The following is a 57,671-nucleotide window of genomic DNA, read 5'->3' on the forward strand; positions in this document are numbered from 1 at the left end:
TCAAGGACCAGGTGATCTTCGAGCGCGACGAGGTGCTGACGGGCCAGAAGAAACCGTTCACCGTGTTCACGCCTTACAAGAATGCGTGGCTCAAGCAATTGACGGCGTTCGATCTGAAGCCGTATCCGGTAGAAACGTACGCGAAACATCTGGCCGCGCCGCCGGCCAGGCTGAATCGGCAATTGCCGACTCTCGAGCAGTTGGGTTTCGCGCCGAGCAATCTCGCGGAACTGGCACTGCCCACTGGCGTGAGCGGCGCGCAGCAACTACTCGACGATTTTATGACCCGCATCGACAGCTACGCCGACCGGCGCGATTTTCCGGCGTCCAAGGGCCCCAGCTATCTGTCGATGCATTTGCGCTTCGGCACGGTCTCGATTCGCACGCTCGCGCGCCTTGCTCACGAGATGTCGCTGCAACCCGACGGGCAAGGCTCGGCCACGTGGTTATCGGAACTGATCTGGCGGGATTTCTACTTCATGATCCTGGCGCATCATCCGCGGCTGGCGAGCGGCGCGTCGTTCAAGGAAGAGTACGACCGCCTGCGCTGGGAGCAAGGCCCCGAAGCAGACGAGGCCTTCGCCGCGTGGTGCGACGGCCGCACCGGTTATCCGCTGGTCGATGCCGCGATGTTGCAACTGAACCGCACCGGCTATATGCACAACCGCTTGCGGATGGTCACGGCGAGTTTTCTGGTCAAGGATCTGGGAGTGGACTGGCGGCTCGGCGAGCGCTATTTCGCCGAGCAGCTGAACGACTTCGATTTTTCGGCGAATAACGGCGGCTGGCAGTGGGCAGCGTCGACGGGATGCGACGCACAGCCGTACTTCCGGATCTTCAACCCGATCACGCAGTCCGAAAAATTCGACGCCGAAGGGCGTTTCATCAAGCGCTATCTGCCCGAACTGGCGAGGCTGCCGCCCAAATGGATCCATGCACCGTGGCTGGCCGGCACGGAACGGCTGGCGGACTTCGGAGTGGTGTTGGGCAAGGATTATCCCGCGCCGATCGTCGATCATGCGCAAGCGCGAGCGCGTACGCTTGCTCGTTTCGGCAAGTGAGTGCCTGCTTACATCATTGAAACTGATTTGATACGCCTGTCATGGAGGCAATCGGAATGCGGCGTCTGCCATCGCTGATTGTATTTCTGCTGTTGACGCTGGCCACCGCGCTAGTCGCGAGCCAGTTCCTACCCGACGCCTGGTACGCGGCGTTGCGAAAGCCCGCGTTCAATCCGCCGAACTGGGTTTTCCCGCCAGCGTGGTCGGTGCTTTATGTGCTGATGGCGATTGCCGCGTGGCGCGTGTGGAAACGCGATGGGCTGAGCGCGGCAATTGTCTTATGGGCCGTGCAACTGCTATTCAACGCAGCCTGGATGGGGCTCTTTTTCGGCCTGCATCGACCAGACATGGCGCTGATCGATATCGCGATACTGCTGGTCTTGATCGCCGCACTGACATTCGCGTTCTGGCGACGGGACCGCTGGGCAGGCGGACTGCTCGTGCCCTATGTAGCCTGGGTGGCGTTCGCCGCGGCGTTGAATTACGCGTTGTGGCAATTGAATCCGGCTGTGTAGGCGTGTCTCGGCGTGGCTGAGTGCACATCACAGCTTGGGCGCTTCACCCTTGACACCGGCGTCTGAATTCGCGCCGATGCTTCAACTTTGTGCAGCTCAGTGCTGGGTCATCCACGACGGTTGACGCGGGTTCGCTTCGCGATCCAGCTTGCGCATGCGGAACTCCAGATCGTACAGATCGGTGGCTTCGGCGAGGAAAGCGTCAGCGCGTTCTTTCGCGAGCTGATCGGGCGATTTGGTCAAAAACAGGAACAGGCGGCTAAGCAGATACATGGTCAACCTCGACAATGAGTGTTAGGCGTTAACGCCTAAGGGATAACCCGCATTATAGGGAAAACCCTAGAGACGCGCTACGACTCATTTCGATTTGTTGTTACAGCCTCACCGTGCGTTAGCGGAAGCCGCTGCGACAGCGCTTTCCGCCGATCGACCGACGCCGGACCGGCGCTGATGCTTGAAAAATTCCCACACCATGGCGCTCGCATCAGGACCTTTGGCGGAATGGAACGGGATCACGTCATCGCCGCCGCTCCACGCATGAGCGAGCCCTTGCACGCGGCATAGCCGCACCACCCGCCGTCCGCCGCGCAGGTAGTCACGCATGACCACGCCGCCCTTGCGTTCTTCGCGCACTTCGCCGGATTTACGCACGCCGTTCGCGTCGACGATACGGTTCAGGCGGAGGAACTGCTCCGCCAGTTGGTCCGCATTGACCGGCGAGACCACGTGGTCAGCGTCGCCGTGCACGATAATCGCCGGCATGCCGGGATAGTCCGCTACATCGACCAGCGCGTCGACCAGTTCAGCCGGCTCACCGCGCGCGCCGCGCCGCATGACGTCCATAGCGGTGATACCTGAACGGGCCTCGCCGAAAGCGGGGCCGGAATGCAGCGCCACCGCCGCGAAACGGTCCGGATAATTGACCGCCAGCAGCGCGGTTAGCCCGGCGCCCGCCGAAATGCCCGCGGCATAGACGCGCTCGCTGTCGAAACCATGCTGCGCGATCAGCGCATCCACCAACGACACCACGGCGCGCACCTCCGCCCCGCCGGCGCTTTCGCCGGCGTCGTACCAATGCCAGCAGCGATGCGAATGCACATGCTTCGACTGTTCGGGATACACCACCGCAAAGCCGAAGCGGTCGGCAAGCACGTTCATCCGCGTGCCTTCGGCGAATTCGTCGATCGACTGGGTGCAGCCGTGCAGCATCACGACCAGCGGCATGGCTTCGAGTGCGTGCCCCGACGGAATGTACAAGCCGTACTGAAGATGGTTGACCAGCCGTCCGGGCGCAGCGGGCGCCGAATGGAACGAGCGCGTCCAGGCGCCACTCGCCCACGCCGACGCGCGCGGACGCACCCGTGATTCCCGTGCGGCAGGTCGCGGCGCCTCGCGCTTCGCCGGCGCGCGCACCGCGGCCGCCTTGAGCGGGCGAACTTTCGCCGAAGCCTTACTGGTAGTGGCCCGAGTTGGCCGTGCCGGAGTGCGCTTGGCGGCTTTGTGAAGGGGTTCGGCCTGGATCGCCAGCAATCGCTTGAGACCGCGCAGCCAGATTTTCGACAGACTTTTTGCCATCGGCGGATAACCTCGCAAAAAGGGACAGAATCCGTCCGATAGAACGGGAAGGGTGCTTCGTTGTGCAATGCACAATAACACCATTCCTCATGCGATGCTGGAGGCATGGACCACATCCAAGCCGCGAAATTTCCGTCCGGCGAACCTTGTCGCCGACTCGGCGTCAAACCGCGTCAGGGCTTGTTCGCCAGCCAACGTCCGGGGCCGGAAAGCGTCGCGCGCGGCGGGACCGCCCCGCGACACCCGTCTATACTGGCGGTAAATTCTTTGACGTGCGAGGCCCTGCCAAGTCGGCGATTCGTGCCGTTCGCGCGTTAACTTCACTACCAACCGATTCTACGCGGCCTGGGTCGCGCTTCTAGCCATGCCCGATTTACCCGTTCATTTGTGGTACGCGATTACCAGCCTCGGCGGCGCCGGCATGACGCTGCCGCTCGCGTTCGCCATTGCGCTGTGGCTGGCGGTCGGCTACTCGTGGCGCATGGCGGCAGGCTGGCTGCTGCTGCTGGGCGCGGCCATCGGCGTGACGACCGTGACCAAGCTGGCTTTTCTCGGCTGGGGCGTGGGCGTGCGCGAACTGGATTTCACCGGCGTCAGCGGTCACGCCATGCTGTCCACCGCGGTCTATCCGGTCGCGCTGTTCCTGATGCTGCTGCCGTCGCGGCCGGCCATCCGTTTGCTCGGCGTGGTGCTCGGCCTGGCCGCCGGTATCGCGGTGGGGTTGTCGCGCGTGGTGTTGAGCGCTCACTCGCCTTCTGAAGCCATTACCGGCTGTCTGGTCGGCGCGCTGGCCGCGCTGCTGTTCGTGCGCATGGCGTGGCATGCCGAACCCGGCCGTCTTTCGGCGCTGCCTGTCACGGCGAGTCTGATGGTCCTCGCACTGCTGATGCACGGCGTCCATGTGCCGACGCAACGCTGGGTCACGCATATCGCGCTGAAGGTGTCCGGCCATGAGCGGCCATTCATCCGCGCCAAATGGCGGGCCGTGCGCGATGTCCGCCCGGCCACCACGCCGCTGTCGCAAACGCTCAATACGCTCACGCCGCCGCGCTCATCCCACGTTTAACAAGCCGACCCGTTGCCGCATCGCTCGTCCGGGTTATGCGCAAAGTTGAATAATCGTCATGGTTACCGCTATAAACTTTCATATATTACGATAGCGTTTTTACCTGCCGCTCCGGCCCGTGTCGGACTTCCAAGCCTCCATGACCCTGTCCCGCCGCTTTCTGAAACATGTGCTGTTCATCGCCAGCGCCTTCTCTCTGCTCGTCAGCGTCAATGCGCGCGCCGATGAACTGGTGGTCTCCGCCGCCGCCAGCCTGACCAACGCCTTCAAGGCCGTCAGCGACGTGTTCGAGCAGCAGCATCCCGGCACCAAGGTGCTGCTCAACTTCGGCGCCTCCGACGTGCTGATGCAGCAAATTGCCAAGGGCGCGCCCGCCGACGTATTCGCGTCCGCGGACCAGAAAGCCATGGACAAAGCCGTCACCGAAAAAGTGATCGTGCCGGCCACGCGCAAAGACTTCGCCGCGAATTCGCTGGTGCTGATCGTGCCGACGGACAGCCACTTCGCGCCGACCGCCATCAACGATCTGGCGGCGGCGAACGTAAAACGTGTCGCGTATGGCGATCCGGCTTCGGTGCCGATCGGCCGTTATGCACAAGGCGCGCTGCAGGCCGCGGGCGTGTGGGACGCCGTTAGCGCCAAGGCCGTGCTGGCCGCCAACGTGCGTCAAAGCCTCGACTACGTGTCGCGCGGCGAAGTCGACGCTGGCTTCGTCTTCAGCACCGACGCCGCGGTCATGCCGGACAAGGTCAAGGTCGCGCTGAACGTGCCGACGCAGACGCCGATCACCTACCCGATCGCGCAAGTCGAAGGCAGCCGTCACGCGGCCGACGCGCAGGCGTTCATCAGCTTCGTGCTGTCGCCCGCCGGCCAGGCCGTGCTGGCGAAGTACGGCTTCAAGCCCGCGCATTGAGCGCCATTAGTCAACGAGGCATCGTCCGCCCATGCAACAGGCCTGGATTCCGCTCTTGCTGTCGCTCAAAGTAGCGGGCTGGGCCACCGCGCTCAATCTGGTGTTTGGCGTCGCGGCGGGTTTCGGCCTGTCGCGCTGGCGTTCCGGCGCGCGCGACCTGGTCGACTCGCTGCTGACGCTGCCGCTCGTCATGCCGCCCACCGTGCTCGGCTACTACCTGCTCGTGCTGCTCGGGCGGCGCGGCGTGATCGGCGGCTGGCTCGATCGTTTCGATATCCAGTTGGTGTTCACCTGGCAAGGCGCGGTGATCGCGTCGACCGTCGTGGCATTTCCGCTCGTGCTGAAATCGGCGCGCGCCGCGTTTGAAGCCGTCGATCCGCAACTCGAACGAGCCGCGCGCACGCTCGGCGTCAGCGAGACCGCCGTGTTCTTTCGCGTGACCTTGCCGCTGGCGTCGCGCGGCATTCTGGCGGGCGGGCTGCTGGCGTTCGCCCGCGCGCTCGGCGAATTCGGCGCGACGCTGATGATCGCGGGCAACTTGCCGGGCCGCACGCAGACGCTGTCGGTCGCGGTCTATTCGGCCGTGCAAGCCGGCGACGACAGCACCGCGAATTTCCTCGTGCTCGTGACTTCCGTGACCTGCGTCGTGATCCTGTTGCTGGCGGGGCGCCTCGTGCCGCAGCACACCCTGTTGACGTCCCGCTGACATGCCGCTCGCCGTCGACATCCGCAAGACATTCCAGAGCGCCGAGCGCCGTTTTACGCTCGACGTCGCATTTCAGGCGACCACCCCGCGCGTCGTGCTGTTCGGGCCGTCCGGCGCGGGCAAGAGTCTGACGCTGCAGGCGATCGCCGGCCTGTTGCGCCCAGACGAAGGCGCGATCACGCTGCATGGCGACGCGCTGTTCGACAGCGCGCGCGGCATCGATCTGAAACCGCAGGCGCGCAAGATCGCCTACCTGTTTCAGGACTACGCGCTGTTTCCGCATCTCAATGTGCGGCAGAACATCGGTTTCGGTTTGCAGCAGGGTTGGCTCAATCCGCGTGCGCGCTTCGCGCATCCGCAGGTCGATTACTGGCTCGATGCGTTGGAATTGAAGAGCGTGGCCGGGAATCATCCGGCGCAGCTTTCAGGTGGCCAAAAGCAGCGCGTCGCCCTGGCGCGGGCACTGGTCGCGCAACCGCGGTTGCTGCTGCTGGACGAGCCGTTTTCCGCACTGGATAGCGCGTTGCGTCAGCGCATGCGGCGCGAGTTATCGGATCTGCAAACGCGGCTCGATATTCCGATGGTGTTGATCACGCACGATCCCGACGACGTCGCGGCATTCGGCGATCAGGTCGTGCAAGTCAGCGACGGCTGCGTGCGCGAGCATCGGGCGTTCACGGGGTATGTGCGCAGCGAGTCCTGAATCCCGGCAAGCGTTGGCGCACGGCCCGCAAGCTCAATCCTTCACGCCGAGTATCACGCTCGACGCCTTGAACGCCGCGACCGCGACCGAACCTTCCGCCAGTCCCAATGTGTCGACGCTCTCATTGGTCACCACCGCCGTGATCACCGCGCCGCCGTCCAGCCCGAGCGACACCTCGGCGCTCACCACCCCGCGTTTCACGCTCAGCACCGTGCCGCGCAACTGATTGCGCGCCGACAGCTTGAGCGGCGTGCCGCTGTCGTCCTCGACCAGCAGCACGACCCACGACGCCTTGATCAGCGCGAACGCCGCCGACCCCACCGCCAGCCCCAGTGTCTCCGTACTCTCATGCGTGACCACCGCAACGATTTCATGCCCGCCGGCCAGCGCCAGCGACACTTCGTCGTTGACGCTGCCGCGCGTCACCGCCGACACCGTGCCGTAAAGCTGATTGCGCGCACTCGTTTTCACACCGATGCGGCCGATCAGATCCCAATCCGTCGCGAATCCTTCGATCGCCGCGCCGGCGCGCTCCAGAAAGCGCCGATGCTCGCGCTCGACCGCGCGAAACGTCTCGATCAGCTTGACGGCGCGCGGCGTGAGCGTGGTGCCGCCGCCGCCCTTGCCGCCGGTCAGACGCACGACGAGCGGCTCGCCGGCGAGATTGTTCATCGTGTCGACGGCGTCCCACGCCCCTTTGTAGCTCATGCCGACCGCTTTTGCCGCGCTGGTGATCGAACCGGTTTCGCGGATCGCCGCGAGCAGCGCGATCCGCGACGCGCCGCCGAGCGTTTGCGCGCCCGCCTGAAACCAGACGGAGCCGCCGAGCTCAAGGGATTCGTGGGAGGGATCGGTGTGGCCGGTTGTCATGGCGGGAAACGGTGGTGAAGAGCGAAGGGACAGCAACAAGGACAGCAAATCATTATAACGACGCCAACGCGAACCACGGCTCGCCAGCCTGGCACGCAGCCGGCCGCGAAAACGGAACCGTGGAATACTTGCTGCTCGAAACGTCGAGCACCCGTCCTTCCTATTTTCGACGCGGCCACATCGGCTCACGCGTCGCAACGTCGACAAGGAGCAAACAGTGAACATCGATCTATCGGGCAAGACCGCTATCGTCAGCGCCTCCACGGCGGGGATCGGCCTCGCTATCGCCACCGGCATCGCCGCGTCGGGCGCACGGACAATCGTCAACGGACGCAAGCAGGACGCCGTCGATCGCGCCATCGAAGCCATTCTCAAGACGGCGCCGCACGCGCAGTTGCAGGGCTTTGCGGGCGATCTCGGCAGTCAGGCCGGTTGCGACGCGCTGGCGAAAGCCGTGCCCCAGGCAGACATTCTGGTGAACAATCTCGGCGTGTTCGGTCCCGGCGACATTTTCTCCACGCCGGACGACGATTGGGCGCGCTACTTCGAAGTCAACGTGATGTCCGGCGTGCGGCTCACGCGTCACTATCTGAAAGGGATGATGGAGCGCAAATGGGGGCGCGTGGTGTTCATCTCATCGGAATCGGGGTTGAACATTCCGGCGGATATGCTGGCCTATGGCTTCTCCAAGACCGCGCAACTGAGCATTGCGCGAGGCATCGCCAAACAGGCAGCCGGCAGCGGCGTGACGGTGAATTCCGTGCTGCCCGGGCCGACGCTGTCCGACGGATTCCGTTCGATGGTGGAAGACACCGCGCGCGAGCAAGGCAAAACCGTCGAACAGGTCGCCACCGAATTCGTGCGCGCGCACCGCAGCAGTTCGATCATCCAGCGTGCGGCCAGCACCGAGGAAGTGGCGAACATGGTCGTGTACGTGTGCTCGCCGCAGGCTTCGGCGACCACCGGCGCGGCGCTGCGCGTGGATGGTGGGGTCGTCGATACGATTGCTTGACGGGCTTGACGGCGGCGTTTTTCGCGGCCGGACAGCGAACGGGCGGTATGGCCGAACACGGCTCCATCAAGCGAGCCGAATCGGCCATACCGCCCGTTTTGCGTCGGGAAGCTTCCCGCTACGACACGTACCCCGCGTCCCTCAAAGCGCGTACTGCGCGATGCCGTTGCCGAACGACCAATTCTCCTTCAGCACCTCGACGAGATTGATGAACACATCTTCTCGTCGCAGCCCCGGCGACTCCGCCAGTTCATCCGCCATGTGCTTGTACAGCGCCTTTTTCTGGTCGAGCGTGCGCGTGTTGTTGAACGTGATCTGAATGATCACCAGATCGTCGCTGCGCTCAACGTTCAGATACTGGTTGTCGTAGACAAAATTGCCGGCATCGTGCTCGGTGATCAACATGAAGATGTCGTCCTTCGGCACGTTGCAGGTCTCCACCAGCGAGCGCTGGATGCTTTGCGTCAACGCTTTCCGGTATTCAGCCGGCTTGCCGGCGCGCAATGCGATTCGTGTGAGCGGCATGTTGAATCTCCTCGGTTGCAGTGATTGGGTAGACACAGCTTAGGCGCGCTGATTCATAATAAACAGACATCATTGATGATTTCATCTATATTCGACTGAAATGAAAGTACTCGACCTCGATGCGGTCCGCGCCTTCGTTCTGGTGGCCGATCTGCGCAGCTTTACGCGCGCGGCGGATGCGCTCGACACCACGCAATCGGCCGTGAGCCTCAAGCTCAAGCGGCTGGAAGCGCACCTGGGCAAGCAGTTGCTGGAGCGCACGCCCCGCGTGGTGCGCCTCTCCGGCGACGGCAACGCGTTCCTCGGCGCGGCCCGCGACCTGTTGAACGCGCATGAACGGGCGCTGGGTTCGCTGTCCGTGGAACGCCGCCGGTTGGTACTGGGACTCAGCGAGCATGTCGCGGGGCCCGAATTGCCGCAGTTGCTCGGCAGGCTTAATGCGCAGGATCCGGGTCTGGTGGTGGAACTGCACATGGGCACCTCCACCGCGCTGCTCGCGCAATTCGACGAACGCCGGCTCGACGCGGTGATCGTCCGTTATGGTCCGGAGGAGCCGCCGCGCGACGATACCCAGGTGCTCTTCAGCGAACCGCTCGGTTGGCTGGCCACGCCGGAATGGCTGCCGCGCGTCGGCGAGCCGCTAGCGCTGGCCTTGCTTAGCCCGCCGTGCAACGTGCGCGAAGTGGCGCTGCGTGCGTTGGCGGAGGCGGGGATCGCGTGGCAGGAGGTGTTCGTCGGCGGCGGTGTCGCGGCGGTCGGCGCCGCGGTCGCGGCGGGGCTGGCAGCGTCGCCGCTCGCGCGTCGGGTCGCGCCGCGCGGTCTGGTCGATGTCGGCGAGCGGCTGGGCTTGCCGACGCTGCCGGAATCGCGGGTGACGCTGCACTCGCGGGTGCGGGATTCGCGTTCGGTGGAAACGTTGCGGCTGGTGACGCATGGGTTGGCCGCACAGTGACATAAAGACTCGGCGCCGCAACGCACAGATAAACTCCGCCGCCTTTCGCTTAAGCTAGAAAATCAACTCACTCAAAAAACGAACCGTGGACCTCGACCCCCGACAAACCGCCGCCGTGCGCGCGGTCATCGAAACCGGCAGTTTCGAGCAGGCCGCCGTGCGGCTGAATCTCACGTCGTCGGCGGTATCGCAGCGGGTGCGGGCGCTCGAAACGCGTCTCGGCAACCCGCTGATCGTGCGCACGCGCCCGTGTCGCGCCACGCAGATGGGCCAGCGCCTGCTGCAGTTTCTACGGCGCGCCGCGCTGCTCGAAGACGACTTCGCGAGCGATCTGGCGGGCGCCAACGAGGCACTGCTGAGCGTCGCCGCCGCTGTCAACGCGGACACGCTATCCACGTGGTTTTTCCCCGCGCTCTCGGACATCCTGCTGCAGGAAAACGTGCTGCTGGATCTCACCGTCGACGATCAGGACCACACACATGCGCTGCTCGCGTCGGGCCTGGCGATCGGCTGCATCACCACCGAACCCGCGCCGATGCGCGGCTGCTTCGCCGAACGGCTCGGGGCGATGCGCTACCGGATGGTGGCGTCTGCGGCGTTCGTCGAGCGCTGGTTTCCGAACGGCTTGACGCGTGAGAGCGCGCGGCGCGCGCCGGTAATCCTGTCCTCACGCAAGGACGCATTGCAGGCGCGCTTTCTCGAGACACGCTTCGGCTTGCCGCCGGAGGCGTATCCGTGCCATTACGTGCCCGCGCCAGTGCCGCGCTACATGGCGATCCAGCGCGGCCTGGCGTATGGGATGGTGCCGGAGTTGGAATTCGGCGATGCCGTGGAGCGCGGCGAACTGATCGATCTCGCGCCGAAACAGCCTACCGACGTCGAGTTGTACTGGCACGCCTGGAAGGTGCAGTCGCCGCGCCTGGAAAAGCTGTCGGCGCGGATCGTGGAACTGGGCCGCACGGCGCTGGGACCGCCGGAGACCAAGGCTAAACGCAAACGTGCCGGCTGAATTCGCGGTTAGTGAAGAATCGGCGGCAACGAGCCGCTGCTGGCAGTCGCCGGGTCGTTGGACGTGGAGGTCATCGGCGCCGGACTGGCGCTAACGTTTGCGTTTTGAGCCGGCGCATTAGCTTGAGCTACGGCCAGTTTCGTCGCAGCCGGTTTCGCCGCAACCTTGGCCGCGTGCGGATGCGTCGCGTGTCCTTGAACCAGGTTGGCGTGTGTGACCTTGCCCTGCGCGGGTCTCGCCGTCACCAGTTGCGCGTGCGGCTTCTTACCCTGCGCCATCACGGCTGCTTTCGGCTTGCTGGATTTGCCGGGTTTGCTGCCTGTGGTGCCCAGCGCTTTGACGGTTCCTTTTGCACTCCCATTCCTGGCCGTCACTTTCTTTACCGCGCCATGCGTCGCCGGCTTGCCACCTTTACCTGGCACCGGCGCCGACCCCGACGCCACGCGCTGCGCCCCATGCTGAGCGCTCGCCGTATGCCCGGAAGCGGTTTTTGACGCGCTCTTCGACGAGGCGACCTTCGCCCTCGCTTTCGAGCCCGCCTTCGAACCGCCGGAAGCCTTAACCTTCCCCACCTGCTTCGTCTTCCCGGCCTGTTTGGCCGCATGCCCCGTCGCTTCCGGCGGATTCCACGTTTCCGCATAACCCGCAGCCACCGCCGCACCCGACACACACCACACGGCCAGCGCCGTTGCTGCTACTCGAACCCACATCTCCTGCTTCTCCTGATCTGCCACTACCTGACGAGCCGGGGATTATATTCCCTTGCAAAAATCCACATCTAGACTATTATATATTTTAAGTACATAAAAGGACTCACCCGCTCATGGCTCACGCCGCCCGTGCCTCCCAGCCCGACGCGCCGATTCGACGGCCCGCTTCGGCCCCCTCGCTAACGGAAATGTCCGCAGCGGGTCTGCGCGCTTTCTTCAACATCGCGCGCGACTGGGACTTGAGCGCCGAAGAGCAGATCGTGCTGCTCGGCTCGCCTGGCCGCTCCACCTTCTTCAAATGGAAAGCGACGCCTGAAACGGCCCGCGTCGGGCGCGACACGCTCGAACGCCTGTCGCTGCTGCTCGGCATCTACAAGGCGCTGCAAATCCTGCTGCCGCAAGCCGGCGCCGCCGACTCCTGGATCAAGCGCCCCAACAGCGCGCCGCCCTTCGGCGGGCGTCGCGCGCTAGACCGCATGCTGGCCGGCAACATCAGCGATCTCGTGGCCGTGCGCCAGTATCTCGACGCAATGCGAGGCGGCTGGGCGTGACACAACCGCATTGGCAGGACCGCTGGCGCACGGCGCGGCTCGACTGGTTACCCGCATATCGGGTGATTCCCACACGCTTTCCGGCCGTCAATCTGTTCGACCGGGTGGCGTCGCCACAAGATTTCGACGCGTTATACGCGCTCGAGGCGATGACCAACGACCGTCTGCGCACCGAAGTCGGCGAACTCGATCTGGTGCCTTACGAAGAGCGCCGCTTCGGGCCGGGCTATGGACCGATCATGGCCGCGTTGACGCATCTGAATCCGCTGGGCAGTCGCTTTTCCGACGGCAGCTACGGCGTGTTTTATTGCGCGCGCTCGCGCGCCACCGCAATCGCCGAGACGCGTTATCACACGGGCAAATTTCTGCAGGCAACTGCCGAAGCGCCCATGCGTCAGCAAATGCGCCTCTACACGGTTATCGCGCAAGGTAACGTGGTGGACATTCGCGGCGACGCGTCGCTGGATCTCGCAGTGCTGTCGCCGGACGATTATCTGGCCGGGCAAGCACTTGGCCGCGCGGCGCGCGAAGCGGGCGCGCCGGGCATTGCGTATCCGTCGGTGCGAGACCCGCAAGGCGAATGCCTCGCCGCGTTCAAAACCACGCCGCTGCGCGACTGTCATCACGCCGCGTATCTGGAATACAACTGGAACGGCACGAGCGTGGATATGGTGTTCGAACTCAACCAGGTGGGCTGATACGCAAACGGTTGAATCAACAACAAGAAGGCGCGCGTAAAAGCGCAAACGAGCGCCGCGCGAAGCCTCTCAAGGCAACGCCAACGCCGCCGCGCCATCGGCACGCGCATCGTCGGTCGAGACGGACCAGCGCCGCAACGCCTGCGGCTCCACGATCGTCAGCTTGCCGCCGGGGCCGAACGCGCCGGTATCGATGAACACCTGCGAACCAATCTGCTGGATATCGCGCATCGGCGTATGGCCGCAATAGGTCAGCGAGAGACCGCGTTGACGCGCGGGATCGCTATTGCCCAAAGCAAGGCCACGACCCCACAGCAACTGCTGACGCGTATCGGCGGAAAAATTCCCCGCGTCGAGTTCGGCATCCGAGCCGAAGAATTCGGCATGCAGAATATTGAAGCGCTCCTTGCCGCTGCCCACCACCCGCACCAGCGGCAACGTGCGCAACCGCTCCGCGTAGTGCTGCAAGCGTTCGTCGGGCAAATCCGCCGCCCACGCGCCGCCAATGCCGTACCACCACTGACGCCGCATGCGGCCATCGGCGACACCGCACAGCGTGTCTTCGTGATTGCCGAGCACCGGGAAAAACCACGCCTTATCGAGCAGCGTCAGCGCCTGCTCGGAGTGCTCGCCGCGATCGACCAGATCGCCGACCGAGAACAGCCGGTCGCGCGCGGGATCGAACGCGATGGTGCGCAGCAGATAGCGCAATGCATCGACGCAGCCATGCAGATCGCCGACCACGAAATCGCGGCCGCTCGTATTGGACGAATGATGCTGAACAGGGTTGACGAGTACGGAATCCATGAGCCCATGATAATGCGACAGACGCGCGACGTATGCGCGTTGCCCATCGTATCCCGGCGCGCTGAAGGCAAAATTGATGCGAATCGACGCCAAACCCGCGTGTTTCCGGTAGCCCTCTCCGGAAACACGCGCTTTGCGCGGTCGCTATTGCTGAGTCCGCAGCTTGGCGACTTGATCGACGGTCACTGTCGACTGAGGATTGCCGAACTGTTTCGTCACATAGTTGGTGATGGCGGCGATCTGATCGTCGGTGAGTTCGGTGCCGAAGGCGGGCATCAGCACGTCCGCCTGCTTCGTGGTCCGGCTGACGCCGTGCAGGATCACCATCGCGAGATTGTTCGCGTCGCTCGCGCCGACCGCCGAGTTATGGATCAGCGACGGATACGCCCCCGGCGCGCTCGCGCCCACGCCCTGGCCGGTCCAGCTATGACAGGTTGCGCAGTTGGCCACGAACAGTTGCGCGCCGTTCACCGCGTTGATCGTCGTGCCGCGCAAGGCCGTGACGTCGTTGGCGGGATTGCCCCACTGGTCGCGCGGCCGCGCTTCGCCGCCGCTGATCGGCGGCACCGAGCGCAGATACGCGACGATCGACCCGAGGTCTTCGCGCGTCAGGTATTGCGTGCTGTCGGTCACCACTTCGGCCATCGGACCGGCCGCGTTGGCCCGTCCCGGCGCCGCGCCGGTCGACAGATACGAAACCAGTTCGTCGTCGCTCCAGTTGCCCACGCCGCTGTTCTTGTCCGGCGTGATGTTGTACGCATGCCAGCCCGCCTGCAGCGCGCCGGAGAAGCGCGAGCTCGTCTTCAAACCCTGGGTGAAATTACGCGGCGTATGGCACTCCTCGCAATGCGCGAGACCCTCCACCAGATACGCGCCGCGATTCCACTCGGCACTTTGCTTCGGATCGGGGATGAAACGACCCTCGGTGAAATTGAACATGTTCCAGAACACCATCAACCAGCGCTGGTTGAAGGGGAAATTCAGGCTGTCGCTCGGCGGCGCGTAGTGGATCGGCGTGAGCGTGTTCAGATACGCGCGAATCGCCAGCACGTCCTGATCGGTGACCTTGGTGTATTCCGCATACGGGAACGCGGGATAGAGCCGCTCGCCGCTCTTGCCGATGCCTTCGTGCATCGCGCGCAGAAAATCGGCGTCGCTCCATTGGCCGATGCCGGTGTCCGGATCAGGCGTGATGTTCGGCGTCACGATCGTGCCGAACGGCGTGTTAATCGGCAGGCCGCCCGCGAACGGGCGGGCTTTGTCCGCCGTGTGACACGCCACGCAATCGCCGGCCCGCGCGAGGTATTCGCCGCGTTTGACCAGATCGCTGCTGCCGGCCGCGGCGCCGGGCGTGGCCGCGTTGTTGGCTACACCGTTGGCCGCGCCGCCAGGCGCATTGCCGGGCGCTTGCGACGCATCGTCGGCATGCGCCTGCATGATCGGCAGTTCGTCGTTATGCGGCGCATTCGGCCCGTGCGCTTCGTACCACGCCACATACAGCGCGAACAGCGAGAACGCCGCCGCCAGCGTCGCGACCCGGAAACGCCGCCGTGTGTGCCCAACGATCGACTGAGCCGGCTGCCCGCGCGAGAGATTCTTCGTCATGGTGACTCTCCGTTCAGGGCTCAGATTTCACGCTTGAGCTTGTCGGCCAGTTTCAGCGACAAGGCCGCGATCGTCAGCGTGCAATTCACCGAAGCCGCGGTGGGCATCACGCCGCTGCTGGCGATGAACAGATTGGAGTGATCGTGCGTGCGGCAATCCGCATCGACGACCGAATCCGCCGGGTCGCTGCCCATGATCGTGGTGCCCATGATGTGATTGTTGGGGGCGAAAGTATCGTCGAACGAAACCTCGGCGCCGCCGAACAGGTTGGCGATCTGCGCGTAGAGTTCGTGCGTGTTGGCCGCGCTTTTCTTGACGTAGTCGTTGATCGAGTAGTAGATCTCCGGCTGGGGAATGCCGAGTGCGTCCTTGTGATCCGCCGACGGCACCACCCGGTTCTGCGGCTCGGCCAGATGCTCGTGGAAGCTGTTGATGTTCAGCGTGCGGGCCGCGCGATCGCGAATCTGCCGATCGAGTTCGGCGCCCGTGAGGCCTTTGCCCAGCAGCGCGGCGGTCACGCTCATGGTCGGCACGCCGTTCGACAGATGCAGTTTCTTGGCCGCGTAATCGGAGCGGAACGCGCCGTCGCGAAAGTTGACGATCGAGGTCATTTCCATCGGCCCGCGCCCAGGCCACAGCGGTTCGTTGGCGAGGAAAGTCACGCCGGTGCCCGGATGGTCCATCAGGTTGCGGCCCACCTGGTCGGAACTGTTGCCCACGCCGTGCGGGAATTTGTCGGAGGTCGACATCAGCATCAGCTTCGGCGTTTCGATGCCGTTGGCGGCGAGCACGAACAGTTTGCCCGTCACGCGCGTGCTGTTGCCGTTCGGGTCCTTGTAGTGGACCGCCGTGATCAGCCCTTTGTTGTCCGCTTCGACGCGGTACACCACCGCCTCGGGTATCAGTTTCGCGCCGGCCTGCTCCGCTTTTTCCGCATGCACCACGCCGTTGTACATCGCGGCGATCGGGCAGATCGGCATGCAATTGTTGTTGCCGCAACAGGTGGGCCGCGCGTCGTACGGACGGCTGTTGCGCGCCACCGGTTCGGGCACGACCTTGAAGCCCTGCGCGTTGAGCACGTCGCTAAAGCGCTGATCCATGTAGGAGAGCGGCAACGCGCTCATCGGATAAGGCTTCGAACGCGGCGAGCCGAGATCGATCGAGCTATCCGGGCCCGACACGCCCAACTGCGCTTCCGCCGCGGAGTACCACGGTTCGAGCGTTTGGTACGGATACGGCCAGTCGCGCCCCACGCCGTACAGCTTGTGCAACTGGAAATCCGACGGCAGCAGGCGCCACGCGGCCGCCGCCCAGTGCCAGGTGGTGCCGCCCACCAGCCGCACGTATTGCGAGTTGTACGGATAATCGCCCTTCTGGATCAGATAATTGTTCGCGGGCGCGTACTCGGGATGCGGCGCGTAGGGCGTGGACGGATAAGGCGTTGCGAAATCGGACTTGGCCGGCGAGTTACGGAAATTCTCGACGATCTGCCAGCGCGGAATACGCGGCCCGGCTTCGAGCAGAATCACCGATGCACCGGCCAGCGCCATCTGATGCGCGACCAGGCCACCCGCCACGCCCGAACCGACTACGACGATGTCGGCGGAATTTGAGTTTGCCATTGCTGCCCTCTTTTATATCGACCGGGGAACGTCGTTGCGTCAGGCGCTGACCGGTTTCTGCGTCCAGTAGAACGGCACGTCGCGGCAATACGACGGAATGGTCAGCACGTCTTTCACGGGCTCGAACATCAGCGCCTTTTCATAGGCGATCACGTCCACATGCGGCATCTCGCCGACGAGGCCCAAATACCACGCGCGCATGATCGCGCCCACGGTTTTCGCGAGCGCCGGTTGCTCCGCCTGCAAGGCCTGCGTGACCGTATCGGACGGCACGCCGCCATGGCCTTGCAGCCACGTGTTGAGCGCAGCGACGTTCTGGGCGAACTGGCTGTCGGATTTAACGAGTGCGTCGTAGTAACGCTTGCTGAGGATCGGGTCGAAGCTGGCGTGGGCCGTGAGGCGCTGCGAGAGTGCGACGAAAGCGTCGAGGCCACCGCCTGCGGGCACATCGGCGAAGGCCGGAGCGATCCATGAGAGCGAGCGGCCGGCGCCGACAAACGCGAGCGCCACGGCGCTGGCGCAAGCGCCGAGCACCCACGCTCTGCGCGACGCGGAAAATGACGCTGGAAACGATTTCGGCAACGAAGCAGACGACGACAACCCGGTTGAATGCGTCACTTCGTGGTGCGCATTATTTTTCTCAGGAACATCTGTCATGGGGACTCCAGATGGTGAGTCGATCGTGAGTCATACGTACTCAACGGGCAACGCGGCGATACAGGGATGCCCTTTGCGCGCTACCTCGATGCTCTACCCCAAACCTGGTCTGGTGCCGCTTCAGCGGTCTTCGATGCAAAAAACCTCAGCCTGCCAATCGCCTTTCAACTGAAAGCGGCGCGCAAGGCCGCTGCGAAAGACTATAGCCTGTGACTCGCCCATTCGACAAATGGTGCTCGAAGCGCGGGTAGAATCCGCGACATCGATGCCCACGCTCCTACATTCCATGCTCACACAATTTCTCCCGCAGGTTCTTCGCAATCGGCCCCGCATGCTGATCGGTCTGGCCGTCGGCGTCGTCGCCGCGTTCGCATTGCCCGCCCACACGCGTCCCATGGTGCTGGGCCTCGCCGGCTGGGACGCCGCCGTCTGGACCTATCTGGTGCTGATCTGGGTACACATGGCGCTCGCCGACGAAGGCGACGTGCGCGAATACGCCCGCCGCGACGATGAAAACGCGGGCGTGGTGCTGGCCATCATCTGCGTGGCAACGGTTGCCAGCCTGGCCGCGATCGTGCTCGAGCTGGCCTCGGCGAAGGGTACGGCGGGCGCGTCGACCGCCTGGCACTATGTGCTGACTGGCCTGACGATGGTTGGCGCATGGTTCATGATCCCGACCATCTTCACGTCGCACTATGCGCGGCTCTACTACGACACGGACGTCAAGGAAACGCCGCTGCTGTTTCCGGACCACCAGCTCGAACCGAACTATTGGGACTTCCTGTACTTCTCGTTCACCATCGCCGTGGCTTCGCAAACCTCGGACGTCGTGTTGCGCTCGCGCACGATTCGCCGCGCGGCGCTCGCGCAGTCGATCCTGTCGTTCTACTTCAACGTCGCGGTGTTGGGCTTGTGCGTGAACATCGCAGCGGGCCTGGTTGGGTCGTAGGCGCATTGCCGAGCCGGTTTTTTCGGGTGACCGTGCGACCCGCACGGCTCGTCCGACGCCCCGTGTAAAACCCGGGCGACGCCGCCTGATTTACACGCGGGCCGCAGCATTACCAGGCTTGACCAGGCCTCGGCCCACCGCTCTCCCATCTTCCAGCGTTCCCCGCATCCTCCTGCGGGCCGCACGCTCGCCCCCCTCCTCGCGTCTTTCCGGACCATACTGGCACACCGATTGCTGCGTCTTGCGAACAGTTCCGGCCAGTCCGGCGTCACCGTGCGTGGCGTCAAAGCACCCCCTCACTGGCCAGCGGCGTGACGATCTTTGCACTACATTGACCAGTACGCGCCTTCGCTCGACGCAATCGCGCGGTAGCGGTATCCGGCTCTGGAAGCCCAATGAGCGCTGTGATCGCATGCCAATTGCATCCACACCGCAGCAGGACGAATCTGGAAACGACCGATGGAATCTCCAAACGGGTACGCGCCACGGATTTACTTTTTTCATTCACTTCTGGTTGGACCGCTCGCCGCGTGGCCCGCGCAGTTCGCGCATGCCGCCGCGCTGGGCTTCGATCATGCGTTGATCGGTAGCCTCTTCGAGCCGGGGCAGGCAGGCCACGGGCAGGTGGTCGGCAATCACGGCAGACTGCATCCGGTTTTCGAGGCGCAAGGGTCCGCGGTCGAGTCGATTCGCACGCTCGCGGCCGAGGCCCGTCGGCATGGCGTGACCTTGCTGGCCGATCTGGTGATCGACCGGATGGCCGCCGACGGCGCGCTTTACGCCGACCATGCCGACTGGTTCCTTCCGCTCGAGTCGGAGGAAGCGCGGCTCGATCCGCGCCATGTGCATCGCGAGGACAACGTCGCGTATGCGAATTTCAGCGACGCCGGCAGCAGCGCCGCGCTAACGCTCTGGTGGACGCAGCAACTGCTGTCGCTCGCCGAGGCCGGTGTGGGCGGCTTCCGTTTCGACTCCCCGCATCGCGTGCCGGCTGCCGTATGGCGGCAACTCGGCGAAGCGGTGCGCGCCAGGTATCCGGACGTACGCTTTCTTGCCGCGACGCCCGGTCTGTCACGCGGCGACCTGCCCGCGCTGGAAGGCGCGGGTTTCGACAGCGTGTTCACGTCGGTGCGCTGGTGGGACTTCCGTTCAAGCTGGATGGTCGAGGAGCACGCCGCGCTCGCGCGCCTCGGCGCGCCGATCGCCTTCCCCGAAGCGCCCTACGGCACCCGCCTCGCCGCCGACCTGAGCGACGCGCACGACGCCGCCATCGTCGAGCGGGCCTACCGGCGCGCGTTGTTCGCGTCGGCGTCGACCGGTACCGGCTGGATGATGCCGATGGGTTTCGAATACGGCATCGCCGAGCCGATGTCGCAGACGCGCGGCGACGCCGCGCAATTCGCGCTCGCGGCTCAGGCCAGGCAGTTCGATCTCTCCGAGCGCATCGCGCATGTGAATGGCGTTGCACGCAATACGGCAACGCTGCACGCCAACGGTGAATTGCGCCCGTTAAGCGGGCCGGGCGCACCCGCCGCCGTGCTACTACGCGCCGATCGGCCCGATCTGCGCGACGCCAGCGAGGCGATCCTGATCGCCATCAATCCTGAACTCGGCGCGCCGGTGCGGGTCGACCCCGCGCGCTTTTTAGCCGGCGTGCCCGGCAACTTCACCCGCTTCGTGCCGCTCGACGCGCCCGGCCACATCGCACCTGTCACGCTAACGCCGTTCACGCTCGCCCCCGGTGCGGTCCGCCTGTTTCGCGCGGTGACGGAGAAACCGATCCGCCTCGCGCCGCCGATCGACAAATCCAGCAGTAAACGCAGCGGCCGCAAGACCGTGATCGAAGCGCTCAGCGCACCGCGCGTTGCGATAGAGAACGTGACGCCTTCCGTCGACCATGGCCGGTTCCCGGCCAAGCGCAGCGTCGGCGAACGCGCCGAGATCAGCGCCGCGATCTTCGCCGAAGGTCACGACAAGATCGCCGCCGCCGTGCTCTGGCGCGCCGCCGACGAAACCGCGTGGCACGAAGTCGCCATGGCCCCCGCGCAGCCCGCCGGCCTCGACATCTGGACAGCGCGGATTCCGCTCGAACGGTTGGGTCGCCACGAATTCACGGTGATTGCCTGGCGCGACGACTTCGCGTCGCTGGTCGAGCATATCCAGAAGAAACTGAAGGCGGGTCAAACCGTCGAACTGGAACTGGACGAAGCCGCGCATCTGTTCGCGCTGGTGCTCGCCGAAGTCGAAACCGTGGAAGGCGCGATTACCGATCCGCTCGAACACATCGTCAAGGTCTTCGCAAAGTCCGACGCCGACACCAAGCTCGCCTTGCTGCTCGCGCCGACCACCGCGAAGGCGATGAGCGCCGCGCGCCACCGGCCGTTCCTGAGCCGCGATCCGGTCATCTACAAGATCGACGCCGACCGTACCGCCGCGCGCTTCGCGAGCTGGTACGAGATCTTTCCGCGCTCCATGAGCGACGACGAATCGCGCCACGGCACCTTTGCCGACGTCACGACGAAACTGCCGCGCATTCGCGACATGGGTTTCGACGTGCTGTACTTCCCGCCGATTCACCCGATCGGCGTGGCGAATCGCAAGGGCCGCAACAACACGCTCAATGCACAACCGGGTGATGTAGGCAGCCCGTATGCGATCGGCGGCGTGGAGGGCGGCCACACCGCCGTGCATCCGCAACTCGGCACGCTCGACGACTTCAAGGCGATGCTCGCCGCCGCGCACGCGCACGGCCTCGAAATCGCGCTCGACTTCGCCGTGCAGTGCTCACCGGATCACCCGTGGTTGAAGGAGCATCCCACCTGGTTCGCATGGCGTCCCGACGGCACACTGCGTTACGCGGAGAATCCGCCGAAGAAGTATCAGGACATCGTCAATCCCGACTTCTATGCGCACGACGCCAAGCCCGATCTCTGGCTCGCGTTGCGCGACGTGTTCCTGTTCTGGATCGACGCGGGCGTGCATATTTTCCGTATCGACAATCCGCACACCAAACCGCTGCCGTTCTGGGAATGGGTGATCGGCGATATCCGCGCGCGCTTTCCCGACACGATCTTTCTCGCCGAAGCGTTCACACGTCCGCGCATGATGAACCGGCTCGGCAAGATCGGTTTTTCGCAGTCGTACACGTATTTCACGTGGCGCGAGTCGAAGCGCGATTTCATCGAGTACATGAACGAACTCACGCGAACCGACGCGCGCGATTTCTACCGGCCGAACTTTTTTGTCAATACGCCGGATATCAACCCACGGCATTTGCAGTCGCAAGGCCGCACGGGCTTTCTGATTCGCGCGGCGTTGGCCGCGACGCTGGCCGGTTTGTGGGGCGTGTACAGCGGCTTCGAGTTGTGCGAGGCCGCCGCCTTGCCGAACAGCGAGGAATATCTCGACTCAGAGAAGTACCAGTTGCGCGCCTGGGACTGGAACCGGCCCGGCAACATCGTCGGCGAGATCAGTGCGCTGAACCGGATTCGCCGCGCGAACCCGGCGCTGCAAACGCATCTCGGCCTCACGTTCCTCACCGCTCACAACGACAACATTCTGTTCTTCGAGAAAGCCACCGAGGCGCGCGACAACGTGATCGTCGTCGCGATCAATCTCGATCCGTTCAACGAACAGGGCGCGGACGTCGAGCTGTCGTGGGAGACGTTCCAGCACTGGCATCTGCACGACCACGGCGCGCTTGAAGTCACCGATCAGATGACCGGCGCGCGCTTCGAATGGCACGGCCGCCGGCAGCACGTTCAGCTCGGCTCCGGTCAGCCGTTCTCGATCTGGCGGATCGCGCCGCTCGGCGGCCTGCCCGCCGAACGCCCCGATGAAGCCGACAGCGACTCCGACAGCGCCCATCACGCAGACGCTGGCAATCCAACCCAAACGGAAGGTGCGATATGAAGCGTGACGATCCAGCCCAAGCCACATCGCAAGCTCACGGCAACGCCGGCAACGCGGCGAAAGCCCGTTCGCAGCGGCGCGGCAAACCCGCCGCGTTGAGCGACGATCCGCTCTGGTACAAAGACGCGATCATCTATCAGGTGCATATCAAGTCGTTCTTCGACGCGAACAACGACGGCGTGGGCGATTTCCCCGGCCTGATCGCCAAGCTCGACTACATCGCCGAGCTCGGCGTGAACGCGATCTGGTTGCTGCCGTTCTATCCGTCGCCACGGCGCGACGACGGCTACGACATTGCCGATTACCGCAATGTGCATCCGGACTACGGCCAGCTCTCCGACGTGAAGCGCTTCATTCAGGAAGCGCACGCGCGCGGCATTCGCGTGATTACCGAACTGGTGATCAACCACACGTCGGACCAGCACCCCTGGTTTCAGCGCGCGCGCCGCGCGAAGCCGGGTTCGAATCATCGCAACTACTACGTGTGGTCCGATACCGATCAGAAGTATCAGGAAACGCGGATCATCTTTATCGATTCGGAACCGTCCAACTGGACGCATGATCCGGTGGCGGGTGCGTATTACTGGCACCGTTTCTACTCGCACCAGCCGGATCTGAACTTCGACAATCCCGCCGTGCTGAAAGAGGTGTTGCAGGTCATGCGCTTCTGGCTCGATATGGGAATCGACGGGCTGCGGCTCGACGCGGTGCCGTATCTGGTCGAACGCGAAGGCACCAACAACGAAAACCTGCCGGAAACGCACGCGATCCTGAAGAAGATCCGCGCCACCATCGACGCCGAGTATCCGAACCGGATGCTGCTCGCCGAAGCGAACCAGTGGCCGGAAGACGTCAAGGAATATTTCGGCGACGAAGACGAATGCCACATGGCGTTCCACTTCCCGCTGATGCCGCGCATCTACATGTCGATCGCGAGCGAAGACCGCTTCCCGATCACCGACATCATGCGGCAAACGCCGGACCTCGCTGAAACGAACCAGTGGGCGATTTTCCTGCGCAATCACGACGAACTCACGCTCGAAATGGTCACGGACTCCGAGCGCGATTACTTGTGGAACACCTACGCGAGCGACCGCCGCGCGCGGCTGAACCTCGGTATTCGCCGCCGCCTCGCGCCGCTGATGGAGCGCGACCGCCGTCGTATCGAGTTGATCAATTCGCTGCTGCTCTCCATGCCAGGCACGCCCGTGATCTATTACGGCGACGAACTCGGCATGGGCGACAACATCCACCTCGGCGACCGCGATGGCGTGCGCACGCCGATGCAGTGGTCGTCGGATCGCAACGGCGGTTTCTCTCGCGCCGATCCCGAGCAACTGGTGCTGCCGCCGGTCATGGGTTCGTTGTACGGTTTCGACGCGGTCAATGTGGAAGCGCAAAGCCGCGACCCGCATTCGCTGCTGAACTGGACGCGCCGCATGCTCGCCACGCGGCGCGCGAAGCAAACCTTCGGGCGCGGCACGATCCGTTTTCTGAAGCCGGAGAATCGCAAGATTCTCGCGTATCTGCGCGAAACGCCAGGCGAACCGCCGATCTTGTGCGTGGCGAATCTGTCGCGCGCGCCGCAAGCGGTAGAGCTCGATCTGTCCGAGTTCAACGGCTCCGTGCCGATCGAAATGACCGCCGATTCGGTGTTCCCGGCGATTGGCCAACTCACCTATCTGCTGACGTTCCCGCCGTACGGGTTCCTGTGGTTCATGCTATGCCCGGGTGGTCAGCGCCCGACCTGGGCGCAAGCGCATTCGGAGCCGCTGCCGGAGTTCGTCACGATCGTGATCCGCGAAGGCCAGGCCGGCCCGACACCGGAAAACGTCCGCCTGCTCGAATCCGAAGTGCTGCCGTCGTGGCTGAGCCGGCGCCGCTGGTTTGCGTCGAAAGATCAGAAGATGCATGCGGTGCGGCTTGCCGCATTGACGACGATTCCGAACGGCGGCTTCGCGTTCACCGAAATCGAAGCGGACGTAGGCGATCACACCGAACGCTACGTGGTGCCGATCGCGATCACCTGGGGCGGCGAAACCACCTCGCCCCTGTTCATGCAATTGGCGTTGGCGCGCGTGCGGCGCGGCCGCAACGTCGGGCATCTGACCGACGCGTTCTCGTTGCCGATCTTCGCGCATGGCGTGATGCGCAAGCTACGGGAACGCGCGGTCGTGCCGACCGTGCAGAAGAGCGAAATCAGGTTCCTGCCGACCGAGCGTTTCGACGAGCTGTCCGGGCTCGGCGAGCGGCCGGACATTCGCTGGCTCGCGGCCGAACAGAGCAACAGTTCGCTCATCATCGCCGACGCCGTGGTGCTGAAGCTGGTGCGCAGGCTGGTCAGCGGCATTCATCCGGAAGCGGAAATCAGCCGCTATCTGACCCAGCTCGGTTACGCGAACACCGCGCCGCTGTATGGTGAAGTGGTGCGTGTCGATCCTGAGGGCGTGCCGCATACGCTGGCGATCCTGCAGGGCTTTATCGACAATCAAGGCGACGCGTGGAACTGGTCGCTCGACTTCCTGCGCCGTTCGGTCGACGAACTCGCGATCGCCGTGGATACCGACGCGCAGTCCACGCCGGACCGCGGCAACGAAATCAATCTGATGGAAGGCTATAGCGCGTTGGCGGGCATTATCGGCAGGCGCCTCGGGGAGTTGCATGTCGCGCTCGCCTCACCGACCGACGACCCTGCCTTCTCGCCCGAACCGGCAAGCGCCGAACAGGTGAAGGCCTGGGTCGACGGCACGCAGACCATGCTCGCCGGCGCGCTCGACCTGCTCGCGCCGCGCATCGAGCAGATGAGCGACCCGGAAACCCGCGCACTGGCCCAAAGCCTGATCGACCGTCGTGCGGCGCTCGTCGAGGTGGTCGGCAAACTGGTGTCGGCCGACACGGGCGCGCTGCGCACCCGCATTCATGGCGACTTCCATTTGGGCCAGGTGCTGGTCGCACAGGGCGACGCGTTTCTGATCGACTTCGAAGGCGAGCCGGCGCGTTCGCTCGAAGAGCGTCGGCAGAAGTCGAGCCCGTTGCGCGACGTGGCCGGCTTGATGCGTTCGTTGTCGTATGCGAGTGCGGCCGCGCAGTCCACGATGGAAAGCGCGCCGCAACAAACCGCCGACCGCAAGCTGGCGCTGTTCGACCGTTTCCGCGCGCATGCCACCGACACGTTCCTGACGGCCTATCGTGCCGCTGCGGCAGACGCCGCGACACCGCTGGTCGCGCCCGAAGCCGAGCAAGCGCTGCTCGACCTGTTCCTGATCGAAAAGGCCGCCTACGAGATTCGCTACGAAGCGGCCAACCGTCCGACGTGGCTCGGTCTGCCGGTGCGCGGCCTCGCCGCGCTCGCCAATCGTCTGCTCGGCGATACTGGCGCTTCGCCGCAAGATTCCTCAACCCAGGCGCCTGGCGCCGCCACACCGCCTAACCCGGCCGAGGGCGACTATGAGTGAGCACGATCCGGCCGTAGGCCTCCAACCGCTCGACATCGACGCGCTTGTCGAAGCGCGTCACCCCGATCCTTTCTCGCAACTCGGGCTGCATCAGACGGACGCGGGTCCGGTGGTGCGCGCGCTGTTGCCGAACGCCGCGCACGTCACCGTGATCGCGCGTGCCGACGGCGCGACGCTCGGCGAGCTCGAACAACTGCGGCCGGGGTTGTTTGCCGGCCGTGTCACGTCTGCGGCGCCGTACCGCTTGCGGATCGACTGGCATGGCGTCGTGCAGGAAATCGAGGACACGTATTCGTTCGGCCCTGTACTCGGCGACGAACCGCTCGGGCGTCTGGCCGGCGGCGATCCGTATGCGGTGCTCGAACTGCTCGGCTCGCGTCCCATGGAAGTGGACGGTGACCCCGGCGTGCGCTTCGCCGTCTGGGCGCCGAACGCGCGGCGCGTCTCCGTAGTGGGTGACTTCAACGCGTGGGACGGCCGCCGTCATCCGATGCGGCTGCGTCATCAGGCCGGTGTGTGGGAGCTGTTCGTACCGCGCGTCGGAGCCGGCACGCGTTACAAGTACGAGCTGTTGTCGCGCGACGGCCACCCGCTGCCGTTGAAGGCCGACCCGTGCGCGATGCAAACGGAGAAGCCGCCGGGCACGGCGTCGGTGGTCGCGCATGTGGACGAGATCGAACAGTTTCCGTGGAGCGATCACGAGTGGATCCAGTCGCGCGCCGCGAAGCAAACGCCGCGCGCGCCGATCTCGATCTATGAAGTCCACGCCGAATCCTGGCTGCGCGTCGCCGAAGAAGGCCAACGCGGTCTCAACTGGGAAGAACTCGCCGACCGGCTGATCCCGTACGCGAAGAGCATGGGCTTCACGCACGTCGAGTTCATGCCGATTGCCGAGCATCCGTTCGGTGGATCGTGGGGCTATCAGCCGCTCGGACAGTTCGCGCCGTCGGCACGCTTCGGCAAGCCGGAACAATTCGCCGGCTTCGTCGACAAGGCGCACGCGGCCGGTCTCGGCGTGATTCTCGACTGGGTGCCGGCGCATTTCCCGAACGACGCGCACGGTCTGGTCGACTTCGACGGCACGCCGCTCTACGAGCACGCCGACCCGCGCGAAGGCTATCACCAGGACTGGAACACGATGATCTACAACCTCGGCCGCAACGAGGTGAGCGCGTTCCTGATCGCCTCGGGACTGGCGTGGCTGAAGCGCTATCACGTCGACGGGCTGCGTGTGGATGCGGTCGCCTCGATGTTGTACCGCGACTATTCGCGCGCCGCCGATCAGTGGGTGCCGAACATTTACGGCGGCCGCGAGAACCTCGAATCGATCGCGTTCCTGAAGCGGCTCAATCACGAAGTCGGCTATGTGCCGGGTGTGCCGGGCGCAATCACGATCGCCGAGGAATCGACCGCATGGCCGGGCGTCACGGCCAGGGTCGAAGACGGCGGCCTCGGTTTCCAGTTCAAATGGAACATGGGCTGGATGCACGACACGCTGCACTACCTCGAAGAAGACCCGGTCTACCGCCAGTACCATCACCACATGATGACGTTCGGCATGGTGTACGCGTATTCGGAGCGCTTCGTGCTGCCGCTGTCGCACGACGAGGTGGTGCACGGCAAAGGCTCGCTGCTCGGCAAGATGCCCGGCGATACGTGGCAGAAGTTCGCCAACCTGCGCGCGTATTTCGGCTTCATGTGGACGCATCCGGGCAAGAAGCTGCTGTTCATGGGCGGCGAATTCGGCCAGATGGCGGAGTTCGATCACGACACGTCGCCGCACTGGCATCTGCTCGACGAATCGAACCACCATGGCGTGCAGATGCTGGTGCGCGATCTGAACCGTCTGTACCACGACGAACCCGCGCTTTACCTGCTCGACTGCGAATCGGGCGGCTTCGAATGGCTGGTCGGCGACGACAACGGCAACAGCGTGTACGCCTATCGCCGCACCGACGGCGCGGGCCGCGAAGTGGTCGTGGTCTGCAACATGACGCCGGTGCCGCGCGTCGGCTACCGGCTCGGCATGCCGCGCGGCGGGCGCTGGGTCGAAGTGTTGAATACGGATGCCGGCGTGTACGGCGGCTCGAACATGGGCAATGGCGGCCTGATTCAGACCGACGCCATGTCGAGCCATGGCTGGCCGCATTCGGCGTCGCTCACGCTGCCGCCGCTCGCGACGATCGTGCTACGCGCGGATTGACGAAAATGCTGTAGATCGAGCGCGCGGCGTGACAAGCCGCGCGCTCGTTGCATGAAGACCCAGGCGAGCGTTCAACAATCAGAACAAAGGAAGGGGAATCATGTCGCATGCAATGCCCGACCGGCTTCTGCCCGGCTCGCCCTACCCGCTCGGCGCCAGCTGGGACGGCCTGGGCGTCAACTTTGCGGTGTTCTCGGCGAACGCGCAAAAAATCGAGCTTTGCCTGTTCGATCCGACCGGCCGCAAGGAAATCCGCCGCTTCACGCTGCCGGAATGCACCGACGAAGTCTGGCACGGCTACCTGCCGAACGCTCATCCGGGCACCGCGTATGGATTTCGCGCGCATGGGCCGTATCAGCCGCAGCACGGGCATCGCTTCAATCCGCACAAGCTGCTGCTCGATCCGTACGCGCGCAAGCTGGTCGGTCAGTTTCGCTGGTCGGACGCGCTGTTCAGCTATCGCGTGCACTCGAATCGCGCGGACCTGTCCATCGACCGGCGCGATTCGGCGCCGGCCATGCCCAAATGCGTGGTGATCGACGAAGCGTTCGACTGGTCGCACGACAAGCGCCCCAACGTGCCGTGGGGCGAGACCGTGATCTACGAAACGCATGTGCGCGGCGCGTCGATGCTGCGCGCCGATCTGCGTCAGCACGAGCGCGGCACGTTCGCCGCGCTGGCGTCGCCGGAGTTTATCGAACATCTGCTGAAGCTCGGCGTGACCGCGGTCGAACTGCTGCCCGTTCACGCGTTTCTCAACGACCGTTTTCTGGTGGAGCGCGGGCTGCGCAACTACTGGGGTTACAACACGGCGGCGTTTTTTGCGCCGGAGCCCTCGTATCTGAGCACGCACCGGCTCGACGAAATGCGCATTGCCGTGCGCCAGTTGCACGCGGCCGGCATCGAAGTGATTCTCGACGTGGTCTACAACCACACCTGCGAAGGCAACGAGGCGGGCCCCACCATGTCGTGGCGCGGCCTCGACAACGCCAGCTACTACCGGTTGATTCCCGGCGACGAACGTCACCATATCAACGACACCGGTTGCGGCAACACCTTGAACCTGCCGCATCCGCGTGTGCTGCAGATGGTGATGGACTCGCTGCGTTACTGGTCCACGGCGTTCAATATCGACGGCTTCCGTTTCGACCTCGGCGTCACGCTCGGGCGCGAACAGCACGGTTTCGATCCCGGCTCCGGTTTCTTCGACGCCTTGCGCCAAGACCCGATCCTGTCGCAACGCAAGCTGATTTCCGAGCCGTGGGACATCGGTCCTGGCGGCTATCAGCTCGGCAATCATCCGCCAGGCTTCGCCGAATGGAACGATCGTTTCCGCGACACGGTACGCCGTTTCTGGCGCGGCGACGCCGGCTTGCGTCCGGATCTCGCCGCGCGCCTGACCGGCTCGGCCGATCTGTTCAACCGCCGCTTCCGCAAGCCGTGGGCATCGGTCAATTTCGTCACGTCGCATGACGGTTTTACGTTAGCCGACGTCACCGCTTACGAGCAGAAGCACAACGAGGTCAATCGCGAAGGCAACAACGACGGCCACAACGAAAATTGCAGCCGCAACTGGGGCGTGGAAGGTCCGAGCGACGATCCCGCCGTGCTCGCCACACGCAAACGCGTGGCCCGCTCGCTGGTCGCCACCTTACTGATGGCGCTCGGCACGCCGATGCTGCTGGCCGGTGACGAATCGCTGCGCACCCAGAACGGCAACAACAACGCTTACTGCCAGGACAACGAGATCTCGTGGATCGACTGGGAGCGCGCGCAAACGCCGGACGGGCAGCACATGGCCGAGTTCGTCGCACGCGTGATCGCGTTGCGGAAACACCATCCGTTGCTGCGCGAGACGCGCTTTCTGTTCGGCGACCGCGAAGTGTTGCCGGGTCTGTTCGATGTCGGCTGGTTCGACGAACACGGCGATCCGCTCACCATCGAAGCGTGGCAGGACCCTGAAGGCCGCGCGTTCACGCTGCGGCGCGCCGGTCCAGGCTTGAATGGCGAAACCGAAGTATTGTTGATGATGCTCAACGCGAATCAGGACACGTTGCGTTTTACGCCGCCCGCGCCGCATCTGGAATGGCACGTGCTAATAGACACGGCCGAGCCGGAAAGCGGGCCGTACCGGCTGGCGGCGCCGGAGGTCGAAGTGGGCGCGCATAGCCTCGTAATGCTGGCCGCGCAACCGGTGGGCGATGCGGACTGGCAGGCCGGCTGGAAGGCCGGCGCGCAGCACGGCCCACGGCTGTTGACGGCGCTGCCGCCCGATCCGGGCGCGCATCCGCCGCGTAGCGATACGTCGCCGACCACGTAGACGGCAACAACGTCGCACGATGCGACGGCACGCAAGGCGGCTGGTTTGTAACGCGCTTGAAACGCACGATCCCGCCAATGCGATCCGCGCGTAAAACGCGGCTCGACAGCACATTCGAATGGTGAAGAATCATGTCCCAAAGTCCGATTGATCCTCACGCGCATCATCACGCGCATTGCCTGCCGTTCGGCGCCCAGCTGCTGGGCGCCGCGGGGGCCAAACCGCGCACGCGCTTCCGGTTCTGGGCGCCGTCGTGCGAACAGGTTCAGGTCGACGTCGAAAGCGGCCCCGCGCAAGGCGCGCACGCCATGACGGCCACCGGCAACGGCTGGTTCGAAGCGACCGTGGAGAGCGGCGCGGGCACGCTGTATCGCTTCCGGCTCGACGGTGAGCACGCGGTGCCCGATCCGGCGTCACGCTTTCAGCCGCAAGACGTGCATGGCCCGAGCGAAGTCATCGACCCGCGCGCCTACCGTTGGGAACACACACACTGGCACGGACGGCCGTGGGAGGAGACCGTGCTGTACGAACTGCATGTGGGCGCGATGGGCGGCTATGCGGGCGTTCAACAGCGCCTGCCGGCGCTGGCCGCGCTCGGCGTGACCGCGATCGAGTTGATGCCGCTGAACGATTTTCCCGGCCAGCGCAACTGGGGCTACGACGGCGTGTTGCCGTATGCACCCGATTCGGCATATGGCCGTCCCGAAGAACTCAAGGCGCTGGTCGACGCCGCGCACGGTCTTGGCCTGATGGTGTTTCTCGACGTGGTCTACAACCACTTCGGCCCGGACGGCAATTATCTGCACCAGTACGCGCGCCCGTTTTTCCGCGAGGGCACGCATACGCCGTGGGGCCCGGCAATCGATTTCGCGCGGAGCGAGGTAAGCGACTTCTTCACCGATAACGCCATCTACTGGCTCAACGAATATCGCTTCGACGGGCTGCGTTTCGACGCGGTGCATGCGATCGACAATCATGCATGGCTGCGCGAATTGTCCGACCATATCCGCGCCAAAGTGCAGCACGGCCGGTATGTGCATCTCGTGCTGGAAAACGAGCACAACAGCGCGAATCTGCTCGAAGCGCATTTCGACGCGCAGTGGAACGACGACGCGCACAACACCTTGCACGTGCTGCTAACCGGCGAAACGGAAGGCTATTACCACGCGTATGAAGACCAGCCGATTCGGCGGCTTGCACGTGTGTTGTCAGAAGGCTTCGCGTACCAGGGCGATCCTTCGCCGATTCACGACGGCAAGCCGCGCGGCGAAGCGAGCGGGCATTTGCCGCCCACGTCGTTCGTGATGTTCCTGCAGAACCACGATCAGATCGGCAACCGCGCATTCGGCGAGCGTCTGCGCAAATTGACCTCGGACGACGCGTTGCGCGCCGCCACCGGTTTGCTGCTGTTGTCGCCGCAAATCCCGCTGCTGTTCATGGACGAGGAATACGGTTCGACGCAACCGTTCCTGTTTTTCACCGACTACGCGGGCGATCTCGCCGATGCGGTACGCGAAGGACGCCGCCGCGAATTCGCGCGCTTTTCCGCGTTCAGTGACGAAAAGCGGCGCGCGCAGATTCCCGATCCGAACGATGCCAAGACGTTCGCGGCTTCGTCGCCGCCCGCGCCCGACGCGTCGTCCGGCGACGAAGCAAAAGACCGGCTCGACTGGATGCACTTCTACAAATCCGCGCTAGCCGTGCGCGCCAGGCTGATTACGCCACGCCTGAAACATGGCAAGGCGCTCGGCGCGACCGTGTTGACCGACGCGAACGGTGGCGACGCCAACGCTTTGGTGGCACGCTGGAAACTCTGCGACGGCGAGACCTTGTCGATCGCGTTGAATCTGTCGAAGGAGAGCGTGGCGTTCAACGACATACCCGCCGGCAAGATCGTTTTCGAAACGCCGCCGCGCGTGCGCGAGCAGATCGACACCCAGGCGTTGCCGTCGAACGCGTTCGTCGCGTGGCTGACCGGCGACGTCAGCCATTACGCGGCCGGCCACGACGCCCGCATTGCCAGCCAACAGGAGCGCCACGCGTGAGCACTCGACGCAACGATACGATCGTCACCCTCGCCACGCGCGCCGGTTTCGAGGTGGAGTGGCAGGACGCACACCACACGACCCAACATGTGCCGGAAAGCACGCTGGCCGTGCTGCTGGACCGCATGGGCTTGCCGTGCGGCAACGCGACGCAAATCCGCCAAAGCGCGGCGGCGCTCGAAGCGGAATTATCGGGCCGCAAACTACCGCCGCTGATGACCGCCGAAGTGGGACGCGGCATCGCGCTGCCCGCTGCGGCAATCCGCTCGGGCAGTCACTACAGGATCGAACTCGAAAGCGGCTCGATCATCGACGGACGCTTTACCGTGCCTAAAGGCGAGGAAGCGCTGCTCGCCCCGATCGACGAACCCGGCTATCACACGCTCGTGCTCAACGAGCAACGGATGACGCTGGCGGTGGCGCCGGCGCGCTGCTACACAGTGGCGGATGCGTGGCGCACGTTGAACCACCGCGACGACGGCGACAGCGGCAAAGCCGACGACAGCACTGCACACGCGCCGCCTTTGTGGGGCATCGCCGCGCAACTGTACGGCTTGCGCCGCGTCGGCGACGGCGGCATCGGCGATTATTCGGCGCTGGCGCAACTCGCCATCGAAAGCGCACGACGCGGCGCGCATGCGCTCGCCGTCAGCCCGACGCACGCAATGTTCAGCGCGGAGCCGGATCGCTTCAGCCCGTATTCGCCGTCCTCACGCTTGTGGTTGAACGTCACGCATATCGATCCCGCCGCCGTGTTAGGCGCGGACGCGGCACGCAGTGCGCTCGAAGCCGCGCAAGGCACTCACGGCACTCAAGGCGCGCAGAGCTGGTCGGCGCTGGAAGACCTGCCGCTGATCGACTGGCCGAACGCTGTCGCATTGAAGCTGAAGGTCTTGCGCTCACTCTACGAACATTTCTGCGCGCAGGACCTCGCACACGGCACACCGCGCGCGCTGGAATTTCATGGCTTCTGCGAACGCGCCGGCCGCGCGCTCGAAGACCACGCGCGTTTCGAAGCGCTACAAGCCGCGCAACTGTCGCAGGAAGGCGGCAACGGTCATTGGCGCAATTGGCCGGAAGCCTTGCGCGATCCGCGCAGCGCCGAGGTCGAAGCCTTCGCCGAAGCGAATCGCCGCGAAGTCGATTTCCATCTGTTTCTGCAATGGCTGGCCGCCAAAGGGTTATCGCACGCCCAACATGCCGCGCGCGATGCCGGCATGGCCGTCGGCCTGATCGCCGATCTCGCGGTGGGGTGCGACAGCGCCGGCAGTCACGCCTGGTCGTATCGCGACGACATGCTGCAGGGCGTGTCGGTCGGTGCGCCGCCGGACCTGTTCAACCAGGCCGGGCAGGCATGGGGCCTCACGACCTTCTCGCCGCGCGCCATGCGCACGCAAGGCTTTTCCGCGTTCATCGACATGTTGCGCGCGGCGTTCGCGCACGCCGGCGGCATCCGCATCGATCACATTCTCGGCTTGCGTCGGCTGTGGCTGGTGCCGGAAGGTGAAAGCGCGCGCAACGGCGCGTATCTGCGTTATCCACTCGAAGACCTGCTGCGCCTGATCGCACTCGAATCGTGGCGGTTTCGCTCGATCGTGATCGGTGAAGATCTCGGCACCGTGCCGCCCGGTTTTCGCGAGCGGCTCGACGAACACGGTCTCGCCGGCATTCGCGTTCTGTGGTTCGAAGGCGCGCACGGCGGCAAAGGGTTCAAGCCGCCGCACGAGTGGGACCGTAACGCGGTCGGCACCACCACCACGCACGATCTGCCGACCGTGGCCGGCTGGTGGCGCGGCAGCGACATCGTGTGGCGCAACCGGATCGGCCAGACCATGGCACGCGCCGACGGCCGCGATCCGGAACAGGTCGCGCAGGAAGAACGCGCGCGCGACCGCGCTGAGATGTGGCGCGCGTTTCAGTTGGCCGGCGTGGCCGCACAGGGTGTGGAAGCCCCACCGCCCGACGACGCACCGGTGGATGAAGCGCTGGCTTTCGTCTGCGCCACGCCGGGCCCGCTGGTGACGTTTCCGCTCGAGGACCTGCTCGGGCAAGTCGAGCAGCCGAACCTGCCCGGCTCGATCGACGAGCACCCAAACTGGCGCCGCCGCGTGAATCTGCCCATCGACGAACTGTTCAAAGACGACGCTTTCTGCGACCGCCTGCTGGCCGTCGATCGCGAACGCCGCGCCGCGCGCGCCGCTGTTCCTTCTTCCAACGCTTCTGCGGAGCCTGATACGCCATGACCGTCCCGCGCTCCACGCTTCGCCTCCAGTTTCACCGAGGCTTTACCTTCGACGACGCCGCGAAGCACGTCGACTATTTCGCCGCGCTCGGCATCAGCCACGTGTACGCGTCACCGATTACCACGGCCGAGCCCGGATCGATGCACGGCTACGACACCGTCGACTACACCCAGGTCAGCGCCGAATGCGGCGGCGAGGCGGGCCTGAAACGCCTCGTCGACAAGCTGCGCGCGCACGACATGGGGCTGCTCGTCGACATGGTGCCGAACCATATGGGCGTGGGCGGCGCCAGCAACGCGTGGTGGCTCGATATCCTCGAATGGGGCCGGCACAGTGCCTACGCGCGTCATTTCGACGTCGACTGGCATTCGCCGGATCCGGCGTTGCGCGGCAAAGTGCTGGCGCCGACGCTCGGCGCGCCGTATGGCGAAGAACTCGCGGCGGGCCGCATCGCGCTGCATTTCGACGCGGCTAGCGGGCGCTTTTATATCGGCTATGGGCCGCATGTATTCCCCATATGTCCGATCGATTACGCGTCGATCCTGCAAGGCGCGGGTCGTGCCGAACTCAACGCGCTCGCCGAACGCTTCAACGGGCTGACGACGCAACCCTCGGACCATGCGCGTGCCGCCGACGGGCGCGAGACGTTGCGCGAGTTCGTCGCACAACAGGGCAGTGCCTCGGTCGATGCCGCGCTCGAAGCGTATGCACCTGGCGATCCGGTGACGCGCGACCGCCTGCATCGGCTGATCGAGCGGCAGCATTTCCGGCTCGCGTGGTGGCGCACCGCGTCCGACGAAGTCAACTGGCGGCGCTTCTTCGACATCTCCACGCTCGCCGGCGTGCGGGTGGAACGTCCCGAGGTGTTCGATGCGGTGCATGCGCTGATATTCCGTCTCTACCAGGAGGGGGTGGTCGACGGGCTGCGGATCGATCACGTCGATGGGCTCGCCGAGCCGCGCGAATACGCGCAGCGCTTGCGGCAGCGACTCACGGAATTGCGCGACACCGCGCCGTACGTGGTCGTCGAGAAAATTCTCGGCCGTGGCGAACCGCTGCGTGACGATTGGCCAGTCGATGGCACGACCGGTTACGACTTCATGAACGACGTGGGCGCGTTGCTGCACGATCCCGCCGGCGCGGAACCGCTGGCGCAGACGTGGGCCGAACTCACGGGCCGCAGCCCGCGTTTCGCGGACGAAGCGTTGAGCGCGCGCCGCAAGATTCTCGCGGAGAATCTGTCGGCGGAGCTGGATCGGGCCGCGCGAGCGTTGCATCGCATTGCGCGAGATTCGCTGACCACGCGCGATTTCACCTTCACGTCCCTGCGCCGTGTCCTGACCGAACTGGTCGTGCATTTTCCGGTGTATCGCGTCTATCCGCAGAACGGCTTGCGCAGCGCCGCCGACAATGTCTATTTCGACCAGGCGCTCGATGGCGCGAGACAGTCGCTGTCGCGGGCCGACCTCGTCGTGCTCGAACGCGTGAATGCATGGCTCGGCGGTAGCGCGGAAGACGCGCCGAGCGGACGCCCCGGCGCGCCGCCGCAGCAAGGTCAGAACAGCGCGCCGCCCAGCCACGCCGGTTCGTCGCGGCGCACCGCGCAAACGCTGTTTTCGCAATTAACCGCGCCGGTCGCCGCGAAGGCCGTCGAAGATACGGCGTGCTATCGCTACGGGCGGTTGTTATCGCGTAACGAAGTCGGTGCGGACCCCGGTGAATTCGCGCTGTCGGTCGAGCAGTTTCATGCCGCCAATCTGGAGCGCGCGCAGCGCTTTCCTCACGCGTTGCTCGCCACCGCCACGCACGATCACAAACGCGGCGAAGACGTGCGCGCCCGTCTCGCGGTGTTGAGCGAAATCGCGGGCGACTGGAGCGCGACATTGCGCGCGTGGTCGGCGTTGAACGCCCCGCATCGCCGTACGCTCGACGGCAAGCCGATCGGCCAGGACACGAGTGACGACTGGTCGCCGGGCCCCGCCGCCGAAGCGATGCTGTATCAAACGTTAGTGGGCTGCTGGCCGCCGGCGTTGAAACCGGACGACGCAGCGGGCGTCAAGGAACTGGCCGAACGTGTCGCGCAATGGCAGTTGAAGGCGCTGCGCGAAGCGAAGCTGCAAACCAACTGGCTCGCACCCGACGAAGCGTATGAAGCGGGCTGCCGCGATTTCCTGTTCGAGATCCTCGCGCCGCAGCAGCGCGACGGTTTCCTGAAAGAGCTATCGACGTTTGTCGCGCGAATAGGCCGCGCCGGTGCGCTCAATAGCCTGCAACAAACCGTGTTGCGGCTGGCGTCGCCGGGGATTCCGGATCTGTACCAGGGCACTGAATTGTGGGACTTCAGTCTGGTCGATCCGGACAACCGCCGGCCGGTGGATTTCGCTCAGCGTGAGGCGTGGCTCGTGCAGACGCCGCCCTCCGATTTTCTGCCGAGCTGGCGCGACGGCCGCGTCAAGCTTGCGGTCGTGCAACGCGTGCTGGCGCTGCGCGCGCATGTGCCGGAGTTGTTGAGTCAGAGCGAGTACCTGCCGCTTACCGTGCGCGGCACGCACGCCGCGAATGTGATTGCGTTCGCGCGGCGGCATGGCAACGCGTGGGCCGTGGTGATCGCGAGCCGGTTGGCGTCTGGCTTGCTCGATAACCATCCCGACGCCAGCGATCTGCCGATGGTCGATCCGACGACTTGGGCGGACACGGCGATTGAAATGCCGTCCGATCTGTCGGCGCGAGCGTTGTTCGACTGGCTGAGTCCCGCCGCGCCGAAGGTCGACGAGAACGGCCTGCTGTATTTGCGCGATGCGCTCAGTGCGATGCCGATCGCGGTGCTGGTGGAGGATGGCGTGCCGCGTAGTTGATTGTGCCGCCGCTCCTGGCAGATGAAAAGGCGGTTAAAGCACGCGAGCTTTAACCGCCTTTTTACTGGCTTGCCGGCGTCATGCAACGCAATGCTTTCTTAACCCGCAGCGGCTGACCCGCTAAGGTGGCCGATGGCTGCCATTCGATCATCACGGCGTCGCCGGTTGGCGCCCACTGCAAGACGTCGACTTTCAAATCCGGCAGTTGCGTCAGCACCTGGCGAAAATGCTCGACCACGCCTTCGCGATCGGGTTCTGCCATTCCGTGGCGAACCGTTGCACGGCTTTGCGCGCATTGGGAAGCTGCTCTTCAGTGTGTGAAAGGTATTACTCTGCTTGAGTCATTCTGGTCTGCTCCTGATTGGATTGCCTACCTACGGGTCGTGCGTCCGTCTTTCAACGCTGCAAGCAAAGTCGAACCGACGCGCTGGCCGCTCCGGCGGGTGATAATGAAAAGGCTAGGAGCCACGCTTATCTTGCCGCGCGCATGATCTGCAGCATGGTGTGCGAGGCGGCGCAGTTCTCACAAATAAATCGCCCCAACAGGAATGCCGATGACACTCGACTGGTCGACGATTCGCGATGGCAATGCCGACACGCTGCATGACACAACCGTCGACATCACGGGTTGGATGATTCCGCTGGATCCGCAAGCCGAGTCGGTCGATTACTTTCTGCTCAGCGCCGATGAACCCTGCTGCGGAGGGTGCGTGCCGCGCAATCCGGCGGCATCGATCGAGGTCTATGCGGCGCTACCGCTCGCGCCGCAAGCCGGCGCGCTGAGGTTACGCGGCCGGCTGCTGCGTCTGGTCGACGATCCCGCGGGTTGGCGCTATCGACTGGTCGAAGCGACCGCGTTCGAACGTCCGCCGTCTTTGCCGCGCACCTTTAGCCGGCGCGCGTTTCTTTCCTCCGGCGCGGCGTTAGGACTCGCGGCGTGCGCACCCGGCCGTTTCGCGAGCTACACCGATCCCCACGCGCAAGACGATCCGGCCGCGCTGGCCGAGAGCGACAGCGCGGCTGCGTCGCAAACGGCTTCGTCGCCCGCAGTTTCATGGCAAGCGCCGTCCGGCACGCTCACCATCGACATGCACAGCCACGCCGGCCGCGTAACCGTGTCGCGCGATCCGGCGATCGGTGCGCGTCGGCCGTTTCTGCCGCTCGCCGCGCCGATGCGCAACGGTGGCATGAACGTGATCTGTCTCGCGATCGTCACAGATACTACAGTCACGCGCGTCGCCGAGAACCGCAAGCGCTTCGAAGCGTGGCGCGATCCGCAACCGGGTGAGTTGTACGCGCTCGGTCAAGCCGAATTCCAGCGCGCGCATCAGTTGATCCAGCGTGAGCGGATGCAGGTGGTCACGAATGCGGCGTCGCTCGCGGCGCAGGGTTCACTCGGGCCGTGCGCGATCATCTCGGCCGAGGGCGGAGATTTTCTCGAAGGTCAGGTGGATCGCGTCGACGAGGCCTACGCGCAGCATCAGTTGCGGCATTTGCAGCTCACGCACTATCGCGTGAACGAACTTGGCGATATTCAGACCGAGCCGCCGGTACATGGCGGGCTGACCGATAACGGTGCGCAAGTGGTGCGCCGTTGCAACGCGCTGGGTATCGTCGTGGATGTCGCGCACGGCACTTACGAACTGGTAAAGCGCGCTGCCAACACGTCCACCAGGCCGCTCGTGTTGTCGCATTCGGCGTTGGCCACGCACCCTTCGTCGCGCAGCCGGCTCATCACGCCGGACCATGCGCGTGTGATTGCCGGCACGGGCGGCGTGATCGGCGTATGGCCGAGTTCAGGGTCGTTCAAGGATATCCACGCCATGGCCGAAGGCATCAAGCGCATGGCGGATGTGGTCGGCGTGGCGCATGTCGGGCTGGGAAGCGACATGCTCGGGTTCATTTCGCCGCCGGTGTTCCGCAGCTACGAACAGTTGCCCGATCTGGCAAGCGCGCTGCGCGTCGCCGGGTTCACGGATGAAGAAGTGAGCGCGATTCTGGGTGGGAATTACCGGCGGGTGTTTGAGGCTTCGGTGGGGTAATCGGCGCGCCCCAACGCCGCCGTGTATTAGCGTCCTGCCGCCCACAGCAGCGAGAGCCCCGAGGACAACATCAACCCGTCGACCACCAGCTTGAAGGTGGCGGGACTCATTCGCACCACGATGCTCCGCGCCGCGAACGAGCCTGTCATCAACGCGGAGCCGGTGATCAGACCATCGATCACCACCCGCAAAGGCAACGCGCCGAAGTGATTGAACACCGCCACTTTCGCGGCATACACGGTCAATGAGCCGGCGGCTTCCGTGGCGAGAAACGCGCCTTTGACGAGGCCGTAGGACATGAACACGGGCACGGTAATCGGCCCGGTCGACACCACGATGCCGGTGAGAAAACCCACCACGCCGCCAATCAGCGAAAGGTGCCACAGAGAGAATTTGACGGCCCGCCGCGCGAGCCAGCGGCGCGTGGGCACCATCGCGACAAAGAACAATCCCAGCGCAATTTCAACCGCGTGCGGCGGCAGCGCCAGCAGGGTCCGCACACCGAGCGCCGCGCCCGGCACGGCGGTCGCACAGTAGGCCCCGCATGCGCGCCAGTCGATCTCGCGCCACCATGCAAGGACCTTGCCGAAGTTGCCCATGATCGCGGCGATTGCCATGATCGGCACCGCCTGTTGCGGACCGTAGAGCATCACGAGCACGGGCATCAACAGCATGGACGAACCGGTGCCGATCACGCCGCTCAGCGTGCCCGCCAGCAAGCCCACGCACAGCACCAGCAGATACCCCATGTCGCCCCCTCGGTGTGGACGACAATTCTACGCGAGCAGTGCGGACCTGCGCTGTGACGGATTCAGCGGAAAAGGCCTTCAACCGCCTTCGTCGTCGAAAGTCTTCGGATACACGCGCACGAGCACGATACGCGGCCCTTTCATCTTCTTGACGACCACGTCGAAGCGGTCGAATTCCACCCGCTGGCCTTCGGTGGGCAGATCGTTGAGCGCCTGAATCACGAGACCGCCGACCGATTCGGCCTTGCCTTCGTCGATATCGATACCCAGGGCTCGCTCCAGCGACACCACCGGCAAGCTGCCCTTGCCCATCAAGGTGCCGTCGTCCATGCGCGTCCAGTCGGCGTCGCCCTGACGGAATTCGTCGTGAATCTGGCCGACCAACGCGCCGAGCAGATTGTCGAGCGTCAGAAAACCGATCGGCTTCGCATTTTTATGGCCGACCAGCGCGAAATGCGGCGCACCCTTGCGGAAGCGGCGAAACAGTTCCAGCGCGGGCATGTCCGGCTTCACGTACTGCACGGGCCGCGCGTATTTCGACAGATCGTCGAGCGTGCTCCCCGCATGACGGGCCAGCAGCAGATCTTTCAGGTGGATCATGCCGGCCACGCGTTCACCGGCCGCGTCTTCGAACAGCGGGTAACGGCTGAAGCGATGCCGCGCCACCACCTGCATGTTGTCGCGCAACGGTACATCGCGCCGCAAGCCGACCATTTCATAAGCGGGGCGCATGAGGTCCGACACGGTCATGCGCGAAAAATCCAGCGAATGCGCGATCGTGTTCCATTCGTCCTGGCTGTACGCGCCGCCGTCCGCCGATCCCAACTCGCTTGCCACATTGGCACGGCGGCCGCGCAGGATCAGCTTGAGTTCGTCGGTCGAATAATGGGAGTCGTGGCCGTGGTCCGCATCCAGGCCGGCCAGCTTCAGCACCGCGTTGGCGCTCGAATTGAGCACCCAGATAAACGGATACATGGCCCAGTAGAAGCCATACAGCGGCGTGGCGGCCCACAGCGAGACTTTCTCCGCCTCGCGGATGGCCAGCGACTTCGGCGCCAGTTCGCCCACCACGATATGCAGGAACGAAATACACGAGAACGCGAAGAACAGCGAAATGCCGTGAATCAGCTTCTCCGACTCCACGCCGAGCAGGGTGAAGACCGGCGTGAGCAGTTGCGCGAACGCGGGCTCGCCGATCCAGCCAAGCCCGAGCGACGCCAGCGTAATGCCCAGCTGACAGGCGGAGAGATAAGCGTCGAGACGGCCATGCACCTTGGCTAGCAAGCGGCCGCGCATGCCGTGTTTCGCGGCGAGACTCTGCACGCGGGTAGCCCGCAGTTTGACCAGACCGAATTCAGCCGCAACAAAGAAACCGTTGAGGGCAACGAGAAACAACGCGCCAATGAGGGCGACAACCTGGATCAAAGCGAAGGGCTCCGGCAACAAAAGTTGTCAGTATAGAGGGTGAAAGCTCGCTGAAAAGCTAACCGCGCGCAGTCATACGCCGACGTGGAGCGCTCACTTCGGCGCGGTCGCACTCAGCGGTATGCGTAGCGCAAGTCTGGCCGCTTCGCTTTCGCTAGCGTCGATCTGCTCGAAACCGCCGCCGTGCGCTTCCGCGACGCGCTTGCAGAGTGCGAACACCCACGCAATGCGCTTGGCTTCGCGCGGCTCGGCGGCCTGCTTGCGAGCGAACGCTTCGAGCAGATGCGGCAAGGCGGGATCGCTCAACGCGGCGAGGTTGCTGTCGTACGTGACGGCGGCGTGCCATGCGGTCGCGTCCGCACGCGTGGCCAGCGTGACGGTGGCGCCTTCAGCGCTGGCTTCGACGGCGAACGTGAGCATCAGCCACAGTGCGGCGGCGAGGCGCCCGCGATCGCCGTTGAGTTGCTCGGTGCCGAGTTGCGAGTCGAGCCCGATCTCGACCTGGCGCGTGCGAGCCAGACCCGTGCGCACGTCCTCTACGGTTTGGTCGAGCAACGGATGCAGCGGGAACGACGCATAAGCGAGTGCCAGCGATTTGGTTTCGGCGCGCGTGGCATCCACGATCGTTTCGAGCAGCTTGACCTGCTGGTCCACGCCATTGCGAATGCCGGTGACGGCACGCTGCGCGTTGGGGTCGTTCGCGTCGAGCTTGCGCTCGAGCACGTAGGCCCAGCTATGGATCGCGTTCAACGGACCGCGTAAATCGTGCGACACCAGTGACAACACGTGGTCACGCATGAACAGCGCGGTTTCGGCGCACAGATGCGCCGTACGCTCGGAGACGGCGAAGCCGGAAGGCGCCGGCTGCGCGCCGGCGGTTCCGCTTGAAGAGGTTGTCACGATCGAGCCCTCTCAGGCAGTGCATGATGATTGAAAGAAGCCCCATTATAGGCATGGCATCCGGCGCGACCAGCCTGGCCGGACGGCCAATCTGATTGCAATCCGCGTGCCACGCCGCAATCCTCGGCGATGCACCGCCAACACGCCTACAATGTCGGTTTTTACGTTTTTGAACCGAGGAGCGTTACATGTCGACTGTCACTACCGAATCCGGCCTGAAGTACGAAGACATCGTGGAAGGCACCGGCGCCGAAGCGGTTGCCGGCAAGAGCGTCAGCGTGCACTACACCGGCTGGCTGACCGACGGCCAGAAGTTCGACTCGAGCAAGGACCGCAACGATCCGTTCGCATTCGTGCTGGGCGGCGGCATGGTCATCAAGGGTTGGGACGAGGGTGTGCAAGGCATGAAGGTCGGCGGCACGCGCAAGCTGACGATTCCGCCGCAACTCGGCTATGGCGTGCGTGGCGCAGGCGGCGTGATTCCGCCGAATGCGACGCTCGTGTTCGAAGTCGAATTGCTCGGCGTTTGAGCCGTTCGCGTTTCGGGTGACCGGCCCGTTTGCCGATGACCGCGCTTTAACGATGAACCACGCCACCGCCACCATCCCTTGCGTTTCGCTGCGCCGTTACGGCGCGGTCGAAGCGTCGGACGTGCATGACTTTCATCAGGTCGTGCTCGGCCTCGACGGCGCGATGGTGATGGCGGTCAACGGCGTCGCGCAACAGATCGACGCCGGTTCCGCGTGGCTCATTCCGGCGGGCGCGCGGCACGACTACGCGGGCATCGGCGAGAACCGGCAGTTGGTGCTGGATCTGCCGGCGACGTCGCTGGCCGTGCCGGAGCGCCTGTTCGACCGCGCGCGGGCCGTAACGGTCGATGCGTCATTGACGCAGCTCGTGCATCGGATCGCGGCGCACGCTACCGGCGGCGCTCAGAGCGACGATCTGGACGCCCGTCGTTTTCATTGGAATGCAGCGGCCCGCCTGGGCGCTGCTTTAGTGGCCGATTCGGGCACCACGGCAGGTGTGCTTGCACCTGGCGCCGGTCTCGACTTCGCGCGCATCGACCGTTGGTTGCGCGCGCATTTGTCGGAACCGTTGCGCATTGCCGACCTCGCCGCGCACTGCGGCCTCGGCATGCGCCGCTTTCATCAGGTGTTTATCGAGGCGTTCGGTGAGACGCCGCATCGCTATTTGCAGCGCTTGAGGCTCGATACATCGCTTACGTTGCTCGCGGACCCGCGCCGTTCATTGACCGATATCGCGTTGGATATCGGCTTCGGCGATCAAAGCGCTTTCACGCACGCCTTCACGCGGCGTTTCGGGCTGGCGCCCGGCCAATGGCGTGCGCTGCGCCACTGAACGTAGCGTTGTCGCGCGAGCCGCGTTGAGTTCGCGGCCCGCATGACCTGCTTTAACTCCCGCTTCGCTTAACCCGCCAGACCACGTTCCAGATCGCCGCGAATATCCACGGCGTTTTCCAGACCCACCGCCAGCCGGATCAAGCCTTCGCTAATACCCGCTGCCGCGCGCGCTTCCGGCGTCACGCGACCATGCGTGGTGGTCGCCGGATGCGTGATCGTGGTCCGCGTATCGCCGAGATTGCCAGTGATCGAGCAAATCTTCGTGCTATCGATCACACGCCACGCGTTCGCGCGCATCTGCTCCGGCGTGTCGCCCTTCAGTTCGAACGACAGAATCGCGCCGCCCGCCTTCTGCTGACGCATGGCCAATGCATGCTGGGGATGCGACTCCAGCCCCGGATAGAACACGCGATTCACGGCCGGATGCGTCTCCAGCCAGCGCGCGATTTCCAGCGCATTCGCCGACTGCTTTTCGACGCGCAGCGACAGTGTTTCCATGCCCTTGAGCAGCACCCACGCGTTGAATGCCGACAGCGTCGGCCCGGCGCTACGCACGAACGGGAACACCTTTTCCATGATGAACTGCTTCGAGCCGACCAGCGCGCCGCCCAACACGCGACCTTGGCCGTCGAGGAACTTGGTGGCCGAATGCATCACCACGTCCGCGCCGAGCTTCAGCGGCTGCTGCAGCGCCGGGCTGCAGAAGCAGTTGTCCACCACGAACAGCGCGTTCGCGGCCTTGGCGATCTTGCTGATCGCTTCGATATCGGACACTTCCGTCAGCGGATTCGACGGCGTTTCGAGGAAGAACATCTTCGTCTCGGGGCGCACGGCGTTTTTCCACGCGTCCAGATCGGTCGGATCGACGAAGGTGGTCGTAATGCCGAACTTCGTGAAAATCTGCGAAAACATGCCGAGCGTCGAGCCGAACAGCGCCTGCGAGCTCACCAGATGGTCGCCGGCCTGCAGCGCGCACATCACCACCGACATGATCGCGGCCATGCCCGACGCCGTCGCCATGCACGCTTCCCCGCCTTCGAGCGCGGCCAGGCGGTCCTGGAACATCGTGACCGTGGGGTTGGTAAAGCGCGAATAGGTGTAGTTGTCTTCGGAGTTCTTGAATTTCTCGGCGGCGTCCGCGGCGCTCGCGAACACAAAGCTCGAGGTCAGGAAAATCGCTTCCGAATGTTCGTTGAAGTCGCTACGCGCCGTGCCCGAGCGGACTGCCAGCGTGTCGAAGTTCAGGGAGTCGTCCATGTTGGTTCTGGTTTCCAATGTTCCATGGCTGCGTTCGGCGCGCCTCGTGTGAAAAGAGAGCGCAACGCCAGACGACAGCAACAAAAAAGCCCGCTTTTGCGTCGGCATAAGCGGGCTTCATGTGCGGGGAAAGCTGGAGCGGAGGCGGATGAATGCGGCGTTTCCCACCTTTCGCTTTAGCTGTTTCGGGTTACCCCGCGTCCGCAAGCTGAGATCAAATCGACGCAAGCCATGATCCTAACACGCTCGCGGCGCGGCGTGCACCGCGCCACGCCACGCCATGAGCATCATGGTTCAGGCCAGCTTACTCAGCCCACCGACAACTGCAGATGCAATTGCGAACGCGCCGGCGCGCCGCCGTCGATCGCTTCGCTCGCGGCGTCGCGATCCGATTGAGAGGACGGCGCCAGACGCGCGGTTTCGATGCGGTCCAGGTACTCGGTGGTGATGTCGCCGGTCACGTAGTTGCCGTCGAAGCACGACGCCTCGAAGCCCTTCAGCGCCGGGTTGATGTCGCGCACGGCCTGCTTCAGCGCTTCGACGTCCTGATACACGAGATGGTCCGCGCCGATCATGCGCGCGACTTCGTCGTCCGTGCGACCGTGAGCGACGAGCTCACCGCGCGTCGGCATGTCGATACCGTAGACGTTCGGGAATTTCACCGGCGGCGCCGCCGAAGCGAAGATCACCTTGTTCGCGCCGGCGTCGCGCGCCATCTGCACGATTTCGTGCGACGTCGTGCCGCGCACGATCGAATCGTCGACGATCAGCACGTTCTTGCCCTTGAACTCGATGCCCATGGCGTTCAGCTTCTGGCGCACCGACTTCTTGCGCACCGCCTGGCCCGGCATGATGAACGTGCGGCCGACGTAACGGTTCTTGAAGAAGCCTTCGCGATACTCCACGCCCAGCTTCTTCGCGACCTGCATCGCGGCCGGACGGGACGAATCGGGAATCGGCATCACCACGTCGATCGGCACGTCGGGCAGTTCGCGCTTGATCTTCTCGGCAAGGTAATCGCCCATGCGCAGACGCACGTTGTAGACCGGTACGCCGTCGAGCACCGAGTCCGGACGCGCGAGGTACACGAGTTCGAAAATACACGGGTTCAGGCTCGGATTCGTCGCGCATTGCTGCGAATGCAGATTGCCTTCGATGTCGATGAAAATCGCCTCGCCCGGTGCGATATCGCGCACGAATTCGAAGCCGATACCTTCAATCGCCACTGATTCCGACGCCAGGATCCACTCGACACCTTCCGGCGTTTCCTGCTTGCCGAGGCACAGCGGGCGAATGCCGAACGGGTCGCGGAAACCCAGCAGACCGTAACCGGCGATCAGCGACACGATCGCGTACGAACCCCGCACCCGGCGATGCACGCCCGACACCGCCTTGAACAGCGCGGCCGGATCGAGTTGCAGGCCCGAACTGGACAGCTGCAATTCGTGCGCGAGCACGTTGAGCATGACCTCGGTGTCGGAATTCGTATTGATGTGGCGGCGATCGATGCGGAACATCTCATCTTTCAGCTGCTGCCAGTTGGTCAGGTTGCCGTTATGCGCGAGGATGATGCCGAACGGCGCGTTCACGTAGAACGGCTGGGCTTCTTCTTCGCTCGACGCCGAACCGGCCGTCGGATAACGCACCTGACCAATACCGGTCGTGCCGGGCAGGCTGCGCATGTTGCGCGTGCGGAACACGTCGCGCACCATGCCGTTGGCCTTGTGCATGTGGAAATTGCTGCCGTTCGCGGTTGCGATGCCGGCGGCGTCCTGACCGCGATGCTGCAGGAGCAGCAGGCTGTCATAGATCAGCTGATTGACCGGGGAGTGGGAAACTACGCCTACGATGCCGCACATGGCATGTCCTTCAAAGGTACGAAATTCGTCGTGGCGGCCGGTGCCTGCGTACGCGCCCTGACCTGCTGGTACGTAGCGGCAACCGGTTTGCGCCGGAGTCCTGCCGCATCCCTTGAAACACTCGCCTGATCGTCACACGCGGACGTAAGCAGCAAGCGTCTCGGGAAGCAGCGGTTTCATTACGTGCACGCCCTCGACCGCATAGGGCCGCAGCAAGGCGTTGCGCCAGAATTCCTGTTGGGGCAGTTCGGTCAAGCCAGCGAGGGCGACCAGAATCAGCACCAGAATGACCCCGCGCACGAGGCCGAACATCAAACCGAGCGAGCGGTCCACGCCGCTCAAGCCGGTTGCCTGCACGATGCGGCTCAGGAGGGCATTCAGCACGCTCGCCACCAGCACCACACCGATCACCACCAGCGCAAAGGCCAGCAGCCACTGGGTCAACGCGCCGCCCGGCCACGTGGACGGGATAAACGGCACGACAAACCCGACAAACCGGCACGCAATGAAAAACGCCGCGATCCAGCCGATCAACCCGAATATCTCGGACAAAAACCCGCGCCATGTGCCGCGCAAGGCCGACAAACCGATCACCGCCATTACAGCGTAGTCGAAGGCGGTGAACATCGCTCGCTTACTGTGCGGTGCCGCTGTTCGCGCCCGACGTCAAGCCGGCCTCGCGAACTTTCGCAATCGCGGCGCTGGCCGCGGCACGATCCGCAAACGGACCGGCCCGCAACAGCGTGAGCGTGGAGCCGTCAGCCTGCTTCCGATGTTCGGTATATGCGGGCACGCCCGCCGCTTTCAACTTGGCCGCCCAGTTTCGTGCGTTGGCGTCGTTGGCGAATGCGCCCAGTTGCACCGCGAAACGGCTGCCCGGCGGCGATGCCGGCGTGCCGGAATTCGCGTCCGCGCTGGCGGCGGTGGTGTTCGTGTCGTCGGCGGCGCTTAGGGCCGGTGTGGCTGCGGCGTTATGCGTGACCGGCGGTTTGACGGGTTTTGCAGACGCTGCCGGCGTGGCCGGTGCGGTGTTCGCCGCAACGGCCGATGCCGCCGGTTTCGCCGCCGGCCTCGCTGCGGGCGCCGCGGCGCTTGTGGTCGTGCTTTGTGCTTGCGTGCTGCCGGACTGGCCTTGCTTCGCGGCCGTTGTCGGCGCAAGACTCGAAGCGGCGAGTGCCGCGTCAGGCGTGGGGTTGTCAGGTGCTACGCCGGCCTGCGTGTCTTCGTCAGCCTTGGCGAGCTTCGGCGCGGGACGGTTGGGGATGTCGATCGCGATGTCGTCGGTGACTGGCTTGGGATGCGAGTCCAGCACCATGGGCAGGATGACAACCGCGGCGACGACCAGTGCGATGGCGCCGACCAGGCGGCGCCGCGCACGCTGCTTTTCCGGCAGCGTAGGGTCGAGCAGCATGGCGTCGGCGTCGACGGGGCGCTCCGTGCGGCGGGTTCGCCGCTCCACGCGCTCGCCACGGGCGGCCCGGGTGGAACTGGTATTTGCGCCGCGCCGGGTGGGCGCGTCGTCTTTCTTGCCGAACGAGAAAATTCCCATGAATCGCTTGGTTCGAGCCTGGCGCCCGTTCAGTGTTGCTGCGATTTACGGTAGGCCATCACACCGGCTACCGTATAGAAACTGCCGAAAACCACGATTCTATCATTCTCTGACGCCCGTTTTAGCGCGTCTTGGTACGCCTCGGCCGGTGTGGCGTAGCGCGTGACGCTGCTGTCGGCAGCTTCGTCCACGCCCTGCTCGCGCAGCGCCGCTTCGAGCTGCTCCGCCGTGGCGGCCCGCGCGAGCGGCAAATCGGTCACGCACCAATGGTCGATTTCGCCCTTCAGATGCGCCAATACGCCGGCGATGTCCTTGTCTCGCATCGCGCCAAACACCGCGTAGGTGTACGGGAAGAACCCCATATTGCCGAGGTTCTGCGTCAGCACGGCGGCTGCGTGCGGATTGTGGCCAACGTCCAGCACGACGGCCGGCTTGCCGGGCAGCACCTGAAAACGACCGGGCAGTTCGACGTTGGCGAGGCCGAGGCGAATGTCCTGCGCCGACACCGGCAAACGGTCGCGCAGCGCTTCGAGTCCGGCCAGCGCCGCCGACGTATTGATCAACTGGTTCGCGCCGCGCAACGCCGGATAGGCCAGCGCCGAGCGCCGCATGGTCGGGCCGACATAACTCCATTGCTGGCGCTCGCTGCCCGCCTGCCCCTCATAGCGGAAATCGCGGCCGAAAAGCCACAATTCGGCGCCGATCTTCTCCGCATGATCGATCAACGACTGCGGCGGCACCGGATCGGCGCAAATCGCCGGCTTGCCCGGACGGAAAATGCCGGCCTTTTCGAAGCCGATCTTTTCGCGCGTATCGCCGAGATATTCCGTGTGATCGATGTCGATGCTGGTGATGATTGCGCAGTCGGTATCGAGAATATTGACCGCGTCGAGACGGCCGCCCAGGCCGACTTCGAAGATCACCGCGTCGAACCCGCGCGAGGCGAACAGGCTCATGATCGCCAGCGTCGTGAATTCGAAGTAGGTCAGCGTGACCGGTTCGGCGAGACTCAGGCGCGCGGCTTCGACGGCTTCGAAGTGCGTCAGCAGTTCGGCGTCGGTCGCCATTTCGCCGTTCAGGCGCGCGCGCTCGTTGAATGCGAGCAGATGCGGCGACGTGTGACAACCCACTGTGAAGCCGGCGCGCAGCAGAATCGATTCGAGGATCGCGCAGGTCGAGCCCTTGCCGTTCGTACCGCCGACCGTGATGATCGGGCACGCAAACGACAGTTGCATCGCATCGCGTACCTGCGAGATGCGGCCCAAACCCATGTCGATGCCGACCGGATGCGCGGATTCAAGGTGCGTGAGCCACGCGTCGAGGGTGGGGAATGTCGTCATCGAATGAATCGCGAGTAAATCGGTTAGGCGGTGGTGCGCCGTGATTATCCTGGAAATGACAACGCGCCGCTTGATCACTCACGCGGCGCGTTATTTTTGCCTGCTTTTTTGACTGCTTTTTGACTGCCACCGCGCTCGGCGGAGCCCGGGCTGTCTACCGCTTTAGCGCCTGCTCAAGCGACGGCATCCGCCGGTTGGTGACTCAGCAACGCCATCAACTGGGCGATTTCCTCACGCAGCTTGCGACGGTCGACAATCATGTCCACTGCACCCTTCGTCAGCAGGAACTCAGCGCGCTGGAAACCTTCCGGCAGCTTTTCGCGCACCGTCTGTTCGATCACGCGCGGGCCGGCAAAGCCGATCAGCGCCTTCGGCTCGGCGATCACCACGTCGCCGAGAAACGCGAAACTCGCCGACACGCCGCCCATGGTCGGATCGGTCAGCACGGAAATAAACGGCAGCTTGGCTTCGGCCAGCCGGGTCAGCATGGCCGTGGTTTTCGCCATTTGCATCAGCGACAGCAGGCTTTCCTGCATACGCGCGCCGCCCGAAGCGGTGAAGCAGACGAACGGCACTTTCTGTTCGAGCGCGTTCTGCGCGCCGCGCGCAAAGCGCTCGCCGACCACCGAACCCATCGAGCCGCCCATGAACGAGAACTCGAAGCAGGCCACGACCACCGGCAGCGTGTGGATTGCGCCGCCCATCACGACCATGGCGTCGGTTTCGTCGGTATCGTCCATTGCCTCTTTCAGGCGATCGGGGTATTTACGGCTGTCCTTGAACTTCAACGCGTCGACCGGGACGATTTCCTGGCCGATTTCGTAGCGGCCTTCCGGATCGAGCAGGCCGTCGAGCCGCTCACGCGCGCCGATGCGCATGTGATGGTCGCACTTCGGGCAAACGTGCAGATTGGCCTCGACGTCGTTGCGGTACAGCACGGCTTCGCACGACGGGCACTTGATCCACAGGCCTTCCGGAATCCCCTTGCGGCTCTTCGGGTCGGTTTGTTTGATTTTCGGCGGCAGCAGTTTATCGAGCCAGCTCATATTCCATCCTTCTGGGGTCGGCGGTTGCGCAAACGGCGGGATAAACCCGCCGCTCACATTACAGACGACAAAAATAACTGTTATCGGGCAGTCGCGACGCTATCTAGCGCCTCGCGCACTTCGGCGATGAAACGCGTGAGCGTTTCAGCCGCGGTCTCGGGCGGCGCCTGTTCGAGCAATTGCACGATACGGCTGCCGATCACGACGGCATCGGACACTTCGGCCACCGAACGCGCGGTTTGCGCGTCGCGGATGCCGAAACCAACGCCCACCGGCAGGGGTACGCGCGACTTGATGGCCGGGATTTTACCCGCGATGCTGGAAACGTCCAGATTCGCGGAGCCGGTCACCCCTTTCAACGACACATAATAGACGTAGCCGCTGGCAATCTTGCCGACTTCCGCGATGCGCTCGTCCGTGGACGTGGGCGCTAGCAAGAAGATCGGATCGATCGCGGCGGATCGCATCTTTTCAGCGAAGTTAGCACACTCTTCCGGCGGGTAATCGACCACCAGCACGCCGTCCACGCCGGCTTCCTGAGCGGCTTTCGCGAACGCCTCGACACCCATGCGCTCGATCGGATTGGCGTAGCCCATCAGCACAACGGGCGTCTTGTCGTCGGCTTCGCGGAAACGCTTGACGTCCGCGATCACGTGACGCAGCGACACGCCGTGCGCCAATGCGCGCTCGGACGATTGCTGGATCACGGGACCGTCGGCCATCGGGTCGGAAAACGGCACGCCCAGTTCGATTACGTCCGCGCCGCCGGCAGCGAGCGCATGCATGAATTCGACCGTACGGGCCGGGTCCGGGTCGCCGGCCGTCATGAATGGAATCAGGCCTTTCTTACCTTGGGCGGACAACGCGGCAAATGTATTCTTGATACGGGACATGGAAATTTCTCGAATTTAAGCCACTGCGCGCGGCTTACGCGGCGCGTGCTGGATAACGCTCACTGCGGCTCACTGCGTTTCGGTCTGCCGTTTAGCTTTTGCTTTAACCGGCTGCGCCTTCACCGGCGCGGGATTCGCAGCGATACTGACGCGTTCACGCGCTATCGCACAGTAACTTTCATTGATCTCATAGCCGACGAATTCGCGCTGCTGTCGGGCGCAAGCGACTGCGGTGGTGCCGCTGCCCATGAACGGGTCGAGCACGCGCCCGCCCTTCGGACAACTCGCCAGCACCATCCGCTCGACAATTTCCAGAGGCTTCTGGGTGGGATGCGCGACGCGCTCGGCATGTTGCCGATGCAGTCGCGACACCGACCAGACATCCTTCGGATTATAGCCAACCTCCAGCCACTTACTGCCCTCGAACAATTTACGCGAACGCGCCTTCTTCGTGACTTCATCGTACGGGATGCGGACGGGATCGAGATCGAAGAAATAATCCTTCGACACCGCGAAAAAGCCGATGTTGTCGTGCACCGAAGTAAACCGGCGCACGGTGCCGCCCATGCTCGGTACGCGCCGGTCCCAGATGATTTCGTTGATCATCGTGAGCTTTGTCTTCAGAAAGCTGAAGATTTCCGGCGAGTACTGCCACGTGCAGAAGATATACAGCGAACCCGACGGCTTGAGCTTGGGAACAGCCAGCTCGAGCCAACTACGCGTCCAGGCGAGAAATGCGTCGCCGGTCCGCATATCGGAGTCGTTGCCATAATCCTTGCCGAGCCCATAAGGCGGATCGCACACGATCAGGTCGATCGACCCGTCGGGAATGTTCGCCACATCGGTCAGAAAATCGCGGTTCAACAGCTGAATGCCGGCCGGCACCTGCGGCAGTAACGCCTCAGATGCCACGGCGGCCGCTACTTTGGCGGCCGGATCGAGGGTTTCAATCGCCGGCTGCGGCTCGTCGAACTCGTCACGCATCGTCGCGGCGCTCAGAACTGAATGCCCGATCGCTCGGCGACCGTATGCATGTCCTTGTCGCCACGGCCCGACAGGTTGACCAGAAGAACTTTGTCCTTCGCCAGCGTCGGCGCGAGCTTCGCGGCGTAGGCCAGTGCATGACTGGACTCCAGCGCCGGAATGATGCCTTCGATGCGACAGCAATCGTGGAACGCTTTCAGCGCTTCTTCGTCGGTGATGCTGACGTATTGCGCGCGATTGCTGTCTTTTAGCCACGCATGCTCGGGACCGACGCCCGGGTAGTCGAGGCCGGCCGAGATCGAATGGGTCTCGATGATCTGACCGTTTTCGTCCTGCAACAGATAGGTACGATTACCGTGCAGCACCCCGGGGCTCCCGCCGATCAGCGAAGCCGCGTGACGACCGGATTCGAGCCCATCGCCGGCTGCTTCGACGCCGATCAACTGCACGGAAGTGTCGTCGATATACGGATAAAAGATACCCATCGCGTTCGAACCGCCGCCAATACACGCAATCACGGAGTCCGGCTGACGACCGACCAACTCGGGCATCTGCACCTTGCATTCGTCGCCGATCACGCGCTGGAAATCGCGCACCATCATCGGGTAAGGATGCGGACCCGCGACCGTGCCGATAATGTAGAACGTGTTTTCGACATTGGTGACCCAGTCGCGCATGGCTTCGTTCAGCGCGTCTTTCAACGTGCGCGAACCCGATTGGACCGGTACGACCGTCGCGCCGAGCAGCTTCATGCGGTAGACGTTGGCGGCCTGGCGGCGCACGTCTTCCTCGCCCATGTAGACCACGCATTCCATACCGAAGCGCGCCGCGATGGTTGCCGTCGCCACGCCGTGCTGGCCGGCGCCGGTTTCGGCGATCACGCGCGGTTTGCCCATGCGCCTCGCCAGCAGAGCCTGACCGATCACGTTGTTGATCTTGTGCGCGCCGGTGTGATTCAGGTCTTCACGTTTGAGGAAAACCTGCGCGCCGCCGAGCATTTCGCTCCAGCGCTTCGCGTGATAAATCGGCGACGGACGACCAACGAAATACTTCAACTCGCGCTCGTATTCGGCAACGAATTCAGGGTCTTTCTGGAATTTTTCGTACGAAGCACGCAGCTCGTCAAGCGCGTGAACCAGCGTTTCAGCAACGAACACGCCGCCATATTGGCCGAAATGGCCTCTTTCGTCTGGCAAGTTATACATGGTGATCACTCTTCTCAGTGTGGCCCGCAATTTTCGTAGGAGAAAACCGCGTGGCCGGAATCATTCGGCGTCCGCCGCGCGCACGGCGCGGACGAAAGCCGCCATCCGGGCGTGATCTTTCACGCCCCGGGCGCCCGCTATTTCGATGCCGCTCGAGACATCGACCGCGTACGGGCGCACGCGATGGATCGCATCACTGACGTTTTGCGCGTTCAACCCACCACTCAAAACGGCCCGACGCGCGAGCTCTGCTGGAATAAGTGACCAATCGAAAACCTTCCCGCCGCCGCCATAGCCTTCGACATGGGTGTCGAACAGAAGGCCGCTGGCTGCTGAATAGTTAAGCGCTGATTTTACCAAATCAGCCGGTTGAGTATCCGCTGCAACTCGCAAAGCGCGCAACCAAGGCAAACCCGCAACGCCGGCAAGCGTTTCGGACTGCGCCGCGGTCTCGTCGCCGTGGAACTGCAACAGCGTCAGCCCGACGTTGCTGACCACCTCGCGAATCCAGTCTGGCGTGGGGTTGACGAACAGGCCCACGACCGACACGAACGGCGGCACGTCGTGCACCAGGTCGACCGCTTGCGCGATGCTCACCGAGCGCGGGCTCGGCGGATAGAACACAAGACCGATCGCGTCGGCGCCGAGGTCGATCGCGTGGCTCACGTCTTCCGGTTTCGACAGGCCGCACAACTTGATGCGCGTGCGATGCGGCGCGGCGGTCTGCTGCGCGCCGGCTTGGGCTTCGGTGGCGAGGTTGTCGGTGCTGTTCATGATTCCGTTTGCTCGGTCCATACGGTACTCCACGGCACGCTGCCGGTGTGCGGCGCGGGCACCGCGAATTGCTCAGGATAGCCCACCTGCGCCAGATACAAGCCGTCCGGCATGAAGGTCGGCGCAGCGACGTCGCGGTCGCGGCTTGCCAGCACCTCGGCCATCCATTCGGCCGGATGACGGCCACGGCCGATATACACAAGGCAACCCATCAGGTTACGCACCATGTGATGCAGGAACGCGTTGGCCCGGAAGCGGAAGTGGACGAAATCGCCCTGCTGCCGGATGTCGATCTGATACAGGTGCTTGACCGGCGTTTTCGCCTGACATTGGGACGAACGGAACGCCGAAAAATCGTGCTCGCCGATCAGATGCGCCGCGCCGGCACGCATGGCGTCGACGTCGAGCGGCGTGTGAATCCAGCCGACGCGCGCCGCTAGCATCGGCGAGCGGACCGGATGGACGTAAAGCACGTAGTGATAGGTTCGTTCAAACGCGGCAAAACGTGCGTGAAACTCGTCCGGCATGGGCTTGGCCCACTGCACGGAGATGGTTTTCGGCAAGAACGCGTTCGTGCCGCGCACCCACGACACTTCCGTGCGGTCGAGTTCGGTATCGAAATGCGCGACCTGGCCGAGCCCATGCACACCCGTATCCGTGCGGCCGGCGACGGTGATATGCACGGGCGTCCGCGCGAATTCGCTCAACGCCCGTTCGAGTTCGTCCTGCACGGTATTGCCGTGCGGTTGCGACTGCCAGCCGCAAAACGCCGAGCCGTCGTACTGAACGCCTAAGGCAATCCGCTTCACGACAACGGCGCGAGCGTCGACAGCAACGCGCGGGCCTCGGTGCGCGTGGCGGGATCGTTCGCTTCGATCACTTCGTTGATGAGCGAGCGCGCGCCGGACAGATCGCCCAGATCGATGTACTCGGCGGCCAGATCGAGCTTGTTACGCGCGATGCGGGTGAGGTCCGCCGGCGTAAATGCCGGCAACGGCTGGGCCGGGCTCGGCGGCAACTCGAGGTCGAAGTCGAGCTTCAGCGCGCCGAAGCCGGCGGCGCCCAGGCCGCCCGCCGCGCCGAAGCCGGTCGCGCCAAGGCCTGCGACGGCCGCATGTCCCGCCGTGCCGGCGGTGATCTGGTCGGCGATATGCGGGACGTCGTCCGGGTCGTGCGGCGCGAGGGCTTGCTGCGCGGTCGTTTCCGGCGACGCAACCGGCTGCGTGGTCAGCGACGCGGGAGTACCCAGACTCTCGAACGGCGATTCGATGCGCGGCGGCAGCGGCATGTCGAGCGCGCTGAAGGCGTCGACGGCGTCGCGCGGGAATTCGGTCGGTGCGGTGAGGGTGTGCTGCGCTTGCGACAACGGTGTTGGCTCTGAGAAGGTCGATGCGCCGTCAGGCGTTGCGGCCTGGATCGGTTGGTGCAGTTCGTAGGACGGTTGATAGGTTGCTTCGTCGCGTGCCGGGTCCGGATGCGTCAGCGGCACGGGGGGTAACGTCGTGTCGGGGAGCGGATGCGCCGATGCGTCGGCGTACGGCTGGCCGAACGGTGTCGGCGTGTCGCGCGGCTCGACGGGTTGCTGGGTGAAGTCGATAGCCGGCGGCGGGACGTTCAGCGGGTTCTGGATTTCCGCGGCGGGTGCGCTCGGCGCGGGTTCGTCATCCCATTGCAGACGATGGGCCGGGGGTTCGTGCTGGAAAGATTCGTCGACCGGATCAAGCGGGGTGAGCGGGAGAGCTTCGGCGCCGAGCTCGGCGGCGGCGGCGAGGCTTGCGGCGGTGGTTGCGCCGTTGAGGCTGTCGCGTTCTGCGGCTCCGCGCTCTGCTGCCGCGCGCTCGGCAGAGGCTTGTTCTGATGCTGCGCGTTCTGCGGCTGCATGTTCGGCCGCCTCGCGTTCAGCCGCTGCTCGCTCTGCCGCTGCGTGCTCTGCCGCCGCGGCTCGCTGCGCAGCTAATTCCGCTGCCGCACGCTCCGCCTCGGCCTGTTCCTTCGCCACGCGCTCCGACTCAGCGCGCTCCACAGCAGCACTTTCCGCTGCCTTGCGCTCCGCGTCCCGCGCAGCCGCCTCGCGAATCTCCGCGTCACGCTCCGCAGCCTCGCGTTCAGCCTGTTCGCGCGCAGCCGCCGCGCCTTCCGCCGCTTCACGTTCGGCAGCGGCCAATGCGGCCGCATGCGACAGCGATACGTCGACGCTATCGTCAGATGTATCTCGCGCTGAACCCTGCTCGCGTGCCGATGCAACGTCGCGCGATTCATTAGCTTGCGCCGACGCCACTGTGTCGCCATCCGCTGCGCTGACCTCGGCCGCAGCGTTCGCATTGCGCTTACGTCGACGCATGCGCAGCGCCGCCAGCAAGACTACCAACGCCGCGCCGACTGCCGCCGCGATGCTCAAGCCGACCGGCGAAATACCGCCGTCATTCGACACGGCAGTCGCCGCGCCGCCATGCCCCGACACGGCTGCGGCGGACGACGCGCCCGCCGACGCCGCAGCGCCCGTCGAAGCAGCACGCGTCGCCGCCGGCGTACCGCCGATGCCGTGCTTCTGCAATTCCATCAGCACGCGATTTTTCAGCGCGAGCAGTTGCTGCAAGCTGGACACTTGCGCACGCGGCTGCGATGCCGCCTGCGCAGTCGCCGCCGCGCTAACGGCCGCCGACGCGGAAGCGCCCGCAGCGGACTCGCTAGCCGACGGCTGAATCGACCCCGACCACTCATGCGCGCCGCTGGCCGGCGCTGCCG

The 57,671-nt window shown here is 64.4% G+C and carries 47 protein-coding genes (2 of these 47 running past the window's edge); 22 read left to right on the forward strand and 25 right to left on the reverse strand.

Annotated elements, in window-relative coordinates; all coding sequences use genetic code 11:
• Together BX591_RS17180 and BX591_RS17185 are read left to right on the forward strand one after the other, a co-directional pair.
• Positions 1–1,061, forward strand: the 3' portion of a protein-coding gene (locus tag BX591_RS17180) for a cryptochrome/photolyase family protein (protein WP_111932578.1). The gene continues 439 nt to the left of window position 1, outside the view; only the last 1,061 of its 1,500 coding nucleotides appear in the window; its start codon lies beyond the left edge, outside the window; the stop codon is at positions 1,059–1,061.
• Positions 1,062–1,117: 56 nt separating this feature from the next.
• Positions 1,118–1,576 carry a TspO/MBR family protein gene (locus BX591_RS17185; RefSeq protein WP_111932579.1) on the forward strand — a complete coding sequence of 153 codons (459 nt, stop codon included), beginning with the start codon at positions 1,118–1,120 and terminating at the stop codon, positions 1,574–1,576.
• Between the two features lie 96 nt (positions 1,577–1,672).
• Here BX591_RS17185 and BX591_RS17190 read toward each other — a convergent pair whose 3' ends face one another.
• Together BX591_RS17190 and BX591_RS17195 are read right to left on the reverse strand one after the other, a co-directional pair.
• Complete coding sequence (locus tag BX591_RS17190) at positions 1,673–1,849, reverse strand: DUF3563 family protein (protein ID WP_105510498.1); 177 nt, start codon at positions 1,847–1,849, stop codon at positions 1,673–1,675.
• A 108-nt stretch (positions 1,850–1,957) separates the two neighbouring features.
• Entirely contained in the window at positions 1,958–3,151 is a 1,194-nt protein-coding gene (locus tag BX591_RS17195; protein WP_111932580.1) for an extracellular catalytic domain type 1 short-chain-length polyhydroxyalkanoate depolymerase, read from the reverse strand.
• Between the two features lie 364 nt (positions 3,152–3,515).
• Between BX591_RS17195 and BX591_RS17200 the strand changes: the two genes are divergently transcribed.
• The 4 genes from BX591_RS17200 (at position 3,516) to BX591_RS17215 (ending at position 6,539) form a co-directional block, all read left to right on the forward strand.
• Positions 3,516–4,217 (forward strand): phosphatase PAP2 family protein, encoded by a 702-nt coding sequence (locus BX591_RS17200; protein WP_111932581.1) that lies wholly within the window; start codon positions 3,516–3,518, stop codon positions 4,215–4,217.
• A gap of 139 nt (positions 4,218–4,356) precedes the next feature.
• On the forward strand, positions 4,357–5,130 hold the full coding sequence (gene modA, locus BX591_RS17205) for a molybdate ABC transporter substrate-binding protein (protein WP_111932582.1): 774 nt from the start codon (positions 4,357–4,359) through the stop codon (positions 5,128–5,130).
• A 31-nt stretch (positions 5,131–5,161) separates the two neighbouring features.
• Positions 5,162–5,836, forward strand: a complete 675-nt coding sequence (modB, locus tag BX591_RS17210) for a molybdate ABC transporter permease subunit (protein WP_111932583.1) — start codon at positions 5,162–5,164, stop codon at positions 5,834–5,836.
• Between the two features lies 1 nt (position 5,837).
• Complete coding sequence (locus BX591_RS17215; protein ID WP_111932584.1) at positions 5,838–6,539, forward strand: ATP-binding cassette domain-containing protein; 702 nt, start codon at positions 5,838–5,840, stop codon at positions 6,537–6,539.
• Between the two features lie 33 nt (positions 6,540–6,572).
• Here the strand turns inward: BX591_RS17215 and BX591_RS17220 are convergent, their stop codons facing one another.
• The gene (locus BX591_RS17220) at positions 6,573–7,409 is read right to left on the reverse strand and encodes a TOBE domain-containing protein (protein WP_111932585.1); all 837 of its coding nucleotides are present in this window, start codon (positions 7,407–7,409) and stop codon (positions 6,573–6,575) included.
• A 217-nt stretch (positions 7,410–7,626) separates the two neighbouring features.
• On the opposite strand from BX591_RS17220, the gene BX591_RS17225 reads away from it, so the two are divergent.
• Complete coding sequence (locus BX591_RS17225) at positions 7,627–8,421, forward strand: SDR family NAD(P)-dependent oxidoreductase (protein ID WP_111932586.1); 795 nt, start codon at positions 7,627–7,629, stop codon at positions 8,419–8,421.
• Positions 8,422–8,562: 141 nt separating this feature from the next.
• Here BX591_RS17225 and BX591_RS17230 read toward each other — a convergent pair whose 3' ends face one another.
• Complete coding sequence (locus tag BX591_RS17230) at positions 8,563–8,946, reverse strand: tautomerase family protein (RefSeq protein WP_111932587.1); 384 nt, start codon at positions 8,944–8,946, stop codon at positions 8,563–8,565.
• 100 nt (positions 8,947–9,046) lie between these two features.
• Between BX591_RS17230 and BX591_RS17235 the strand changes: the two genes are divergently transcribed.
• Both BX591_RS17235 and BX591_RS17240 read left to right on the forward strand, forming a co-directional pair.
• Entirely contained in the window at positions 9,047–9,898 is an 852-nt protein-coding gene (locus tag BX591_RS17235) for a LysR family transcriptional regulator (RefSeq protein WP_111932588.1), read from the forward strand.
• A gap of 85 nt (positions 9,899–9,983) precedes the next feature.
• Positions 9,984–10,907 carry an HTH-type transcriptional regulator ArgP gene (locus tag BX591_RS17240; RefSeq protein WP_111932589.1) on the forward strand — a complete coding sequence of 308 codons (924 nt, stop codon included), beginning with the start codon at positions 9,984–9,986 and terminating at the stop codon, positions 10,905–10,907.
• An 8-nt stretch (positions 10,908–10,915) separates the two neighbouring features.
• On the opposite strand, the gene BX591_RS17245 is transcribed toward BX591_RS17240, so the two are convergent.
• Positions 10,916–11,617, reverse strand: a complete 702-nt coding sequence (locus BX591_RS17245; RefSeq protein ID WP_111932590.1) for a hypothetical protein — start codon at positions 11,615–11,617, stop codon at positions 10,916–10,918.
• Between the two features lie 113 nt (positions 11,618–11,730).
• Here BX591_RS17245 and BX591_RS17250 point away from each other — a divergent pair, with 113 nt between their 5' ends.
• Complete coding sequence (locus BX591_RS17250) at positions 11,731–12,168, forward strand: MbcA/ParS/Xre antitoxin family protein (protein ID WP_111932591.1); 438 nt, start codon at positions 11,731–11,733, stop codon at positions 12,166–12,168.
• On the forward strand, positions 12,165–12,866 hold the full coding sequence (locus BX591_RS17255) for an RES family NAD+ phosphorylase (RefSeq protein WP_111932592.1): 702 nt from the start codon (positions 12,165–12,167) through the stop codon (positions 12,864–12,866). The genes BX591_RS17250 and BX591_RS17255 overlap by 4 nt, the downstream gene beginning before the upstream one ends.
• Positions 12,867–12,935: 69 nt before the next feature.
• On the opposite strand, the gene BX591_RS17260 is transcribed toward BX591_RS17255, so the two are convergent.
• The 4 genes from BX591_RS17260 to BX591_RS17275 form a co-directional block, all read right to left on the reverse strand.
• A complete protein-coding gene (locus tag BX591_RS17260) occupies positions 12,936–13,673 on the reverse strand; it encodes a metallophosphoesterase (RefSeq protein ID WP_111932645.1) in 738 nt (245 codons plus the stop codon).
• A gap of 144 nt (positions 13,674–13,817) precedes the next feature.
• The gene (locus BX591_RS17265; RefSeq protein ID WP_111932593.1) at positions 13,818–15,278 is read right to left on the reverse strand and encodes a cytochrome c; all 1,461 of its coding nucleotides are present in this window, start codon (positions 15,276–15,278) and stop codon (positions 13,818–13,820) included.
• 20 nt (positions 15,279–15,298) lie between these two features.
• The gene (locus BX591_RS17270) at positions 15,299–16,900 is read right to left on the reverse strand and encodes a GMC family oxidoreductase (protein WP_111932594.1); all 1,602 of its coding nucleotides are present in this window, start codon (positions 16,898–16,900) and stop codon (positions 15,299–15,301) included.
• 39 nt (positions 16,901–16,939) lie between these two features.
• Positions 16,940–17,557 (reverse strand): sugar dehydrogenase complex small subunit, encoded by a 618-nt coding sequence (locus tag BX591_RS17275; protein WP_111932595.1) that lies wholly within the window; start codon positions 17,555–17,557, stop codon positions 16,940–16,942.
• A 286-nt stretch (positions 17,558–17,843) separates the two neighbouring features.
• On the opposite strand from BX591_RS17275, the gene BX591_RS17280 reads away from it, so the two are divergent.
• The 8 genes from BX591_RS17280 (at position 17,844) to treY (ending at position 37,539) form a co-directional block, all read left to right on the forward strand.
• Positions 17,844–18,506: a DUF1345 domain-containing protein gene (locus tag BX591_RS17280; protein WP_111932596.1), complete on the forward strand. Its 663-nt coding sequence runs from the start codon at positions 17,844–17,846 to the stop codon at positions 18,504–18,506.
• 459 nt (positions 18,507–18,965) lie between these two features.
• Positions 18,966–22,418, forward strand: coding sequence for a maltotransferase domain-containing protein (locus tag BX591_RS17285; protein ID WP_111932597.1), 3,453 nt, complete (start codon positions 18,966–18,968; stop codon positions 22,416–22,418).
• A complete protein-coding gene (treS, locus tag BX591_RS17290; protein ID WP_111932598.1) occupies positions 22,415–25,873 on the forward strand; it encodes a maltose alpha-D-glucosyltransferase in 3,459 nt (1,152 codons plus the stop codon). The genes BX591_RS17285 and treS overlap by 4 nt, the downstream gene beginning before the upstream one ends.
• Positions 25,866–28,076 carry a 1,4-alpha-glucan branching protein GlgB gene (gene glgB, locus BX591_RS17295; protein ID WP_111932599.1) on the forward strand — a complete coding sequence of 737 codons (2,211 nt, stop codon included), beginning with the start codon at positions 25,866–25,868 and terminating at the stop codon, positions 28,074–28,076. Before treS ends, glgB begins: the two co-directional genes overlap by 8 nt.
• 100 nt (positions 28,077–28,176) lie before the next feature.
• On the forward strand, positions 28,177–30,396 hold the full coding sequence (gene glgX, locus BX591_RS17300) for a glycogen debranching protein GlgX (protein ID WP_111932600.1): 2,220 nt from the start codon (positions 28,177–28,179) through the stop codon (positions 30,394–30,396).
• A 131-nt stretch (positions 30,397–30,527) separates the two neighbouring features.
• The gene (treZ, locus tag BX591_RS17305) at positions 30,528–32,441 is read left to right on the forward strand and encodes a malto-oligosyltrehalose trehalohydrolase (RefSeq protein ID WP_111932601.1); all 1,914 of its coding nucleotides are present in this window, start codon (positions 30,528–30,530) and stop codon (positions 32,439–32,441) included.
• Positions 32,438–34,684 (forward strand): 4-alpha-glucanotransferase, encoded by a 2,247-nt coding sequence (gene malQ, locus BX591_RS17310; protein ID WP_111932602.1) that lies wholly within the window; start codon positions 32,438–32,440, stop codon positions 34,682–34,684. Before treZ ends, malQ begins: the two co-directional genes overlap by 4 nt.
• Positions 34,681–37,539 (forward strand): malto-oligosyltrehalose synthase, encoded by a 2,859-nt coding sequence (gene treY, locus BX591_RS17315; protein ID WP_111932603.1) that lies wholly within the window; start codon positions 34,681–34,683, stop codon positions 37,537–37,539. Before malQ ends, treY begins: the two co-directional genes overlap by 4 nt.
• Before the next feature lie 61 nt (positions 37,540–37,600).
• Here the strand turns inward: treY and BX591_RS17320 are convergent, their stop codons facing one another.
• Positions 37,601–37,801, reverse strand: coding sequence for a nuclear transport factor 2 family protein (locus BX591_RS17320; protein ID WP_111932604.1), 201 nt, complete (start codon positions 37,799–37,801; stop codon positions 37,601–37,603).
• 292 nt (positions 37,802–38,093) lie between these two features.
• On the opposite strand from BX591_RS17320, the gene BX591_RS17325 reads away from it, so the two are divergent.
• Positions 38,094–39,581 (forward strand): dipeptidase, encoded by a 1,488-nt coding sequence (locus BX591_RS17325; protein ID WP_111932605.1) that lies wholly within the window; start codon positions 38,094–38,096, stop codon positions 39,579–39,581.
• A gap of 26 nt (positions 39,582–39,607) precedes the next feature.
• Here BX591_RS17325 and BX591_RS17330 read toward each other — a convergent pair whose 3' ends face one another.
• The 3 genes from BX591_RS17330 to BX591_RS17340 all read right to left on the reverse strand — a co-directional run bounded on the left by BX591_RS17330 (position 39,608) and on the right by BX591_RS17340 (position 42,655).
• Positions 39,608–40,330, reverse strand: coding sequence for a sulfite exporter TauE/SafE family protein (locus BX591_RS17330; RefSeq protein ID WP_111932606.1), 723 nt, complete (start codon positions 40,328–40,330; stop codon positions 39,608–39,610).
• Between the two features lie 78 nt (positions 40,331–40,408).
• Positions 40,409–41,755 (reverse strand): hemolysin family protein, encoded by a 1,347-nt coding sequence (locus BX591_RS17335; protein ID WP_111932607.1) that lies wholly within the window; start codon positions 41,753–41,755, stop codon positions 40,409–40,411.
• Between the two features lie 93 nt (positions 41,756–41,848).
• On the reverse strand, positions 41,849–42,655 hold the full coding sequence (locus BX591_RS17340) for a sensor histidine kinase (RefSeq protein WP_111932608.1): 807 nt from the start codon (positions 42,653–42,655) through the stop codon (positions 41,849–41,851).
• Between the two features lie 188 nt (positions 42,656–42,843).
• On the opposite strand from BX591_RS17340, the gene BX591_RS17345 reads away from it, so the two are divergent.
• Together BX591_RS17345 and BX591_RS17350 are read left to right on the forward strand one after the other, a co-directional pair.
• Positions 42,844–43,185: an FKBP-type peptidyl-prolyl cis-trans isomerase gene (locus BX591_RS17345; protein WP_035561048.1), complete on the forward strand. Its 342-nt coding sequence runs from the start codon at positions 42,844–42,846 to the stop codon at positions 43,183–43,185.
• A 52-nt stretch (positions 43,186–43,237) separates the two neighbouring features.
• On the forward strand, positions 43,238–44,017 hold the full coding sequence (locus BX591_RS17350) for an AraC family transcriptional regulator (RefSeq protein WP_111932609.1): 780 nt from the start codon (positions 43,238–43,240) through the stop codon (positions 44,015–44,017).
• A gap of 68 nt (positions 44,018–44,085) precedes the next feature.
• Here the strand turns inward: BX591_RS17350 and BX591_RS17355 are convergent, their stop codons facing one another.
• The 12 genes from BX591_RS17355 to BX591_RS17410 all read right to left on the reverse strand — a co-directional run.
• Positions 44,086–45,276, reverse strand: coding sequence for an O-succinylhomoserine sulfhydrylase (locus tag BX591_RS17355; RefSeq protein WP_111932610.1), 1,191 nt, complete (start codon positions 45,274–45,276; stop codon positions 44,086–44,088).
• A gap of 308 nt (positions 45,277–45,584) precedes the next feature.
• Entirely contained in the window at positions 45,585–47,135 is a 1,551-nt protein-coding gene (gene purF, locus BX591_RS17360; protein ID WP_111932611.1) for an amidophosphoribosyltransferase, read from the reverse strand.
• Positions 47,136–47,267: 132 nt separating this feature from the next.
• Positions 47,268–47,762 (reverse strand): CvpA family protein, encoded by a 495-nt coding sequence (locus BX591_RS17365; RefSeq protein ID WP_111932612.1) that lies wholly within the window; start codon positions 47,760–47,762, stop codon positions 47,268–47,270.
• Between the two features lie 7 nt (positions 47,763–47,769).
• Positions 47,770–48,684, reverse strand: a complete 915-nt coding sequence (locus tag BX591_RS17370; protein WP_111932613.1) for an SPOR domain-containing protein — start codon at positions 48,682–48,684, stop codon at positions 47,770–47,772.
• A 29-nt stretch (positions 48,685–48,713) separates the two neighbouring features.
• Positions 48,714–50,024, reverse strand: a complete 1,311-nt coding sequence (gene folC / locus BX591_RS17375; protein ID WP_111932614.1) for a bifunctional tetrahydrofolate synthase/dihydrofolate synthase — start codon at positions 50,022–50,024, stop codon at positions 48,714–48,716.
• Positions 50,025–50,197: 173 nt separating this feature from the next.
• Entirely contained in the window at positions 50,198–51,070 is an 873-nt protein-coding gene (gene accD, locus BX591_RS17380; protein ID WP_111932615.1) for an acetyl-CoA carboxylase, carboxyltransferase subunit beta, read from the reverse strand.
• Positions 51,071–51,150: 80 nt separating this feature from the next.
• Positions 51,151–51,963 (reverse strand): tryptophan synthase subunit alpha, encoded by an 813-nt coding sequence (gene trpA, locus BX591_RS17385; protein ID WP_111932616.1) that lies wholly within the window; start codon positions 51,961–51,963, stop codon positions 51,151–51,153.
• 69 nt (positions 51,964–52,032) lie between these two features.
• Positions 52,033–52,947 (reverse strand): DNA-methyltransferase, encoded by a 915-nt coding sequence (locus BX591_RS17390; RefSeq protein WP_111932617.1) that lies wholly within the window; start codon positions 52,945–52,947, stop codon positions 52,033–52,035.
• Positions 52,948–52,958: 11 nt separating this feature from the next.
• Positions 52,959–54,152, reverse strand: coding sequence for a tryptophan synthase subunit beta (trpB, locus tag BX591_RS17395; protein WP_111932618.1), 1,194 nt, complete (start codon positions 54,150–54,152; stop codon positions 52,959–52,961).
• A 60-nt stretch (positions 54,153–54,212) separates the two neighbouring features.
• The gene (locus BX591_RS17400; protein WP_244146951.1) at positions 54,213–54,926 is read right to left on the reverse strand and encodes a phosphoribosylanthranilate isomerase; all 714 of its coding nucleotides are present in this window, start codon (positions 54,924–54,926) and stop codon (positions 54,213–54,215) included.
• Positions 54,923–55,735: a tRNA pseudouridine(38-40) synthase TruA gene (truA, locus tag BX591_RS17405; RefSeq protein ID WP_111932620.1), complete on the reverse strand. Its 813-nt coding sequence runs from the start codon at positions 55,733–55,735 to the stop codon at positions 54,923–54,925. The genes BX591_RS17400 and truA overlap by 4 nt, the downstream gene beginning before the upstream one ends.
• Positions 55,732–57,671: the 3' portion of a motility hub landmark protein FimV gene (locus BX591_RS17410; protein WP_111932621.1), read on the reverse strand. The gene runs 733 nt beyond the window's last position; the window shows 1,940 of its 2,673 coding nt (coding positions 734–2,673); its start codon lies beyond the right edge, outside the window; the stop codon is at positions 55,732–55,734. The genes truA and BX591_RS17410 overlap by 4 nt, the downstream gene beginning before the upstream one ends.

The sequence above is a fragment of the Paraburkholderia bryophila genome, from assembly GCF_003269035.1.
GTDB classification, from domain to species: Bacteria; Pseudomonadota; Gammaproteobacteria; order Burkholderiales; family Burkholderiaceae; genus Paraburkholderia; species Paraburkholderia bryophila.

Excerpts from the sequence above, each read along its gene's own strand:
- BX591_RS17185 (WP_111932579.1), top strand. The coding sequence starts at position 1,118 with ATGCGGCGTCTGCCATCGCTGATTGTATTTCTGCTGTTGACGCTGGCC.
- BX591_RS17190 (WP_105510498.1), bottom strand. The coding sequence starts at position 1,849 with ATGTATCTGCTTAGCCGCCTGTTCCTGTTTTTGACCAAATCGCCCGAT.
- BX591_RS17195 (WP_111932580.1), bottom strand. The coding sequence starts at position 3,151 with ATGGCAAAAAGTCTGTCGAAAATCTGGCTGCGCGGTCTCAAGCGATTG.
- BX591_RS17200 (WP_111932581.1), top strand. The coding sequence starts at position 3,516 with ATGCCCGATTTACCCGTTCATTTGTGGTACGCGATTACCAGCCTCGGC.
- modA (WP_111932582.1), top strand. The coding sequence starts at position 4,357 with ATGACCCTGTCCCGCCGCTTTCTGAAACATGTGCTGTTCATCGCCAGC.
- modB (WP_111932583.1), top strand. The coding sequence starts at position 5,162 with ATGCAACAGGCCTGGATTCCGCTCTTGCTGTCGCTCAAAGTAGCGGGC.
- BX591_RS17215 (WP_111932584.1), top strand. The coding sequence starts at position 5,838 with ATGCCGCTCGCCGTCGACATCCGCAAGACATTCCAGAGCGCCGAGCGC.
- BX591_RS17220 (WP_111932585.1), bottom strand. The coding sequence starts at position 7,409 with ATGACAACCGGCCACACCGATCCCTCCCACGAATCCCTTGAGCTCGGC.
- BX591_RS17230 (WP_111932587.1), bottom strand. The coding sequence starts at position 8,946 with ATGCCGCTCACACGAATCGCATTGCGCGCCGGCAAGCCGGCTGAATAC.
- BX591_RS17235 (WP_111932588.1), top strand. The coding sequence starts at position 9,047 with ATGAAAGTACTCGACCTCGATGCGGTCCGCGCCTTCGTTCTGGTGGCC.
- BX591_RS17245 (WP_111932590.1), bottom strand. The coding sequence starts at position 11,617 with ATGTGGGTTCGAGTAGCAGCAACGGCGCTGGCCGTGTGGTGTGTGTCG.
- BX591_RS17250 (WP_111932591.1), top strand. The coding sequence starts at position 11,731 with ATGGCTCACGCCGCCCGTGCCTCCCAGCCCGACGCGCCGATTCGACGG.
- BX591_RS17260 (WP_111932645.1), bottom strand. The coding sequence starts at position 13,673 with ATGGATTCCGTACTCGTCAACCCTGTTCAGCATCATTCGTCCAATACG.
- BX591_RS17265 (WP_111932593.1), bottom strand. The coding sequence starts at position 15,278 with ATGACGAAGAATCTCTCGCGCGGGCAGCCGGCTCAGTCGATCGTTGGG.
- BX591_RS17270 (WP_111932594.1), bottom strand. The coding sequence starts at position 16,900 with ATGGCAAACTCAAATTCCGCCGACATCGTCGTAGTCGGTTCGGGCGTG.
- BX591_RS17275 (WP_111932595.1), bottom strand. The coding sequence starts at position 17,557 with ATGACAGATGTTCCTGAGAAAAATAATGCGCACCACGAAGTGACGCAT.
- BX591_RS17280 (WP_111932596.1), top strand. The coding sequence starts at position 17,844 with ATGCTCACACAATTTCTCCCGCAGGTTCTTCGCAATCGGCCCCGCATG.
- BX591_RS17285 (WP_111932597.1), top strand. The coding sequence starts at position 18,966 with ATGGAATCTCCAAACGGGTACGCGCCACGGATTTACTTTTTTCATTCA.
- treS (WP_111932598.1), top strand. The coding sequence starts at position 22,415 with ATGAAGCGTGACGATCCAGCCCAAGCCACATCGCAAGCTCACGGCAAC.
- glgB (WP_111932599.1), top strand. The coding sequence starts at position 25,866 with ATGAGTGAGCACGATCCGGCCGTAGGCCTCCAACCGCTCGACATCGAC.
- glgX (WP_111932600.1), top strand. The coding sequence starts at position 28,177 with ATGTCGCATGCAATGCCCGACCGGCTTCTGCCCGGCTCGCCCTACCCG.
- treZ (WP_111932601.1), top strand. The coding sequence starts at position 30,528 with ATGTCCCAAAGTCCGATTGATCCTCACGCGCATCATCACGCGCATTGC.
- treY (WP_111932603.1), top strand. The coding sequence starts at position 34,681 with ATGACCGTCCCGCGCTCCACGCTTCGCCTCCAGTTTCACCGAGGCTTT.
- BX591_RS17320 (WP_111932604.1), bottom strand. The coding sequence starts at position 37,801 with ATGGCAGAACCCGATCGCGAAGGCGTGGTCGAGCATTTTCGCCAGGTG.
- BX591_RS17325 (WP_111932605.1), top strand. The coding sequence starts at position 38,094 with ATGACACTCGACTGGTCGACGATTCGCGATGGCAATGCCGACACGCTG.
- BX591_RS17330 (WP_111932606.1), bottom strand. The coding sequence starts at position 40,330 with ATGGGGTATCTGCTGGTGCTGTGCGTGGGCTTGCTGGCGGGCACGCTG.
- BX591_RS17345 (WP_035561048.1), top strand. The coding sequence starts at position 42,844 with ATGTCGACTGTCACTACCGAATCCGGCCTGAAGTACGAAGACATCGTG.
- BX591_RS17350 (WP_111932609.1), top strand. The coding sequence starts at position 43,238 with ATGAACCACGCCACCGCCACCATCCCTTGCGTTTCGCTGCGCCGTTAC.
- BX591_RS17355 (WP_111932610.1), bottom strand. The coding sequence starts at position 45,276 with ATGGACGACTCCCTGAACTTCGACACGCTGGCAGTCCGCTCGGGCACG.
- purF (WP_111932611.1), bottom strand. The coding sequence starts at position 47,135 with ATGTGCGGCATCGTAGGCGTAGTTTCCCACTCCCCGGTCAATCAGCTG.
- BX591_RS17365 (WP_111932612.1), bottom strand. The coding sequence starts at position 47,762 with ATGTTCACCGCCTTCGACTACGCTGTAATGGCGGTGATCGGTTTGTCG.
- BX591_RS17370 (WP_111932613.1), bottom strand. The coding sequence starts at position 48,684 with ATGGGAATTTTCTCGTTCGGCAAGAAAGACGACGCGCCCACCCGGCGC.
- folC (WP_111932614.1), bottom strand. The coding sequence starts at position 50,024 with ATGACGACATTCCCCACCCTCGACGCGTGGCTCACGCACCTTGAATCC.
- accD (WP_111932615.1), bottom strand. The coding sequence starts at position 51,070 with ATGAGCTGGCTCGATAAACTGCTGCCGCCGAAAATCAAACAAACCGAC.
- trpA (WP_111932616.1), bottom strand. The coding sequence starts at position 51,963 with ATGTCCCGTATCAAGAATACATTTGCCGCGTTGTCCGCCCAAGGTAAG.
- BX591_RS17390 (WP_111932617.1), bottom strand. The coding sequence starts at position 52,947 with ATGCGTGACGAGTTCGACGAGCCGCAGCCGGCGATTGAAACCCTCGAT.
- trpB (WP_111932618.1), bottom strand. The coding sequence starts at position 54,152 with ATGTATAACTTGCCAGACGAAAGAGGCCATTTCGGCCAATATGGCGGC.
- BX591_RS17400 (WP_244146951.1), bottom strand. The coding sequence starts at position 54,926 with ATGAACAGCACCGACAACCTCGCCACCGAAGCCCAAGCCGGCGCGCAG.